Annotated in this window: 54 protein-coding genes and 1 tRNA gene (2 of these 55 running past the window's edge); 19 read left to right on the top strand and 36 right to left on the bottom strand. The window is 55.1% G+C overall.

Annotated elements, in window-relative coordinates; all coding sequences use genetic code 11:
- The 6 genes from M2418_RS01550 to M2418_RS01525 form a co-directional block, all read left to right on the top strand.
- On the top strand, positions 1–740 hold the 3' portion of the coding sequence (locus M2418_RS01550) for an ABC transporter substrate-binding protein (RefSeq protein WP_250982140.1). Its footprint begins 328 nt before the window's first position; only the last 740 of its 1,068 coding nucleotides appear in the window; the start codon falls outside the window, past its left edge; it ends in the stop codon at positions 738–740.
- Between the two features lie 278 nt (positions 741–1,018).
- The gene (locus tag M2418_RS01545; protein WP_250982141.1) at positions 1,019–1,963 is read left to right on the top strand and encodes a tripartite tricarboxylate transporter substrate binding protein; all 945 of its coding nucleotides are present in this window, start codon (positions 1,019–1,021) and stop codon (positions 1,961–1,963) included.
- Positions 1,960–2,454, top strand: a complete 495-nt coding sequence (locus tag M2418_RS01540; protein WP_259143294.1) for a tripartite tricarboxylate transporter TctB family protein — start codon at positions 1,960–1,962, stop codon at positions 2,452–2,454. Before M2418_RS01545 ends, M2418_RS01540 begins: the two co-directional genes overlap by 4 nt.
- A 99-nt stretch (positions 2,455–2,553) precedes the next feature.
- Positions 2,554–4,071, top strand: coding sequence for a tripartite tricarboxylate transporter permease (locus M2418_RS01535; protein WP_259143293.1), 1,518 nt, complete (start codon positions 2,554–2,556; stop codon positions 4,069–4,071).
- A 236-nt stretch (positions 4,072–4,307) separates the two neighbouring features.
- On the top strand, positions 4,308–4,820 hold the full coding sequence (locus M2418_RS01530) for an HPP family protein (protein WP_259143292.1): 513 nt from the start codon (positions 4,308–4,310) through the stop codon (positions 4,818–4,820).
- Between the two features lie 167 nt (positions 4,821–4,987).
- Positions 4,988–5,743, top strand: a complete 756-nt coding sequence (locus M2418_RS01525) for an SDR family oxidoreductase (protein ID WP_259143290.1) — start codon at positions 4,988–4,990, stop codon at positions 5,741–5,743.
- A gap of 65 nt (positions 5,744–5,808) precedes the next feature.
- On the opposite strand, the gene M2418_RS01520 is transcribed toward M2418_RS01525, so the two are convergent.
- From M2418_RS01520 to M2418_RS01490, 7 genes are all read right to left on the bottom strand, one after another.
- Complete coding sequence (locus M2418_RS01520; protein WP_259143288.1) at positions 5,809–6,888, bottom strand: amino acid ABC transporter permease; 1,080 nt, start codon at positions 6,886–6,888, stop codon at positions 5,809–5,811.
- Positions 6,885–8,069: an amino acid ABC transporter permease gene (locus M2418_RS01515; protein WP_259143287.1), complete on the bottom strand. Its 1,185-nt coding sequence runs from the start codon at positions 8,067–8,069 to the stop codon at positions 6,885–6,887. The genes M2418_RS01520 and M2418_RS01515 overlap by 4 nt, the downstream gene beginning before the upstream one ends.
- A gap of 20 nt (positions 8,070–8,089) precedes the next feature.
- Entirely contained in the window at positions 8,090–9,121 is a 1,032-nt protein-coding gene (locus M2418_RS01510) for an amino acid ABC transporter substrate-binding protein (protein ID WP_259143286.1), read from the bottom strand.
- A gap of 400 nt (positions 9,122–9,521) precedes the next feature.
- Positions 9,522–9,926 (bottom strand): hypothetical protein, encoded by a 405-nt coding sequence (locus M2418_RS01505; RefSeq protein ID WP_259143285.1) that lies wholly within the window; start codon positions 9,924–9,926, stop codon positions 9,522–9,524.
- Between the two features lie 96 nt (positions 9,927–10,022).
- Positions 10,023–10,226 carry a hypothetical protein gene (locus M2418_RS01500; RefSeq protein WP_259143284.1) on the bottom strand — a complete coding sequence of 68 codons (204 nt, stop codon included), beginning with the start codon at positions 10,224–10,226 and terminating at the stop codon, positions 10,023–10,025.
- Positions 10,227–10,284: 58 nt separating this feature from the next.
- Complete coding sequence (locus M2418_RS01495; protein ID WP_259143282.1) at positions 10,285–10,878, bottom strand: alpha/beta hydrolase; 594 nt, start codon at positions 10,876–10,878, stop codon at positions 10,285–10,287.
- 40 nt (positions 10,879–10,918) lie between these two features.
- Positions 10,919–11,101: a hypothetical protein gene (locus M2418_RS01490; protein ID WP_250982424.1), complete on the bottom strand. Its 183-nt coding sequence runs from the start codon at positions 11,099–11,101 to the stop codon at positions 10,919–10,921.
- A gap of 341 nt (positions 11,102–11,442) precedes the next feature.
- Between M2418_RS01490 and M2418_RS01485 the strand changes: the two genes are divergently transcribed.
- Positions 11,443–11,973 (top strand): flavin reductase family protein, encoded by a 531-nt coding sequence (locus M2418_RS01485; RefSeq protein ID WP_259143280.1) that lies wholly within the window; start codon positions 11,443–11,445, stop codon positions 11,971–11,973.
- A 16-nt stretch (positions 11,974–11,989) separates the two neighbouring features.
- On the opposite strand, the gene M2418_RS01480 is transcribed toward M2418_RS01485, so the two are convergent.
- From M2418_RS01480 to M2418_RS01445, 8 genes are all read right to left on the bottom strand, one after another.
- Positions 11,990–12,436, bottom strand: coding sequence for an Rrf2 family transcriptional regulator (locus M2418_RS01480; protein WP_192488178.1), 447 nt, complete (start codon positions 12,434–12,436; stop codon positions 11,990–11,992).
- A 166-nt stretch (positions 12,437–12,602) separates the two neighbouring features.
- Entirely contained in the window at positions 12,603–13,772 is a 1,170-nt protein-coding gene (gene ssuD / locus M2418_RS01475) for an FMNH2-dependent alkanesulfonate monooxygenase (protein WP_259143277.1), read from the bottom strand.
- Between the two features lie 315 nt (positions 13,773–14,087).
- The gene (locus M2418_RS01470; RefSeq protein ID WP_259143273.1) at positions 14,088–15,521 is read right to left on the bottom strand and encodes an FAD/NAD(P)-binding protein; all 1,434 of its coding nucleotides are present in this window, start codon (positions 15,519–15,521) and stop codon (positions 14,088–14,090) included.
- A gap of 330 nt (positions 15,522–15,851) precedes the next feature.
- Positions 15,852–16,898: a substrate-binding domain-containing protein gene (locus M2418_RS01465; RefSeq protein ID WP_259143270.1), complete on the bottom strand. Its 1,047-nt coding sequence runs from the start codon at positions 16,896–16,898 to the stop codon at positions 15,852–15,854.
- 270 nt (positions 16,899–17,168) lie between these two features.
- Positions 17,169–18,212 (bottom strand): L-glyceraldehyde 3-phosphate reductase, encoded by a 1,044-nt coding sequence (gene mgrA / locus M2418_RS01460; RefSeq protein ID WP_259143269.1) that lies wholly within the window; start codon positions 18,210–18,212, stop codon positions 17,169–17,171.
- 75 nt (positions 18,213–18,287) lie between these two features.
- The gene (locus tag M2418_RS01455) at positions 18,288–19,550 is read right to left on the bottom strand and encodes an SfnB family sulfur acquisition oxidoreductase (RefSeq protein ID WP_259143268.1); all 1,263 of its coding nucleotides are present in this window, start codon (positions 19,548–19,550) and stop codon (positions 18,288–18,290) included.
- A 10-nt stretch (positions 19,551–19,560) separates the two neighbouring features.
- On the bottom strand, positions 19,561–20,829 hold the full coding sequence (locus M2418_RS01450; protein WP_259143266.1) for an SfnB family sulfur acquisition oxidoreductase: 1,269 nt from the start codon (positions 20,827–20,829) through the stop codon (positions 19,561–19,563).
- 32 nt (positions 20,830–20,861) lie between these two features.
- The gene (locus tag M2418_RS01445) at positions 20,862–22,259 is read right to left on the bottom strand and encodes an LLM class flavin-dependent oxidoreductase (protein WP_259143263.1); all 1,398 of its coding nucleotides are present in this window, start codon (positions 22,257–22,259) and stop codon (positions 20,862–20,864) included.
- Positions 22,260–22,602: 343 nt separating this feature from the next.
- Between M2418_RS01445 and M2418_RS01440 the strand changes: the two genes are divergently transcribed.
- The 12 genes from M2418_RS01440 to M2418_RS01385 all read left to right on the top strand — a co-directional run bounded on the left by M2418_RS01440 (position 22,603) and on the right by M2418_RS01385 (position 34,479).
- The gene (locus M2418_RS01440; RefSeq protein WP_259143261.1) at positions 22,603–23,778 is read left to right on the top strand and encodes an aminotransferase; all 1,176 of its coding nucleotides are present in this window, start codon (positions 22,603–22,605) and stop codon (positions 23,776–23,778) included.
- The gene (locus M2418_RS01435) at positions 23,775–25,193 is read left to right on the top strand and encodes an FAD-binding oxidoreductase (protein WP_259143259.1); all 1,419 of its coding nucleotides are present in this window, start codon (positions 23,775–23,777) and stop codon (positions 25,191–25,193) included. The genes M2418_RS01440 and M2418_RS01435 overlap by 4 nt, the downstream gene beginning before the upstream one ends.
- A gap of 10 nt (positions 25,194–25,203) precedes the next feature.
- Positions 25,204–26,001, top strand: coding sequence for a MetQ/NlpA family ABC transporter substrate-binding protein (locus tag M2418_RS01430; RefSeq protein ID WP_259143256.1), 798 nt, complete (start codon positions 25,204–25,206; stop codon positions 25,999–26,001).
- A gap of 1 nt (position 26,002) precedes the next feature.
- Positions 26,003–27,160: a methionine ABC transporter ATP-binding protein gene (locus tag M2418_RS01425; RefSeq protein WP_259143254.1), complete on the top strand. Its 1,158-nt coding sequence runs from the start codon at positions 26,003–26,005 to the stop codon at positions 27,158–27,160.
- The gene (locus M2418_RS01420) at positions 27,114–27,806 is read left to right on the top strand and encodes a methionine ABC transporter permease (RefSeq protein WP_259143251.1); all 693 of its coding nucleotides are present in this window, start codon (positions 27,114–27,116) and stop codon (positions 27,804–27,806) included. The genes M2418_RS01425 and M2418_RS01420 overlap by 47 nt, the downstream gene beginning before the upstream one ends.
- A 79-nt stretch (positions 27,807–27,885) precedes the next feature.
- Entirely contained in the window at positions 27,886–28,944 is a 1,059-nt protein-coding gene (locus M2418_RS01415) for an isopenicillin N synthase family oxygenase (RefSeq protein ID WP_259143248.1), read from the top strand.
- Between the two features lie 194 nt (positions 28,945–29,138).
- On the top strand, positions 29,139–30,179 hold the full coding sequence (locus M2418_RS01410) for an ABC transporter substrate-binding protein (RefSeq protein WP_259143247.1): 1,041 nt from the start codon (positions 29,139–29,141) through the stop codon (positions 30,177–30,179).
- An 8-nt stretch (positions 30,180–30,187) separates the two neighbouring features.
- Positions 30,188–31,183: an ABC transporter permease gene (locus M2418_RS01405; RefSeq protein ID WP_259143241.1), complete on the top strand. Its 996-nt coding sequence runs from the start codon at positions 30,188–30,190 to the stop codon at positions 31,181–31,183.
- Positions 31,183–31,974 carry an ABC transporter ATP-binding protein gene (locus M2418_RS01400; protein WP_259143240.1) on the top strand — a complete coding sequence of 264 codons (792 nt, stop codon included), beginning with the start codon at positions 31,183–31,185 and terminating at the stop codon, positions 31,972–31,974. Before M2418_RS01405 ends, M2418_RS01400 begins: the two co-directional genes overlap by 1 nt.
- The gene (locus tag M2418_RS01395) at positions 31,967–32,263 is read left to right on the top strand and encodes a hypothetical protein (RefSeq protein WP_259143231.1); all 297 of its coding nucleotides are present in this window, start codon (positions 31,967–31,969) and stop codon (positions 32,261–32,263) included. The genes M2418_RS01400 and M2418_RS01395 overlap by 8 nt, the downstream gene beginning before the upstream one ends.
- A 38-nt stretch (positions 32,264–32,301) precedes the next feature.
- Positions 32,302–33,663, top strand: coding sequence for an O-acetylhomoserine aminocarboxypropyltransferase/cysteine synthase family protein (locus tag M2418_RS01390; RefSeq protein WP_259143229.1), 1,362 nt, complete (start codon positions 32,302–32,304; stop codon positions 33,661–33,663).
- Between the two features lie 570 nt (positions 33,664–34,233).
- Positions 34,234–34,479 carry a hypothetical protein gene (locus tag M2418_RS01385; protein ID WP_259143227.1) on the top strand — a complete coding sequence of 82 codons (246 nt, stop codon included), beginning with the start codon at positions 34,234–34,236 and terminating at the stop codon, positions 34,477–34,479.
- A 57-nt stretch (positions 34,480–34,536) separates the two neighbouring features.
- Here the strand turns inward: M2418_RS01385 and M2418_RS01380 are convergent, their stop codons facing one another.
- The 21 genes from M2418_RS01380 to M2418_RS01280 all read right to left on the bottom strand — a co-directional run.
- Positions 34,537–35,340: a hypothetical protein gene (locus M2418_RS01380; RefSeq protein WP_259143226.1), complete on the bottom strand. Its 804-nt coding sequence runs from the start codon at positions 35,338–35,340 to the stop codon at positions 34,537–34,539.
- A 58-nt stretch (positions 35,341–35,398) separates the two neighbouring features.
- A complete protein-coding gene (locus tag M2418_RS01375) occupies positions 35,399–36,106 on the bottom strand; it encodes a hypothetical protein (RefSeq protein ID WP_259143225.1) in 708 nt (235 codons plus the stop codon).
- Between the two features lie 577 nt (positions 36,107–36,683).
- A tRNA-Met gene (locus M2418_RS01370) sits at positions 36,684–36,760 on the bottom strand.
- A 135-nt stretch (positions 36,761–36,895) separates the two neighbouring features.
- The gene (gene mnmA, locus M2418_RS01365; protein ID WP_259143224.1) at positions 36,896–38,092 is read right to left on the bottom strand and encodes a tRNA 2-thiouridine(34) synthase MnmA; all 1,197 of its coding nucleotides are present in this window, start codon (positions 38,090–38,092) and stop codon (positions 36,896–36,898) included.
- Between the two features lie 209 nt (positions 38,093–38,301).
- A complete protein-coding gene (locus M2418_RS01360; protein ID WP_259143219.1) occupies positions 38,302–39,483 on the bottom strand; it encodes an OpgC family protein in 1,182 nt (393 codons plus the stop codon).
- A 366-nt stretch (positions 39,484–39,849) separates the two neighbouring features.
- Positions 39,850–40,917: a Tim44 domain-containing protein gene (locus M2418_RS01355; protein ID WP_259143217.1), complete on the bottom strand. Its 1,068-nt coding sequence runs from the start codon at positions 40,915–40,917 to the stop codon at positions 39,850–39,852.
- A gap of 201 nt (positions 40,918–41,118) precedes the next feature.
- Positions 41,119–42,714, bottom strand: a complete 1,596-nt coding sequence (serA, locus tag M2418_RS01350) for a phosphoglycerate dehydrogenase (RefSeq protein ID WP_192488155.1) — start codon at positions 42,712–42,714, stop codon at positions 41,119–41,121.
- 78 nt (positions 42,715–42,792) lie between these two features.
- Entirely contained in the window at positions 42,793–43,971 is a 1,179-nt protein-coding gene (locus M2418_RS01345) for a phosphoserine transaminase (RefSeq protein ID WP_259143216.1), read from the bottom strand.
- A 214-nt stretch (positions 43,972–44,185) separates the two neighbouring features.
- Positions 44,186–45,031: an outer membrane protein gene (locus M2418_RS01340; RefSeq protein WP_259143215.1), complete on the bottom strand. Its 846-nt coding sequence runs from the start codon at positions 45,029–45,031 to the stop codon at positions 44,186–44,188.
- A 193-nt stretch (positions 45,032–45,224) separates the two neighbouring features.
- Entirely contained in the window at positions 45,225–46,580 is a 1,356-nt protein-coding gene (gene glmM / locus M2418_RS01335; RefSeq protein ID WP_259143213.1) for a phosphoglucosamine mutase, read from the bottom strand.
- A 174-nt stretch (positions 46,581–46,754) separates the two neighbouring features.
- Entirely contained in the window at positions 46,755–48,704 is a 1,950-nt protein-coding gene (gene ftsH, locus M2418_RS01330) for an ATP-dependent zinc metalloprotease FtsH (protein WP_250982178.1), read from the bottom strand.
- A gap of 153 nt (positions 48,705–48,857) precedes the next feature.
- Positions 48,858–50,147, bottom strand: coding sequence for a tRNA lysidine(34) synthetase TilS (gene tilS / locus M2418_RS01325; protein ID WP_259143206.1), 1,290 nt, complete (start codon positions 50,145–50,147; stop codon positions 48,858–48,860).
- 37 nt (positions 50,148–50,184) lie between these two features.
- On the bottom strand, positions 50,185–51,189 hold the full coding sequence (ybgF, locus tag M2418_RS01320) for a tol-pal system protein YbgF (protein WP_250982180.1): 1,005 nt from the start codon (positions 51,187–51,189) through the stop codon (positions 50,185–50,187).
- Between the two features lie 165 nt (positions 51,190–51,354).
- Positions 51,355–51,891, bottom strand: coding sequence for a peptidoglycan-associated lipoprotein Pal (gene pal / locus M2418_RS01315; protein ID WP_192488149.1), 537 nt, complete (start codon positions 51,889–51,891; stop codon positions 51,355–51,357).
- A gap of 211 nt (positions 51,892–52,102) precedes the next feature.
- Positions 52,103–53,410, bottom strand: a complete 1,308-nt coding sequence (gene tolB / locus M2418_RS01310; protein WP_192488148.1) for a Tol-Pal system beta propeller repeat protein TolB — start codon at positions 53,408–53,410, stop codon at positions 52,103–52,105.
- Between the two features lie 20 nt (positions 53,411–53,430).
- Positions 53,431–54,603 (bottom strand): cell envelope integrity protein TolA, encoded by a 1,173-nt coding sequence (locus tag M2418_RS01305; protein WP_259143197.1) that lies wholly within the window; start codon positions 54,601–54,603, stop codon positions 53,431–53,433.
- 8 nt (positions 54,604–54,611) lie between these two features.
- Entirely contained in the window at positions 54,612–55,067 is a 456-nt protein-coding gene (gene tolR / locus M2418_RS01300; RefSeq protein WP_192488146.1) for a protein TolR, read from the bottom strand.
- Between the two features lie 30 nt (positions 55,068–55,097).
- Entirely contained in the window at positions 55,098–55,817 is a 720-nt protein-coding gene (gene tolQ, locus M2418_RS01295) for a protein TolQ (protein WP_192488145.1), read from the bottom strand.
- Positions 55,818–56,078: 261 nt separating this feature from the next.
- Complete coding sequence (gene ybgC, locus M2418_RS01290; RefSeq protein ID WP_259143195.1) at positions 56,079–56,519, bottom strand: tol-pal system-associated acyl-CoA thioesterase; 441 nt, start codon at positions 56,517–56,519, stop codon at positions 56,079–56,081.
- A gap of 122 nt (positions 56,520–56,641) precedes the next feature.
- A complete protein-coding gene (locus M2418_RS01285) occupies positions 56,642–57,163 on the bottom strand; it encodes an NUDIX hydrolase (RefSeq protein ID WP_259143177.1) in 522 nt (173 codons plus the stop codon).
- Positions 57,160–57,671 carry the 3' portion of a DinB family protein gene (locus tag M2418_RS01280; RefSeq protein WP_259143175.1) on the bottom strand. The gene runs 67 nt beyond the window's last position, so the window shows 512 of its 579 coding nt (coding positions 68–579); the start codon falls outside the window, past its right edge; the stop codon is at positions 57,160–57,162. The genes M2418_RS01285 and M2418_RS01280 overlap by 4 nt, the downstream gene beginning before the upstream one ends.

Raw genomic sequence — 57,671 nt, 5'->3', positions numbered from 1 at the left:
GCAGCGACCTGCCGCTCAGCGCAAAATGGCCAAGCTGGGCCAACTGGCGCAATACCGCCTATGCCCTGACCTTTGAACCGGCAGTTTTTGTGTATCACAAGCCGAGTTTCACCACCGAAAAACCACCGGCCACCCGCGCCGAATTTGTCGATTATCTTGAGCACCATGCCAAGGACGTGCATGGGCGCATCGCCACCTATGACATTGAACGTTCCGGCGTCGGTTTCCTGTTCATGTCGCGGGACCAGGAACAATTTGCCGATATCTGGTCCGTCATCCAACACATGGGGGCGGCCGGCGTAAAACTCTACTCCAACAGCTCCGCCATTCTGGAGCGCATTGCCGACGGACGATTCGTGCTGGGCTACAATATTCTCGGCTCCTACGCAGCCGACTGGGCATCCCGCCACCCGGACGTCGGCATCGTGCTGCCCAAGGATTATACGGTGGTGATGTCACGAATCGGCCTTGTGCCACAGGCCGCCAACTCCCCGGAACTGGGCCGTAAATATCTGGAATATTTCATGTCCCGGGAAGGCCAGACAATCCTGTCAACGCGATTGCAAATTCCGGCCGTCAATCCGGATGTCGCCGGAGACAATACCGCCAACACCATGCAGGCCATTCATGGCGCCCAGCTTTTGCCCGTTCCTGTCAGCCTTGGCCTGATGGTTTATCTGGATCAGGTAAAGCGCAATCGGCTGATTGCCCGCTGGAACGAGGCCTTGCGCCTGCAATAAACACCCGCCAAAGCCGGTTATCAGGTAAAAACTGGACGTCATCCAAAAATTAATGAATGTTAAATTGGCAAAGCCGGGGATTGCGTCAGTTAAATGTCAGCTTTCTATGGTGCTCTGCTTCTACTCTTCGGCCGTGGAGGCGGCTTAACGAAGATGCGGGAGGAAATATCTATCGCGAATGAACAAACTGCCCTGTGATGGCAGCGTGTCTACATTTGCCCGCGTTCTCCTTCCGCCAAAACAACGAAGCCCGATGGGCTATCAAGGAGGGTTCGCTTTTGAAACATTTCGTACTTGCTTCCATTATCGCCGGTGCTTTGGCTCTTCCTGCCGCAGCAGCCGATTACACGATCATAGCACCAGCAAACCCAGGCGGCGGTTGGGACCAGACCGCGCGTTCGTTGCAGACCTCGCTGCAGGATGAAGGCATCTCCAAGAGCGTACAGGTACAGAACGTACCAGGTGCCGGTGGCACGATCGGTCTTGCCCAGTTTGCAAGCCAGCAGAAGGGTAACCCAAATGCTCTGATCGTTGGCGGTTACGTGATGGTTGGTGCCATCCTGACCAACAATTCGCCAGTGACATTGAAGGACGTGACACCGATTGCCCGTCTGACCGGCGAATATGAAGCCGTTGTCGTTCCGGCCTCTTCTCCGCTGCAGACCATGGGTGACCTCATCGAGCAGCTCAAGAAAGATCCGGGCAGCGTTTCCTGGGGTGGCGGTTCAGCTGGTGGTACCGACCACATCGCAGTTGGCCTGATCGCCAAGGCTGCTGGCGTTGATCCAACCAAGATCAACTACATCGCCTACTCAGGCGGCGGTGAAGCACTCGCTTCCATCCTCGGCTCGCAGGTGACAGCTGGCATTTCCGGCTACGGTGAATTTGAAAGCCAGGTCAAGGCTGGCACACTTCGCCTTCTGGCCGTGTCGAGCGCAGAGCGCATCGAAGGCGTTGACGGACCAACCCTGAAAGAAAGCGGCCTTGATGTCGTGGTTGAAAACTGGCGCATGGTCGCAGCGGCTCCTGGCCTGTCTGCAGATCAGGAAGCAGCAATCAATGCCGACGTTGAAAAGCTGGTGAAGTCCAAGAGCTGGCAGGACACCCTGAAGACCAAGGGCTGGCAGGACACATACCTTGCTGGCGATGCTTTCAAGGCACAGCTCGACAAGGATGTTGAATCCACTCAGGCTATTCTCAAAGACATCGGACTTGTAAAATGAGCATGGGTTCTAACTCATCCAACTCTCAAAAGCGCCGCCCTGACCGGGCGGCGCTGGTTATAGCCGCTGCACTCGTTGCCATCGCTGCTGTAATCTTCATGGACTCCACACGCCTTGCAGGCGTGTCCGGTTATTCGCCTGTTGGTCCAGCCACCGTACCTTACGCCATCGCATTCTGTCTTGTCGGCCTTGCCATCTGGACAGTCGTGGAAGCTCTGCGTGGTGAGTTCCCCAAGCGGGACAAGCAGGAAACCAGCGCCGTCATCTGGGTTATCGCTGGTTTGGCCGGGCAGATGCTGCTGCTGAAAACCGCCGGTTTCTCCATCGCAACAGGCATTCTGTTTGCCTTCACTGCCCGCGCCTTTGGCAAACGGGAGCTGTGGTATTCGATCCCCGTCGGCATCGCCATCAGCTTCGTCGTCTGGGTGATATTTGCACAGTTCCTGCAGCTTTCACTGCCAGCTGGGCCTTTGGAACGCCTGTTCTTCTAATCGGAACCGGCCTTCTTTTCTTGATTGAAAAACAGGGAGTGACAATCGCTTTTGTGCAAGCGGTTGGTAACACTCCACCCGACAGGGGGACATTCGTCCATGAATACATTTGAATTTCTGCTTCACGGCCTAGAGGTCGCAATGCAGCCGATGAACCTGCTTTATGCATTGATCGGCGTAACGCTTGGCACAGCTGTCGGCGTTCTTCCCGGCATTGGCCCTGCGCTGACTGTCGCATTGCTGCTGCCGGTCACCTACAAGCTCGATCCTGCGGGGTCGCTGATCATGTTCGCCGGTATCTACTACGGCGGCATGTATGGTGGTTCGACCACCTCGATCCTTCTCAACACACCCGGTGAAAGTGCGTCCATTGTGACGGCGCTGGAAGGCAACAAGATGGCCCGAGCGGGGCGTGGGGGACCGGCTCTTGCCACCGCCGCCATCGGCTCCTTCGTGGCTGGCCTCATTGCCACGATCGCCCTTGCCTTCATTGCACCCTATATCGTCAAGCTGGCACTGGTGTTCGGACCACGCGAATATTTCGCGCTGATGGTTCTGGCATTTGTCACCGTGTCTTCAGCCTTTGGTGATTCTGCGCTGCGCGGCCTCACCTCGCTGTTCATCGGCTTTGCCCTTGCCATTGTCGGCATCGACCAGTTGACCGGTCAGGCTCGCATGAGCTTTGGCGTTCCAGATCTGCTCGATGGCGTCGAAGTGACGACGCTCGCCGTTGCCATGTTCGCGATTGGCGAGACGCTGTTCATCGTTGCACAGGGACAAAGCGGCCCGGACAAGATCGAAGCCGTAAAGGGTTCCGTGTGGATGAATGCCCAGGATTGGGCTCGCTCGTGGAAACCATGGCTGCGCGGCACGTTGATCGGCTTCCCGATTGGTGCAATGCCTGCCGGTGGTGCGGAAATCGGCACGTTCCTGTCCTATGCCACTGAAAAGAAGCTTTCAAAACATCCGGAAGAATTTGGCCATGGCGCGATTGAAGGCGTAGCCGGTCCGGAAGCTGCCAACAACGCATCTGCCGCCGGCACACTGGTACCGCTGCTGACACTTGGCCTGCCGACCACGGCGACTGCCGCCATCATGCTGGCCGGCTTCCAGCAATACGGCCTACAACCCGGCCCGCTGCTGTTTGCCACCAACCCGCAGCTTGTCTGGGGTCTGATTGCCAGCTTGTTCATTGCCAACTTCATGTTGTTGGTTCTCAACCTGCCGCTGATTGGCCTTTGGGTTAAGCTGCTGACTATTCCAAAGCCATGGCTTTATGCGGGCATCTTGCTGTTTGCGACGCTTGGCACGATCGGTGCGAACCCTTCGGTGTTCGAACTGGGCATGCTGCTCGGCTTCGGTATTCTTGGCTACATCATGCGCATCTTCGGTTATCCGATCGCACCTGCTGTCGTTGGCCTGATCCTTGGCCCGCTGGCCGAACAGCAATTGCGTCGCGCACTGGCCATTGGTCAGGGTGATCCTGTCGTGCTGTTCACGTCGCCGATTGCCGTTGGCCTGTTCATTGTTGCCGCAGCCGCCTTCATCATCCCGCTGGTCATGCGTATCCGCGGTCGTGGACAGGTCCTGTCGCAGCTCGCTGCCAACGAAGACTAAAAAATATCAAACGTCAAAACAGGACGCGGGGAGACCATAGTCTCCCCGCGTCTTTTTTATTTCAGCCACAGAGACGGACCGCACCTGTCTCAAGCGTCGATCGTGGGTAAGAGCGATCGCCACAGGCGCAAATATATTCGCAGAAACGGACGAGTTTCATAAAGACTTTGCTTGGAAAACATGCACTCTTCGGTCTATTAAACGGCAATTGCATAATTTTAAGCCGGAAAAATTTCATGCGACGCCACTTGCGGCATTACATCCACCGCCATGAGCCTAAAGGACAGGCACATCATCACGTCAAATCGGGGATTGGTGCCATTGCCGCCATGCTGGCCGTGGGTGGTTTGACGGTGGAGACAGGCATTCCGTTATTGATCGCACCTTTTGGAGCGACAGCGGTTTTGCTGTTCGGCCAGCCCAAAAGCCCGCTTGCGCAACCGGCAAATGTCATCGGCGGGTATTTGCTGGCAGCCCTGGTCGGCAGCCTTGCCTTGCAGTTCCTCCCTGGCATCTGGTGGGCTTCGGCAATTGCGGTTGGACTGTCTATTGCCGGAATGCTGCTGCTGCGCGTTACCCATCCACCGGCCGGCGCCGTACCGCTTGTCGCTTACGGCTCGCACCTTGAAGGACAGGATCTGTTTCTGGTCGTTCTGGCTGGCAGCGCCTTGCTTGTGGTCATCGCCGTGGTTCACCACCTGATACCACCACGCCATCAATATCCACTGCGTGCACCGGAAGCCCCATAACCTGAAAACCGGCGTCTATCCCAGCCACGCATTCGCCTTTGGACGACAGGGGAAGAAATAGCCTTTCACGCTGTTTTTAACGGCGGCAAGACTTGTCCCTGCCCATCCCCTGTGCTTGAAAACAGACAGTCGAAAAGTACGACTTATTTCAAGACCGGGAGAAAACCATGAGCATCCAGATATTTGACCTTACCGGCCGTCGCGCCCTTGTTACCGGCTCCTCGCAGGGCATTGGCTTTGCACTGGCAAAGGGTCTGAAGGATGCCGGTGCTGACGTCGTCATCAATGGCCGCGACCCCGAGAAGCTGAAAGCTGCGGCACAAGAGCTCGGTAATGTCGACTACCTCGCCTTCGACGTGACCGACCATGCCGCTGCCCGTGAAGCCATTGACGCCTATGAAAAAGACAAAGGCGCCATCGACATCCTCGTCAACAATGCTGGCATGCAGCACCGCACCCCCTTGGAAGATTTCCCTGCCGATGCCTTTGAGCGTCTGCTGCGCACCAATATCTCCTCGGTGTTTAATGTTGGCCAGGCCGTTGCCCGTCACATGATTGGTCGTGGCGCTGGCAAGATCATCAATATCGCCAGTGTTCAGACCGCATTGGCGCGTCCAGGCATTGCGCCTTACACCGCGACCAAAGGTGCTGTCGGCAATCTAACCAAGGGAATGGCAACCGACTGGGCGAAACACGGCCTGCAATGCAACGCCATCGCACCCGGCTATTTCGAAACCCCGCTCAATGACGCATTGGTCAAGGATCCGGCCTTTACCGAATGGTTGCAGAAGCGCACGCCAGCTGGTCGATGGGGCAAGGTGGAAGAACTGGTTGGCGCCTGCATCTTCCTCGCGTCAGGCGCATCGTCTTTCGTCAACGGCCACATTCTCTACGTTGATGGCGGCATCACCGTAAGCCTGTAAGCACAGAGCATAGCGTTCTAAAGAAAGGTCCGCGAGTACCAGCACGCGGACCTTTTTATGCGACCTTATTTATTGTGATGACCGCGCAACCTGCCTTCCAGCCACAGGCTGTAACGTGAGGCACCAAAGCAGATCACGAAATAGATCAAGGCAACGGCAATGTAGGCTTCGTTATAAAACCCAAGCCAGCTGGGGTCCGTCGCTGATGCCCGAGCAGCGTTGAGAATATCGAAGATACCAATCACCGCCAACAAGGACGTGGCGAGCAGGAAACCGATCGCCAGATTGACCATGCCGGGAATAACGATCCGCAATGCCTGCGGCAGCACGATCAGCTGCATTGTGCGCCAGTAGCCAATACCAAGTGCGGTGGCGGCTTCCTCCTGCCCCTTGGGAATGGCCTGTAGTCCGGCACGCACGACCTCGGCGATATAGGCTGCCCAAAACAGCGTGACCATGATCATCGCTCTGATCATCTTGTCGAAAAACTGGCCGTCGGGTAACGCCATCGGCAGGATCAGCATCGCCACGTAGAGAATGGCGACCATCGGTGTGCCACGCATCAACTCGATATAGAGGATCGAAAATGTGCGCAGGCCACCCAGCTTGGAGCGACGCGCCAGCGCCAGCAGAATGGCAAGCGGTGTCGCGGCAGCAAAACAGCCAGCCCAGACAAACAGCGTAACGGGCAGCCCACCCCATTGGTTGGAAGGGACAGGCCCACCGAAAAAACTGCCGGCCATCAGAAACCAGCTGGCCAGGATAATCAGCGGCCAGGCGAGCAGGGTTTCCTTTCTCCAGAAGCGCGGCATTGCCGTTGCAAACAGCAACAACACCAGTAACAGCACAACCAGAGTCGGCCGCCACAAAAACTCAGCGGGGTAAAAAGCAAACAGAATGAATTGCAGTTTGGCGCCGATAAACGCCCAGCAGGCACCACCACGCGCCGCGCAATCGGCCGACGCGCCACTCCACGTGGCATCGAGAATGCCCCAGCGAATAAGCGGCGGCAGGGTCCAGACGAGGGCGGCTGAGGTCAACAGAGTGATCAAACTATTGGTCACCGTACCGAACAACCCTGCCCTCAATCCTAACAACAGGATACGCAATTTGCCGCGGTGGCTGGGCACAACATTCACCGTCATCGGCCATTCCCCCGCAAGGCAACACGCCTGTTATATTCGTTCATCAACACCGAAACCGAGAGGTTGATGACCAGATAGGTGCCAATCAGGATCATCAGCGCTTCAAGCGACTGGCCTGTTGTATTGGCCGTGGTGTTAATGACGCTGACCAGCTCCGGATAACCGATGGCCACTGCAAGGCTCGAATCCTTGGTCAAGTCGAGATAACTTGACGTCGTTAGCGGCGTGATCACCCGCAAGGCCTGTGGCAACACAACAAGCCGCATGATCTGTCCCGGATGCAACCCGAGCGACCGTGCAGCCTCCCACTGACCATTGTTGACGGACTGAATGCCCGCCCGAACAATCTCGGCAATGGCCGCGGAAAACTTCACGACGAGCCCCGTCAACAGCGCCGCAAACTCCGGAGACAGGCTGGAGCCGCCACGAATGTTGAACCCGGTTAATTCTGGAATATCAAAATTGAGCTGTGCCCCGCCGAACGACAGTCCGGCGGCAACAACCACGATCACGGCCGCGAAGCTCAAGGCCGTGCTGGTAATGTTTAAAGCCCTGCTACGCTTGAGGATAAACAGGATGGCGGCGAAGGTCGCGATTGCACCGGCAAACACCGTGCTGCCACTGACACTCAAACCCTCAATCGAACCACCGGGGATAAACACACCGCGATTGGTAAAATAGATCGACCCCAGAAAGGCGCTGGCCTGTCGCGGCGCCGGAAAGGCACTTGTCAGCGAAATCCAGAAGAACAGTTGTAGAAGCAGCGGCGTGTTGCGAATAATCTCGACATACCAGCGCACCGCAGTTGCCAGCAGCAGATTACGCGAAAGCCCGGCCACGCCGACCGCGACCCCAAGTACAGTCGCAAGAACACAGCCCATCACTGAGACTTTCAGCGTGTTCAGCAAACCGACGATAATGGCACGGATGTAGGTATCCCCCGCCTGAAACGGAATTGAGCTTTCGCCAATCTCGAAATTGGCCGCCCGGCTCAAGAAGTCGAACCCTGGCGTCACGCCAATACGGCGCATGCTCTCGATCACGTTGACCGCGAGAAAATACATCGAAACGACAAGAAAACCGATGATGAAAACCTGAAGCAGCGGACGAGTGCCCCACCACATCAAGGCCTTGCGAAAGATGCCGGGCCTTTGAGGGCCCGGCGCTGGATTTACCGGCATTATTGATATGCCCCGACTGCTTAGCGGAATGGCGGAGAATAGAGGAGACCACCATCCGTCCACAGACGGTTGTAGCCACGATCCCAACCGAGCGGCTTCAGGTTACGGTCGAAGATTTCACCGTAATTGCCGACAGTCTTGATGATGTTGTAGGCCCACTTCGGATCAAGTCCGATCGCTTCGCCAAGGGCTGGATCAACACCAAGGAAACGCTGGATGGCAGGGTCTTCGGACTTCAGGAACTCGTCGACGTTTTGCGAGGTAATGCCCCACTCTTCCGCCTGGATGGTCGCATTGACAGTCCAGTTGACGATTTCCAGCCAACGGTCGTCACCACCGGCAACCGCAGGTGCAAGTGGCTCCTTGGACAGGCGCTCTGGTAGGATGATGTAATCATCCGGCTTTTTCAGCTGTGTACGCTTGCCGACAAGGTCGGACGAATCTTGGGTGATTGCATCCACGCGACCGGATTCAAGCGCCGCGATGAACTGTCCGGTATCTTCAATCGTCACTGGCGTGAACTTCTTGCCTGTCTTGCGGAAGAAGTCGGCAACGTTCAACTCACCTGTCGTGCCGCTCTGAGCACCAATCGTTGCGCCGTCGAGTTCGGCAGCTGTGGTCACACCGAGGTCTTTACGGACCAGAATGCCCTGACCGTCATAAAACACCGTAGGGCCAAAGTGGAAACCAAGCTTCAGCGCACGGGTGATAGTAACCGTCACACCCGACAACAGAATATCGAATTCGCCGCTCTGAAGGGCTGGCAGACGCTGCTGCGGAGAAGAGTTGGTGAACTCTGCCTTATCGGGTGTGCCGAAAACAGCGATGGAAAGAGCACGGCCGTAATCTGCAAACAGCCCCTGCCATTTGCCGCTACTGTCAGGCGCAAAGAAACCTGGTGTCGTACCAACACCAACCTTGATGGAGCCGCGTTGCGTTATCTTGTCAAGCGTCGGGCCGGCTTGTGCAACATTTGAAAGAGCCAGACTGGTCAACAAAGTCCCGGCGATCGCCGACTTGAGAAAGCCGCCGAGATATCCTTTAAATCTCATGGTTCAAATACTCCTGATGCTTCAATCAGGCGATCAGATCTTGGTGTCCCCCGAGGAACTGATGCCAAAATATACACTAATTCAATAGTTTTTATATTCGAGGCACCACATGCCCATTTTCCGATCACATCAGGAATGTAATTGCCATTTTTTCGATCAAAGAAGATCACATTATTCCGCGTAGCAGCCACTCGACAAAACGAAATCAAATGGCAAATCAACGCGAACCAGCAATCAAGTTTTACAATCGGGAATTTAGACATCGCGTTTTGGCACGCTATTGAGCCCGCCTCAAAAATGCTGCCCCCGACACAGGTCTGGTGTCGGGGGCAATCCAAGGAAGTCACGATGTCAATTGTACAGAACGGTGTTCGCAGACCTTACTGCGACAGTGGCATAACTATCTCAGACTGCCGTTATAGGAATGCCGCGAACGGTTCCAGTCAGCGGCATAGGCGGTGTCAAATGCAGGCGCAAAGGCCGGGTTCAACCTGCGCTTTCTAATCAGCAAGCTCATGATGCGAGCCGCTGTCGAAAAGCTCATTTCACCCAGCGGTCCATGACCCACCCACGGTTTGTTCAGACGTGCGACAACCGAGCCAACCAGGGCAGCCGGCACGATATCCGTGCAGGTACGCATGGCGGTGAAGACATCGGAAATCGGAATGTGAGAGTTTTCGAAGGTTACGAGGGGTTGGCCATCATAGGGCTCCCACTCTTCAAATTTCAAAACGGCTTCCCAGAACAGATAATGCAGGTCGATTGGGGCGTGGCCGTTAAAAAGCTCCGGTAGTTTGGATGTCATAACATTCTCCTCCGTTGAGTGCATATTGGTTGAAAATATGCGCAATCTTCCTTGGATCTTGGTGACAGGCAAAAACACTATAGACGGATAGCTCCTTTATGAAACCGTGTGGGTCGTAAAAAACTGGTCGCCTTGTGGCAGGTGCACTGCGGGCCAGAACTGACCGGCATAATCGCGGGCGGCCTTTTCTGCGGCATCCCGGCTGGAGAGGTTTTTCAAGACATGGCTGCGATGCCCCAGTTGCAGCAACACCGTCTTACTGGGGTAATCATAGATAACCTGTAAATTGTCATGGCTCATTGAGATCCTCCATCTCATTGTTGCTAAACGACTTTCAGAGATACATGTTCCACCGGCATCAACAGCGTTGCACCTGGGGCTCATCAAAATCCAGATCGGCATATCTGCGTTTCTGTGCTTTGACCTTGCTGGCAAGGCCATCCAGCAGGCCGTAACCACTGGACCACCGTCCAAATCCGCTTGCGATATTGATGTGACCGGCCATCCCCAGATTGAGAATATTGGCCTGCCATTTTTCACCAACCGATGTCAGCCGATCTATCGGCATGTAATGGTCATTAAGGCTGCCAACCACGATGTTCGGAAACGGCAGACGCCCGTCATCCAGCCGTCCAAAAGAAATCGCGCCGGGATGTAATTCATCGGTCAACTCGGGGTCGCAGGGCGCAACAAGCAGCGCCGCCTTGACACGATTGGCAGAGGCGCGGGCCGCCAATTTGGCAGCCACCAGACACCCGAGACTATGCGCCACAATATAGGCCTCGCCCTCGCGCTCCAGCGCTTCTTCGACATTCGCCACCCAGCAATCAAGGCTGGGTTTGGACCAATCATCCTGCACGACGATGCTCGCGTCAGAATGGTCCTTCTGCCAGTACCACTGCCAATGCCCTTCATCAGATCCATTCAGTCCGGGAAGAATAAGCGTGCGCATGGCGTCCTCTTAATCAACAAGGTGACAACAGATCTTCATATCAGTGCTCGCCCAACAGCCGCAGTTCTTTGCCCACTTCGCGCATTCTGCTGCGCAACTCAAAACCGGTTCCGTCGTCGATTTCGTAATCACCGAAGCAATGACGGGCATCGTGCAAAAGCAAGCGGTCCTCAAGTTCGTTCTGCGTTCTGATCAATTTTGCAACACGGCGAAAAATGCCCATTTCCGAACTCCTTCGTCGAAAAATCATGCAGTCAAAATTATACATAAATTTAGTAGACTAAAGGCACCACATGCCAAGATGCCAAATAGAAGGAGAAAAAACATCCGATAGTTATGGAAAAAATCCATATTCTAGATGAGGATTTCCGAAAAACCTCTAAAGCATGGAATTTCATTTCGGGAATTTGAGATCCACAATCTCAACACAGCGTCAAAGCGGGTCGACTGACAATATTTTCTATAATATTGGTCAACAATGAAATTCTGTCGCTCATCAGTCCTGATCCGCGATGGTATATTTGCAAAATTGCAAGGGCATCTTCACCAGCCTTGGAGACCTATATGACTGCGACCGTGACTTATCTTCATAATCCGCTGGAAACACAGCTTACCCATCCCGACCAGCTAAAGTCTGCCATGCGCAATTTTGCCGGGGGCGTTTCCGTTATCACTGCGGGATCTGGAGATCAGCGCAATGGCGCAACCGTGACCTCGGCCACAGCACTTTCCATGGATCCGGCATCGATGCTGATCAGCATCAATCGCTCATCATCCATCTGGCCTGTTATCAGCCGGTTCAACCATTTCTGTGTGAACATTCTCTCGGCACAGCAGCAGGATATTGCCAGCCGCTTTGCCGGTGTTGGCGGCCTAAAGGGCGTGCAGCGATACAGCAACGCCAGCTGGTCGACGCTCGAAAGTGGCGCGGCCGTGCTGGAAGGCGCACTCGCCTCCATCGACTGTGCCGTCGAAGATGTAATTGAACGGCATACCCACGCTATCGTTATCGGACGTGTGGTCGCCTTGGTGACTGACCAAGGAGAACCATTGGTTTATCACAATGGCCAGTATGGAAACATCGTCCCGATTTAACCGTGCAGGTTAAATCTCAAGCGTATGCGGCATCGTCGACACCCTTGCCGGTGTCGGCTGCAAACTGCTCCAATGTCGTGTTATCAAGAACTTCTGCCATAGCATCGCGCACTCGGCCCATGGACCGGCGCACCTGACAGTGCTCTGGATCTTCACAGTCCTCGCATGGCTCAAACGCCGTCTTGCTTGCACAACGTATCGGGGCCAGCGGCCCATCAAGGGTACGCACCACCTGGCCAATCAAAATCTCGGAAGCCGGTTTGGACAGGGAATATCCACCGCCTGGACCTTTCTTTGAACGCAGCATGCCTGCATTTCTCAGTTCCAGAAGAATCGTATCGAGGAATTTTTTAGGTATGTTGTTACGGCTGGCAATCTCATTGACAAATGCTGTCTGCCCTTCAGCAAGCCCGGCCAGATCAACCATGGCCTTCAAGCCGTATTTCCCTTTTTTCGTCAGCATCAACCGCTCTTTCACAATCACATCGCGGCGATAGATATGGGCAAAAACCGCGCTTAAGGCAACAGAGAGCGCGCAATCTATTCGAGAGATTTAATCAAAATTACCCCTGTCCGTTAGCCTGATGTGAACAGGCAACCGGGCAAGGCATTTTAAACTGTGCTTCGTCTCAGGAGCCGGAGACGATTTTTACGTTGCCGCCGTGGCCACCGCCGCCAAAAACGCGGTGTTCGCCAAACGACGAGCGGATCTGGTTGCGCGGTCCGTCAAGGCCGATTTCCGGAAACAGCAATTCAGAGACCCGGTAAGCTTCCTCAAGATGCGGGTAACCAGAGGCGATGACCGTATCGATGCCGAGATCCTGGTATTCCCGCAGTCGGGCAGCGATGGTTTTGGGTGAACCGACGAGCGCTGTCCCGGCACCGGAGCGCACAAGACCGATACCGGCCCAAAGATTTGGTGAGACCTCAAGCTTGTCACGGCGACCATTATGCAATGCCACCATGCGTGCCTGCCCGACGGAATCGGAATTTTTGGCAAACACCTCCTGCGCTGCGGCAATGGTGTCGTCGGACAGTTTCGAAATCAGACGATCCGCAGCCTCCCATGCCTCACCATCGGTTTCACGTACGATGAAGTGCAGTCGGATGCCGAAGCTGACGTCACGATTTTGCGCCGCCGCAGCCTTGCGCACCTTAGCAATTTTTTCCTCCACCAGATGAGGCGGCTCACCCCATGTCAGGTACTTATCGATAATGCCGGCGGAAAAATCGATTGCAGCATCCGAGGATCCGCCAAAATAGATTGGTGGACGTGGCTGCTGCACCGGAGGCAAGCCCAGTTGAGCGTGATGGGCCTGAATATACCGGCCATCAAGATGCGCCTTGCCGGTTTCGATCAGGTCATTAAACACCTGGAAAAACTCACCAGCATGATCGTAGCGCTCATCATGGGCTAGAAAAATACCGTCTCCAGCCAGTTCCTGCGCGCTGCCACCAACGACAATGTTCAACAACAGCCTTCCGTTGGAAACCCGGTCAAGCGTTGAGGCCAATCGTGCGTAGTAGGCAGGCGACGCCGTTCCCGGACGAATGGCAACGAGGAACTTTAGCTGTTCCGTATGCGCCGCCAGATCGGCAGCGAGAATGAAGGATTCTTCGCAAGCCACACCGGTCGGAATAAGCACGCCGGAATACCCCAGACGATCAACAGCCCGGGCAATCTCGCGGAAGTAACCGGGATCTGACTGCCGCGCCAGATCATCCGACCCAAGATAGGCACCGTCACCGGAAGATGGAATGAACCAGAGAAAATCGAGTGGTTGATGAGGTTTTGCCATTGCTCAAGTCCCGTTTGATGATGTGACCACGAAAGCCCCATCGGACACATCATTCACGGCTTGCCAGACAATCAGCACCTCCGCGGAGAAGGGTCGAACTGAACTTTTCCAGTCCATTTCGATGTTGGCCCCTCATTCGCTCCAACAATAATTATATCCATAGATTTTATAAGAAATACTATTCCAAAGAACCCACCGTTGATGAAGATTATCTCACGGCAGGTCCAAAGCGATGAAATTCCATCTTCAGAATCACGGACTGAAGGAACCTGGCCCTGCCCGCCCTCTTATCCACCAATAGGCTGTACATCGTGGTCAGCCGGTGCTGCTCAAAGACTGCTCTTGTTTGTCAAGATTAAGATAGGACGACAGCTGGCCAGCAACAAAAATCGCATGGTCCGTCACCTGCGGCAGCCCCATCAGCTCTCCAAATGTACCGCGCGCCAATGGCCCAGCAATGTACAGTCCCGGCACCGCCCTGCCCGTTTCATCAATCGCGATGGAGGCCGCATCACAGGCAATACCAAGGCCGGTGGCACAAGATGAGATCAGACCGTCCCGTTGCAGGGCGGCGAGGAATGGGATTGAATGCAGGACCTCGCCATGCGCGGGGCCGGTGGTCACCGCGATCGCATCGAAAAGATAATCGGCCACTTCGCCTGTGACCTTCTCTTTCAGAGACACACGGAAGCCCGAATCCTCGGACGTAACGCCTTGAAGGGAAGCAGCTTTTATCGACAGCTGGCCGGCGGCAACTGCTTCGTCCAGCACTTTCTCGACCTGCGGCGCGATGCGAAAACGGTGAACATCCCAATATGGACGGGCCAGCCGCACAATGCGACGCCTCTCCTTGGTTGGCAAAGCCTGCCAGATTTTTTGCCCCTGTGCGCGGATGGCATCGATGACCGCATGCCAACTGAAACCCGCCTTCTCCGCCTGCCTGATCGTGTCGCGGATCCGATGCACCAGTTCAGACGCGCGGACACTGGGTCTGGAGACAAAATCGCCGAACGCTTCTTGGGCAGTTGCCGAATGGCCACGCGAGCGTAATCCGCGCCGCGAGATTGAAACAATCGTTCCGTGGTGCCTTTTATCTTTCAGGGTCGCGACGACATCGGCCGAGGTCAAGCCATTGCCAATGACAAGCACGCGGTCGTCCGGCTCGATCGGTTGAAGCGCATCAGGCTGCGTCACATCGGCAATCAGTTTTGGATGATCTCTAAAGGCGGCCAATGCGGCAGGCAGTGCCGGTGCCGGATGGCTAACCGCAATTGCAACGGCGTCAGCCAGCAGCACGCTGCCATCTTCGGCTTTCAACAGCCACTTCGTCCCGGATTTCCCGACGCCGGTGACACTCGTTTGACGATGTTCGACAACACCCTGATCAAGATAGGGCTGGATTTCAGACGACACGTAATCGCCGAACGACGCGCGCTGCAAATAGGGTAATCCATCCGAGCCAAACGCATCCGCATCCTCTGTCAGAATGTTCCTGTTTGTTGCAAACCGCAGAAAACTCTCTGGATCGTCAGGGTAAAGCGTCATCTTGCCGGCAGGTACATTGATGCGGTGTGCCGGTTCATGTGTGCTGTAGGCCAGGCCCGCACCCAGCTTTTCACGCGGCTCAAAGACCACCATGCGGACAGTGCCAATACCGGGATAACGCCGGGCAAGATGGATTGCCAGTGCAGCCCCAGTAACACCGCCACCCACAATCGCAATGACCGGACAAAGAGACTTTTGAGGCATCACAAGCTCCGACAGTTATGGAAGATATATGCGGAGCGCAGCATAGCGCCATACAATCGAGGTTTAAAAATACGCGCATCCGACGATTGGCGAAAGCGTGCCAGCCGATCAGATATCGTGTTAGCAAAGCCAGATAACAGGGTTTGCCCTCCTTCATTTTGGACACTCCAACACGATCGTCTCGGACAGTCTCCTGCAAATATATTCTATAAAATTAGTGCTATATATGCATTCCTCATTTGAAAGAGCAACCAAAATGGAAAACGGAAGCACCCGCCGCGATGCTTCCGTTCGATTGTCTGCGCAGAGCATGCTTGGGAGTTAAGTTGCTCAGAAAGCGGCAGACGGAATCCACGAGGCGGTCGCCGCCGTGCTGGTAGAGAATGCCGGAATTTTAGCCGCCAGATCGTCAATCGTCGTCACACCTGCCTCACGCAATTGCTGCTGGGTCACCAAAACAGGATCGACGATAATCTGGTGCGGAACCTCTTCCCCGGCGATCTGCAGGGCTGCCGCGCGAATGGAGACAGCACCCACAACCGCCGGATTGGTGGCGGCGGTCGCTACCCAAGGACTGCCCTCTTCAACGATTTCCTGAATATCGGCCGTAGAAATATCCGCCGAATAGATCTTGAGCTTGTCGCTGATGCCAAGATCGGCCGCAGCCAGTTTCACCCCGCGTGCAAATTCGTCATAGGGTGCGAATACAACTGAAATATCGGGATTGGCCTGAAACACCGCCTTGGCCTGATCGGCCGTTGAGGTCGCCGTTGTATCGCTGACATTGCCAAAACGGGCCTTTTCCACGATACCGGCATTTGCCGCCTTCACCTTGTCCCAAACCTCGTTGCGACGATCAAGCGGCGCAAAACCGGCGACATAGGCATAACCTGCATTAAAGCTGGTGCCATTATCCTTGATGGCCTGATCCAGCGCCAACTCTGCCAGCTTGTGGTCGGACTGCTCGACCTGCGGAATTTTCGGATTGTTGAGGTTCACGTCAAAGGCAACAACCTTGATACCCTTATCGAGTGCCTGCTGTACGACATCCCCCAAAGATTCCGGCAGACCATGGTCAACCACAATACCCTGAACGCCGAGATTGATGGCCTGAAGAATTTGTTCGCGTTGTTCTGCGGCATTCTGGCGGCCAGGAAAGATACGCAGATCAACCCCAAGCGCCTTGGCCTGCGCTTCAGCGCCAGCCTGATAGGCCTGGAAAAAATCACCGGCTGAGATGTAGCTGATCAGGGCCAGTTTCACGCCACCTTTGTCGAAGGGAGCCGGTGCGCCCGTAAGGCCTTCCGCAGATGCCGAATGCACCAAAGCCAAAGAGGACAGAGCGGTAAATGCCAGAAAACGCAGAGTTGACGTCATGGAGTTCCCCTTGAAACGAAAAGGCCTTCAGCGGCCCCGGATGACGTCCATTATTCAAATAAATACACTTATTTTATAGATTTAATATTTATCAATTCGGGATCGGAAATAGATTTCTTTGCCATTTAACGTCGGATGTCGGCAAGTTTCTGCCCGGCTTTCCGGCACCGGCCAGACGACATGTCCATCGCGAAAGCATCTGTGCCCCTCAATAGAATACCCGGCGGATAACACGCCGGGTAATCTTGTAATCCTCACGATATGTGCCGGTCAGACGGCTTCATCATGCGATGGTTTTTCCCAAAGGTTGATACCACCTTCGACCGCATGACGATCAATCTCCGCCAGCTCCTCTGGTGTGAAAGAAAGGTTATTCAAGGCTGCCACGTTCTCCTCGATCTGCCTGGCCGAACTTGCGCCAATCAGGGCAGAGGTTACACGCCTGTCACGCAGAACCCAGGCAATGGCCAATTGCGCCAATGACTGGCCGCGCCGTGCGGCAATCTCGTTCAGTGCGCGGGCACGAATGATGTTTTCTTCCTTCAGATGTTCCGGCCGAAGGAAATCACCACCCGGCCGGTTCACGCGTGCATCCTGCGGAATGCCGTTCAGATATTTGTTGGTCAGCAAACCCTGCGCAAGCGGCGTAAAGGCAATGATACCAGCCCCGACATCCTCGACCGCATTCAGCAGGTCCTTTTCAACCCAGCGGTTGAACAGGTTATAGGCCGGCTGGTTGATCAGTAGCGGTACCTGCCTGTCACGCAAATGCGCGGCGATCTCACGGGTCTTGGCACCGGAGTAAGAGGAGATACCAACATAAAGCGCCTTGCCCTGCCGCACGGCCTGCGCCAGCGCATCCGCGGTTTCTTCCAGCGGCGTATCTGCGTCATAGCGGTGCGAATAGAAAATATCGACATAGTCGACGCCAAGCCGCGAAAGGCTCTGATCGAGGCTCGACAGCAGCGCCTTTTTCGAACCGCCGCCACGACCATAAGGACCCGGCCACATATCCCAACCAGCTTTGGTCGAGATAATCAGCTCATCGCGGTAACCGCGAAAATCTTGCTTCAGAATACGCCCGAAATTGATCTCGGCACTTCCCGCTGGCGGGCCATAATTATTGGCGAGGTCGAAATGGGTAATGCCCAGATCAAATGCCTTGAACAGGATGGAACGTTGCGTCTCAATGGTCGTCGTGTCACCGAAATTGTGCCACAGGCCAAAGGAAAGCGCAGGCAATTTCAGGCCGCTTCGCCCAACACGGCGAAACTGTGCATTATCATAACGTTTTGGATCAGGCAGATAACTCATGTCTTGGTTTCCTGTGGTCAAGCAAAAGCCGGGCGCAGAGAAACCCTACACCCGGCGGAACAAATGGCTCTGAAATCACAGAGCCCCATGTCTCGGCGGCAACTGGTCATTCAGATAAAAATTGCCGATATGGTGGTACTTCCAGCGAACCGGATCATGCAGGGAATGGGTTCTGGCATTGCGCCAGAAGCGATCCAGCCCGTAACTTTCCAGTGTTGAGCGTGCACCACCAAGCTCAATCAGCTTTGTTGCAGCAAGCTGCGCTACATCGGTGCCCAGCGCCTTGATCTCGGCAACGGCAATCGACGCCTCGGCAACCGTGCGCTCATTGGGATCGGCTGTAGCAACATCGAGAAAACGCCCCGCCCGTGCCAACAATGCGTCAGCCGCATGCACGCGGATTGTGACATCCCCCACCGCATGGATTGTATGCGGGTCCTCATAACCGTGCTCTATCGTCAGCTCAAAAAACGGTCGCGAATGTGCCCGAACATAGGAAATGGTTTCGGCGAGCGCACCACGCGCAATGCCAACCTGTACGGCGGCGTGGATGATCTGCGCAAAGGGCCCCATCGCCGTTGGCCGGTCAAACGGGTCATCATGATCAACGACCTGAGACGGTGTAATCTCGACATCGTCGAATGTCACAGTGCCACTGCCGGTGGAGCGCTGCCCGAAAGACGTCCAGTCGTCCACCAGATCAAGTCCGGGCGTCGCACGGTCAATGAAAACAATATGAATGCGGCCATTCGGCCCCTTGGCGACCGCCACGATAATGTGAGCAAAAAGCGAGCCGGTGGAATAGAATTTCTGTCCATTCAGCACCAGCTTGCCGTTTTTCTCAGCAAAATGCGTCTTGTAATCAACCGGCGTTTTGGTGCCAATTTCCGTGAAGGCATTGCCGAAGCGCTCACCATTCAACACACGCTGAAAATAGTGCCGTTTTTGCTCTTCAGAACCAGACAATCGCAACGCCTCGACCATGAAGAAATGGTTTTGCGGAATCTGACCAATCGAGGAGTCCGCCGCAGAAATGATAGCCGTCACCTCGGCCAGCGTAACGGCAGAAACGCCCGCACCACCATAGTCTTTGGGAACCGAAATTGCCCAGAGCCCACTCTGCGAATATCGTTCGATTTCTGCAATTGGCAAACGCCGTTCCCGATCCCGCTCAGCGGCACCGACCGCGAATTCCGCCGCCAGTTCGCGGGCCACGACAATGGCCTCGGCATCATCACGGATGATGTGCGCATGGGTTCGCAAAGGTGGGATATGCGGTGCCGGGCGCCCCTTGGTCAGAGCGGCCTGGCGATGAAGCTGACGATCTGTCGTGGTCATCGGCGACACCTCAGTTCCAGGCATGGCGTGGCGGATGTTCGCCATTCAGATAATAATTGCCGACATGGTAAAACTTCCAGCGCACCGGATCATGCAGCGTGTGAACACGCGCATTGCGCCAATGGCGATCCAACCCGTGTTCGGCCAGTGTCGAGCGTGTGCCAGCCAGTTCGAACAGCTTGTTGGTGGCGAGAATGGCAATCTCTGTTGTCAGAACCTTGGCCTCCCCGGTCTTGATCGTCGCTTCTGAAACAGTCTCAAGCGTGGTGTTGGCACGTCCAACATCAATGCTGCGACCGGCAATTTCCAGCAATGCTTCAGCTGCATGCAGCTTGATCTTCAGATCACCAATCGCCGCGATGGTGAACAGGTCTTCGCTGGCACTTTGTTTGCCGCTGTCGATCCACGGACGGCTGAATTTCTTGACGAAAGTGATGGTGTCTTCAATTGCGCCCCGCGCAATACCCACATCAATTGCCGCCTGAATAATCTGCGACACCGGGCCACCAACCGTTGGATGATCAAAAGAGGTCACCTTGACGGCACGCACCTTCGGCACCCGCACATTCTCGATCTTGACTGAACCGGACGCCGTCGTACGCTGGCCAAAACTCGACCAGTTATTGGTCACGGTCAGGCCTGGCGCATCGCGCTCAGCAAACACCAGGAAGCCCTGCCCCTGCTCATCGACGCCAACAATCGGCACAACATGCGACAGCAGCGCACCGGTCGCGTAAAACTTCTCGCCCTGAACGATGACATCATCGCCGTCATGCACCACCTTGGTCTCGAAATCGGCAACCGTTTTGCTTTTCAATTCCGAAAAAGCATTACCGTAACGAAGCCCTTGCAGGGCCCAGCCAAAGAACAGCTCTTTCTGTTCTTCTGTGCCATCAAGATCAACCGTTGCCACAATGGCCAGATGGTTCTGGGTAATCTGCGCAATCGCCGGATCGGCAGTGGCAATGATTGAAATCACCTTGGCAAGCGTCGCATAGGACACCTCAGGTCCACCATAGGCGCGCGGTACATTGATGCTCCACAGACCACTTTGCGAATATTCATCCAGCTCGTTGATCGGCAGCAGGCCTTCACGGTCGCGCAAGGCTGCATCGACCTTGAAACGTGCAGCAAGGCGTTCTGCGATCTCAATGGCCTCGGCATCACTTTTGATAATATGCGCTGGCTCCGCAGGCCGTGGCCGTGGGGCAACCGGATCATTGGAATTGACGCGCGGATGGACGGTATAATCAATCTTGGTTTCTGAAACGGTACCCATGGTCATGCCTCATCGGGTTCGAATAATAGGAGTTAGATCGCAAGCCGGGTTTGCTGGCCGCGTTTAATGGCTTCAATATCGCGGTAATGTTCCGCCGGATGGTCGGATGGCAGGTAAGGCCCCTTACCGAAAAGCTTTTCCCGCAATGTGCCGGGACGATAGGATGTGGGGTAAACGCCGCGCTTTTGCAGTTCGGGAACGATGTATTGCACCACGTCCTCGAAACTGTCAGGCGTCACGGCGTAGGCAAGATTGAAACCGTCAACATCGGTGTCTTCGACCCACTCCTGCAATATGTCGGCAATCTGGCTCGGCGAACCGACAAACACCGGACCGAGCCCGCCAATGCCACCGAATTTCGCCAGCTCATCGATGGTCCAGGACTTGTCGCCGCCGGCAATGTGCTCAACGAAAGAATGGATCGCATTGGTTTCGACCTTCTGGATAACATCGGTTGCCGCATATTGCCCAAAGTCGATGCCGCTCCAGCCCGACATGAACACCAGCGAACCGTCATAGGACACGTACTGCCGGTAGTCCTCGAATTTGGCCTTGGCCTTTTCTTCCGTTTCATCGGTGATGATGGTCAAAAGCGTGTAGATGCGCAACGCCTTGGGATCGCGTCCCGCTGCCGCTGCCTTTTGGCGGATTTCAGAGACATAAGCTTTGAGAACCGACTTGGTCGGCGCTGCCACAAACACACATTCGGCATGTTCGGCGGCAAACTTTTTGCCCGGGCCCGATGCACCGGCCTGATAAAGCACCGGTGTTCGCTGCGGTGATGGTTCCGTCAGCCCGTAACCGGGCACATCGAAATATTTGCCCTTGTGGCCAATCTCGTGAACCTTGGACGGATCGGTGAATATCCGGCCATCTCGGTCACGCCGCACAGAGCCTTCTTCCCAGCTGCCTTCCAGAAGTTTGTAAACAACCTCCAGATATTCGTTGGCGATATCATAGCGGTTGTCATGCCTCTGCAGCCCGGCCTGCCCGATATTTTTGGCACCGCTTTCCAGATAGGAGGTAACGATGTTCCAGCCGATGCGCCCCTTGCTGTGGTGATCGGCGGTCGCAAGGCGACGTGCGAAAATATAAGGGTGCTCGAAGGATGTCGACGCGGTGATGCCAATGCCCAGATGCTCCGTTGCTAGTGCAATGGGTGCGGCAAGCTGCAACGGATCATTGACGGGGATCTGCGCCGCCTGCTGAATGGCGTGGAAATTCGAGCCTTTGTAGACATCGTAATAGCCAATGACATCGGCGATGAAGATGCCGTCAAAAATGCCGCGTTCCAGCGTTCGAGCGAGATCCTGCCAATAGTCCAAATCCTTGTATTTCCAGGATTTATCCTTCGGGTGAGCCCATAGGCCGGGAGACTGGTGGCCGACGCAGTTCATATCGAAGGCATTGAAATGGATCGTTTTGCTCATTCTGGCCTCGTGCTACGCCTGTAAAAGGCGTGTCCGCTCGGGTGGTAAACTGGCCTCAAGCATCGCAGAGTGAAAAACCAAAGACAGTAATTCTATCTTTTTTATTGATTACAAAGCGAAAGAATTTTCCGTCTTTTCCGCCTTCAACAAAAAAGCGTCGACACGGCTTTTAGCCGTGCACATCGGCCCATTTTACCGCTCTCCGCAAATCAATTCACGACAGGCCGATTTCCGGAGCAAATCTTTCTCCAAACTCAAATCCAAACGCTTTAAAATACTTTGTTTATCTATTTTATGGATTTTAAGCTGGCCGGGACAAATCAAAAATACGGGGAATATCTCGGTGGTGAACTCGGTCTTCGGTGCAGCAGGCACGTCGATATTTGAATCCATGTCGCGGCTGGCAACAGAGACAGGCGCAATCAATCTGGGCCAGGGATTTCCTGAAGGTTTTGAGCCTGCAGCACTTGTGGAAGCCGCGATCTCAGCATTGCGTGACGGCCCCCACCAATATCCGCCGATGATGGGATTGCCTGTTCTGCGTCAGGCGGTTGCTGACAACGCCAAACGGTTTTTCAATCTGGACATTGACTGGCAACGTGAAGTGCTTGTCACCTCAGGTGCGACCGAAGCGCTGGCCGACACATTCCTCGCTTTGCTTGAAACCGGTGACGAGGTCATTCTTTTCGAACCCGTATATGATGCCTATGCCACACTGATCCGTCGGGCGGGTGGCGTTGTCGTGCCTGTCAGGCTTTTGCCGCCCCATTGGGATCTGCCGCAGGACGCCCTGCAGAAAGCCATCACCAGCAAAACGAAACTGATTGTCGTCAACACGCCGATGAACCCGATCGGCAAGATTTTCTCACCCGAAGAGCTGCGTTTTCTCGGTGAGCTTGCCGTCAAACATGACCTCACCATCGTTTCCGATGAAGTCTATGAGCATCTGGTTTTTGACGGCCGTCCCTTCCATTCCCTGTTTGCGGTGGACGGTATTCGCGACCGTGTCGTCAGGATCGGTTCGGCTGGCAAAAGCTTTTCCGTGACCGGTTGGAAAGTCGGTTATGTGACAGCGTCACCCAAACTGCTGGAGCCGATTGCCAGAGCCCACCAATACGTCACCTTCACGACCCCGCCTGCCCTGCAAACCGCAGTGGCGACAGGGCTGAGCCTGCCCGACAATTATTTCCTCGATCTGCGTCGCCAGTTGGCTAAGCGACGGGACTTGCTGGTCGATGGCTTGCGTGACGCAGGTTTCGAGGTCGCCGATGCTCCGGCCACCTATTTTGTCGTCGCGGATATATCCACACTCGACACGGGCGGCGACGACCTAGCCTTTTGCCGCCGTCTGACGCTTGAAGCTGGCGTAACACCAGTGCCGATCTCGTCCTTTTACGGTAGCCGCGATGTGCGCAGCCACGTGCGGTTCTGCTTTGCCAAAAAAACAGAGACACTCGTGAATGCAGTCGAGCGCCTTGCGCTGTGGCGGCAGGGACATGCCGTAAAGGTCGCGTCATGAATTTGCATCTTACGCATCGCAGTTACGATGCGGCGATCGCTGAGTTGCAGAACCGTTTCGGTGCTGCGGCATCAACCGGCGCATCTGTTCTGGACCTACATGCTGGCGATGAAAGCCACCATGCCCGGCAGCGCCCAGACATTGTTGTGCGACCGCAGAGCACACAAGACGTTGCCGAGATCGTCAAGATCGCGGTCAGACATCGCATTCCGATCACGGCTTTTGGTGCCGGTTCGGGGCTTGAAGGTGGCGCTATTCCCGTTCACGGCGGAATTTCACTGGATACAAGTGATCTCAACGAGATTGTTGAAATCCGCGCCGATGACATGATTGCACGGGTGGGCGCCGGCGTTCGCCGGCTCGACCTCAACCATGCCCTGCGTGACACCGGTCTGTTCTTTCCCGTTGATCCCGGCGCCAATGCGTCGATTGGTGGCATGGTATCGACCGGTGCCAGCGGCACCAATGCCGTGCGATATGGTGTTATGCGCGAAAACGTGCTCGGCCTGACCGTGGTGACGGCCAATGGCGATATCGTCAAAACGGGATCACTGGCGCGCAAATCATCCTCCGGGTACGATCTGACACGGCTGTTTGTCGGTTCCGAAGGCACACTAGGCATCGTCACCGAAGTTTTGTTGCGCCTGCATCCAATACCGGAGGCGAGATCTGCCCATGCCGGTTTTGCCACGCTGGCCGGTGCGGTCAATGCGGTCACCGATATCAAGCGCGCTGGCCTTTCCATCGGCCGTGTCGAACTGGTCGATCAACCCTTGGTCGACGTGATCAATCGTCGGGGAGAGTTGAGTCTTGTGCCATTGCCGACATTGTTTTTCGAGTTTCACGGCTCGGACGCAGAAATCGACACATTGTCGGAGACCATTGAGCAGATCATCTCCGACAATGGCGGCACACCGCTGACATGGACGGACACGGCGCAGGACACCAAACTATTATGGGAAACCCGCCGCGATTGCCTGGCCTGGGCCAAGGCTGAACGGCCCGGCTCTCACTCCTGGCCAAGCGATGTCTGCGTGCCAATCTCACGATTGGCAGAGGTAATCCTAGAAACACGACAGGATGTCGCCAGTTCCACCGCACCCGCCTTTATCGTCGGCCATGTGGGAGACGGCAATTTCCACTGCGTTTTCATGTTGCACGAGCACGAAGAAACAGAGGTGGCGAATTACGCGTCCCGCATCGTGCAACGGGCCATTACAGCGGGCGGTACCGCCAGCGGTGAACACGGCATCGGGCTTGGCAAACGGCAGTACCTGCAAAGCGAACACGGCGCGGAAGCCATAGCGCTGATGCAGACGCTCAAAACCGCACTTGATCCCCTCGGCATTTTCAATCCCGGCAAGGTTCTTCCCGACGTCGGTCCATTTTCAAACACATCATCAGAACACCCATAAGGACCATTCCATGCGTTATAAATCATTTGTCGCCGGCACCGTTTCCGCACTGGCATTGCTTCTGGCAACCCATGCCACGGCACTTGCCGAAACCATCAAGTTCGGGGTCACGGCCGGCCCGCATGCCCAGATTGCCGAAGCGATCGTGCCCGTTGCCAAGGCCAAGGGCCTGGACATCCAGATCATCGAATTTTCTGACGGTGCACTGATCGACCCGGCCACCAATGACGGCGATCTCGATGCCAACGGTTTTCAGCACACACCTTATCTTGATCGTCAGAATGCCGACCGTGGACTGAACCTCGTGGCGGTTGGTGGCAAGACAGTGCTTTTGCCGATGGCCGGTTACTCCCACAAATACAAATCCGTGGCCGATCTGCCAGAGGGTGCACAGGTCACCATTCCCAATGATCCGAGCAATGCCGGACGCGCCCTGAAACTGCTGGAAGCTGGCGGCCTCCTGAAGCTCACACCTGGCGTCACCTTCAACGCCACCGAACTGGACATCATCGAAAACCCGAAGAAAATCAAGATCGTACCGCTTGAAACTGCTCAGCTGCCGCGATCGCTCGAAGATGTTGATTTCTCCGTCATCACCTCGCATTTCGCACTCTCGGCCGGTCTCAACCCAAGCAAGGACAGCCTGCTGATTGAAGATCAACTTTCTGAATATTTCTGCCTGATCGCCGTTGCCGAAAAGAACAAGGATGCGCCTTGGGTCAACACCCTGATCGAAGCCTACAAGTCTCCGGAAGTGAAAGCCTTCATCGACAAGAAGTTCGAAGGCAACGTGATCGCGGGCTGGTAACATGACCCTTCTGGCACGCACAGATGACGCGACCGAAACGAAGCCACGCTCACAGGAGCATGGCTCTGGCCTTCGCCCGGCAAATACAAGGCCGATCATCGAAATCCAGTCGCTGAGCAAGACCTATGACGCCAAAAGCGGCCCGGTGCTGGATGACATCAGCTTGAATGTCAGCGAAGGTTCGATACATGGCATCATTGGTCGCTCCGGTGCTGGTAAAAGCACATTGGTGCGCTGCCTGAACGGGCTAGTCAGCCCCTCCTCTGGCCGGGTATTCGTGTCCGGCCAGGAAATAAGCGCCCTGAAGGGACAGGACCTGCGCAAGGCGCGTCGGCAGATTTCCATGGTATTCCAGCATTTCAGCCTGTTGTCGTCCCGCACGGCAGCGGCCAATGTTGCTCTGCCACTGGAAATTGCCGGCATAGCCAAAGAAACCATACGCAAACGTGTTCCCGACCTTCTGGAACTGGTTGGCCTTTCGGGCAAGGCAGATGCCTATCCGTCAGAGCTTTCCGGCGGGCAGAAACAGCGCATCGGTATTGCCCGTGCACTTGCCCTTGAACCAGCCGTGCTGTTGTCCGATGAGGCAACATCGGCACTGGATCCGGAAACCACAGAACAGATCCTCGATCTGCTCAAGGATATCAATCGCCGCATCGGGCTTAGCATCGTGCTGATCACGCATGAGATGGATGTGGTCCGGCAAATCGCTGATCACGTGACCGTTCTCGAACAGGGGCGGATCATCGAAAGCGGCCCGACATTTGATGTCTTTGCCTTTCCCCGTTCCAAGACAGCGCGCTCATTCCTCTCCACCATCGTCGCACATGACCTGCCGGAAGAGGTGACCGCACGGTTGGTGCCGGAAGCCACAGGCGACACCGACCCGGTCATTCGTATCACCTTTACCGGTTCATCGGCACATAGTGCCGTTGTTGCCGACCTTGTGGAGCGTTTCAAAGTGCGGCCCAACATTCTGCATGGGCGCATTGATTACATAGGTGGTGCAGCGCTCGGCATCCTCACCATCGTCTCGGAAAACACCGGACCACGCCTGCCCGACATTCTGTCTTACCTGTCATCACTCGGTCTTCATGGAGAGGTTATCGGTCATGCTGTCCGACCTGCTGTCACCGGCGCTCATCGCGCTGCTCATTGAATCAATCAAGCAGACCGTTACCATGGTGGCGGTGGCTGCCCTGCTCTCGACGCTCATCGGCCTGCCACTCGGCGTGCTGCTTGTCGTCACTTCGCCCGGACAGTTTCTGGAGCGACCAATTTTCAACCGGGTCACTGGCACCCTGATCAATCTCATCCGCTCGACGCCCTTCATCATCCTGATGGTCGCTATCATTCCCTTCACGCGGCTTGTGGCCGGCACAACGGTTGGTACATTTGCGGCCATCGTGCCGCTGACGGTAGCAATCACCCCACTTTATGCCCGGCTTGCCGAAACCGCGATGCGCGAGGTTGATCAAAGCCTGATCGAAGCGGCTGAAAGCATGGGCGCAACACCGCTGCAGATCATCTTCAAGGTGCTGTTGCCGGAAGCCCTGCCCGGCATCATCGCTGGCCAAACCGTCACACTGGTCAGCCTGATCGGTTACTCCGCCATGGCCGGCACTGTCGGTGGTGGTGGATTGGGTGATCTTGGTATCCGTTTTGGTTACCAGCGGTTCATGCCTGAGGTCATGCTCGCGGTGGTCGTCATTCTCGTCGCTATCGTCCAGTCCGTGCAGATGACCGGTGATTTTGCCGCCCGTCTCGTCAATCACCGCATAGCACGCAGCCGCCGCTCCGCCTGACAGCGGGGCCAGCGCCTGCGCAGGGAGCCTTTTTAATTTCAGGGCTCAGGCCCACCAACGTAATTCAAAGGAGAACATCATGACCGTTCATACGCTTGCTACCCAACTGCCCTTTGTCGACATTTCCCGTTTCAACGCCGGTCCTGAAGAGCGCGCGCGCTTCATCGATGAGCTGCGCAAAATCCTGCATGACCATGGCTTTTTCTATCTGACCGGCCATGGCGTGGATCCAAAATTTCTTGCAGACGTAGTCGCAGCCTCCAAGCGGTTTTTCGCCCTGCCTGAAAAGGACAAGCTGGAGATCGAGATGGTCAAGTCTCCGCATTTCCGCGGGTACAACCGTGCCGGCCTCGAACACACGCGCGGTCAGCAGGATTGGCGCGAACAGGTGGATATCAACAATGAGTCCACGCCAGTCGAGATTGGTCCAGATACCCCGGCCTGGGCACGCCTGATCGGACCCAACCAGTGGCCATCAGCCTTGCCGGAACTCAAAGACCTGCTGCTGGCTTATCAGGCAGAAGTGACACGCATCGGCATCGACGTGCTGAAAGCCATTTCCGTCGCTCTCGGTCAGGACGAAAACGTCTTCTCCAGCATCTATGACCCAGAGCCGACAAAACTTCTGAAAATCATCCGTTACCCCGGCCGTGACGTGGCGCAGAGCGATCAGGGCGTTGGCGCCCATAAGGATGGCGGTTTCGTCACCGTGTTGCTGCAGGACGTCGTTCCGGGTCTGCGTGTGCAGACGGAAGATGGCGTCTGGATTGATGCGCCGCCGGTTCCCGGCACCTTTATCATCAACACCGGCGAATTGCTGGAGCTGGCCACCAACGGTTTTGTGCGCGCCGACGTTCATGACGTTATCGTGCCGCCAGCCGGCACCGAACGTTTCTCCGTCGCCTTCTTCATGGGCGCCCGTTACGATGCCAGCATTCCAGTGATTGACCTGCCGGAAGAGTTGAAGCGCAGCGAACGCGGCATCACCGTTGATCCACTGAACCCGATCTTCCGCGACGTTGGCAATAATGTTCTGAAAAGTCGTCTGCGCTCGCATCCGGACGTGGCGCGTGCCCACTACGCCGATCTGCTGACACCGGAACAGCTGACCGGCAACAAGGTGGCTTCGGCCTACTAACTCTTCGAAACAACAGACCCACCGGCCTTTCCATAGGCGGTGGGTCGTTCCATTGCATGTTGAACAAGCTGTGATCTGGACGCGCGTTTTGTTCGAAAAATTATCCGCTTTGTGTTTTATAAATAGTCTATAAAATCTATGTAATTTAATTGTTGCTGCTAAGTTTTTCCCTATCAAACGATGAGGGGCAAACCATGTCAGAGCTTTCCAGCAAATCTTCACCCGCCAAACGCAGTATCAGCCGCCGCACGATTCTCAAATCTGCCGCAGCTGTGGGTGCCACCGCAGCAGTTGGCGCGCTGGCGGGTCGTACCACCAGCTACGCTATTGCAGGCAACCTCATTCCCATCAAGCTGGAATGGACCGAAGTGGCAGCCTGCCACTCTCCCGTTGGTTTTGGCCTTTCCAAGGGCATCTACGCCAAACACGGGCTGGATGTGGAACTGTTCTACCAGGGGGCTAGCGGCCAGACCCTCATCCAGGCACTGGCAACCCGCAAGGCAGAAGCAGGTCCTGGCCTTCTCTATGATTGGCTGAAACCCATCGAACAGGGTTTTGACGTCAAGCTGTTTGCGGGTTCGCATGGTGGCTGCCAGCGCGTTCTGGTCAAACCGGATTCCGGCATCAAGACGCTGCTCGACCTCAAGGGCAAGACCATCGGCACATTTGATGTGATGTCCCCGTCACGCGTTGCCTTCTCGGTGGCATTGGCAAAGGCTGGCCTCAACCCGGAAACCGACGTCACCTGGAAGGTCTTCCCCTTCGATCTGGTCGCGGAAGGTGTGTTGAAGGGAGAAGCCGATGCGGTCGCGCATATGGACCCCTGGGCTTACTCCTATGAAAAACAGCATGGCTTCGTGAAGATTGCCGACACCCAGACCGAAACATTCCAGGACCGCGTGTGCTGCGTACTGGGCGTTAACGGCGATTATTATGAGGCCAACAAGGATGCCATCAAACGTGTCGCCTCTGCCAATCTCGAAGTGCATCAATATACCGCCAAGCACCCGGATGAAGTTGCCAAGTGGTATTTCGATACACTGAAACCTGGCCTTCCCTTGGAAGACCTGACGGAAGTCCTTGCGTCCTTCACCTACCATGACCACTGGTTCGGCAGGGAACTGCTCAACGAAGTTCGTATCGGTTACGAGGATCTGAAACTGACAGGCGTTGCCGATGCATCGACCGATCCGGAAGAAATCGCCAATCGCATCACCATCGACATTTTCGCGTGAGCTGAACAATGACCGATGTGTTGAGAAACGATTTTGGCACAGTTCAACAGGCAGCCTTTCGGCCATGGAAACCATGGCGGAATGGCGTGCTGGCTGCCGCGAGCTGGGGGACGGCAGCGGCAGTCACTTATCTGCTACCTGACGTCATCAACTGGAATGCCACCGGTCTGTTTGCCACCATCGTCGCTGGCATAGCCCTCCTGTTGCTCGCCTTGGCGTTTGTTGTTCCGCTCTACGACAAAAGAACAAAGACATTGCAGCATTATGGCCCGTGGCTGGTTGCGATTGGTGTCTGGTTTGCGGTCTGGGAATTGCTGACTGCAAAGCTGGGCTGGCTGCCAAAGCCGTTTTTTTCGCCACCACAAGGCCTGCTCAACGTCTACATCACAGACTGGGAGCGTCTACTGGTCTGCGTTGGATATACCGCCCGCCTGTGGTCGCTCGGTTTTTTCTCCGGCATTGCGGTTGGCTTTGTTGCCGGTGTCGCGCTCGGTTGGTCAAAATCCTTTGCCTACTGGGGCATGCCGGTGCTGAAACTGATTGGCCCCGTGCCGGCAAGTGCGTGGATACCCTGCACCTTCTTCATTTTCCCAAGCACCTTCCAAGCGTCGATTTTTCTTGTTGCTCTGGCATCGGGCATTCCTGTCGCCATTCTCACCGCCGCCGGTGTGGGACAGGTCAACCGCGCCTATTATGACGTTGCGCGCACGCTTGGTGCTTCCACTTCCTACCTGATTTTCAAAGTGGCGGTCCCAGCATCATTGCCCAATGTTTTCGTCGGGCTGTTTATGGCGCTCTATTATTCCTTCGCCGTTCTCGTCGTTGCGGAAATGCTCGGCGCAAAATTTGGCCTCGGCTGGTACCTGCAATTCAACACAGCCTATTCCGCCTATGCCAACGTCTATGCGGCGCTGATCATCATGGCGCTTATCTGCGCTGGCCTGGTTCGATTGCTGTTCGTTCTCCGAGACAGGCTTCTCAACTGGCAGAAGGGAATTCTCTGATGGCCCTTGCCTTTTCCTCGGCCGAAGACAGAAGCCGCAACCTGCGGCTTGAGATTGACAGCGTTTCCCATCACTACGATTTGGGAGACCGCACCCTGCCCGTGCTCGACAATGTTTCGATCAGCGTCAGACCTGGAGAGTTCGTGGCGCTGCTTGGCCCGTCTGGTTGCGGTAAATCCACATTACTGCGGCTGGCTGCCGGGCTGGAGCAACCCAGCCAGGGATCGCTCAGCGAGGACGGCACGCCGATCACCAATCCCGACCCGGACCGTATTCTGGTGTTTCAGGATGCAACCCTGTTTCCCTGGCTCACCGTGCGCAAAAACATTGCCTCAGGTCTGGATGCACGCGGCGTGCTGAAAGAACAACAACACCGGGTCGATGAGCTTCTGAAACTGGTAAAGCTGGAGGGCTTCGCCGACGCCTATCCGCATCAGCTTTCGGGCGGCATGGCGCAGCGCGTTGCCATTGCGAGGGCTCTTGTCAATGATCCAAAATTGCTGCTGCTTGACGAACCCTTCGGCAAGCTCGATTCCCTGACCCGGCTGACCATGCAGAAAGAGCTGTTGCAGCTCTGGAAGCAAACGGGATTTACGGCGCTGCTTGTCACCCATGATGTCGAAGAAGCCTTGCTTCTGGCGGACCGTGTGATCGTGTTTTCAGATCGCCCGGCCCGGATAGTGGCTGAAGTCAATGTCGCCAAACCACACCCGCGCAAACGTGATGACAGTGACCTCTTGGATTTGCGCCGCAGTCTGCTGGAACAGTTGGGGGTATCCCACGATGTTTGAGAAGCGGTTTGTCGTCTTCACCCTGTCTTTGTCCATCACACTGCTATTGCTCAGCTTTGGCTGGTGGTGGCTGGTTTTCGACAATGTCGTCGAAAACGGCTACATCACCACAGCACAGGCCGCGACATGCCTTGCCGCTGAGACCGATCTTTGTCGTCTCGCGCAGGCGCTCTGTAGCAACGAACATTTTTTTGAAATCCGCTGGTACGCCCCGGAAACCCTTTGGGCATCAGCAGCCCTGCTGCTCGTTGCACTGGCCCAGACATCCTTTCGACCAAACACACCATAACCAGACCTGTTTCCCAACCCGTTTCAAGGAGGAAGACGATGACCATTCAACAATCCACCGACGAAATTCTGCAATCTGTCCCGCAGCAGCCGACAGGCACAGCAACCTTCAAAAGCATTCATCCGGAAACACAGGCCATTCACGGTGGCAGCTTCCGTTTTGACCCGACAACAGGAGCCGTTGCGGTTCCGATTTACCAGACCACATCCTTCCAGCTTCCCGGCACCGACGGCGCCGACAAGCTGTTTGCGCTGGAAGCACCGGGACATCTCTACACCCGCGTGTCGAACCCCACACAGGACGCCTTTGAACAACGTCTGGCAGAGCTGGAAGGTGGCGCGGCCGCACTGGCAGTTTCCTCAGGTCAGGCAGCCTCCGCTTTCGCCATTCTCAACCTTGCCCGATCAGGAGACAACATCGTCAGCGCAGCCGGTCTTTACGGCGGCACATGGGCGCTATTTGCCGCCACACTGAAAAACTTCGGTATTGAGACACGCTTTATCGATGGCAACGACCCCGAAGCCTTTGCCCGTGCAACCGACGACCGCACCCGCGCCTATTACGCAGAATCCCTGCCCAATCCCAAGCTGGAAGTGTTTCCTATTGGCGAGGTTGCAGCGATCGGTCGCAAGCTCGGCATTCCGCTGATCATCGACAATACAGCCGCACCACTCACCATCAAACCGCTGGAACATGGCGCTGCCATCGTCGTTTACTCCGCAACCAAATATATTGGTGGCCATGGCACATCGATTGGCGGCGCGATCGTTGACGGCGGCAACTTTCCATGGGCAGATTTGGCAGATCGCCAGCCGCAACTGAATGAACCTGACCCAAGCTATCAGGGCAAGACATGGATCGAAAAGGCCGATGCCATCGGCTTCTTCCCATATATCCTAAGGGCACGCGCCGTTCTGCTGCGTGACATCGGTGCGGCGATCAGCCCGCAAAATGTCTTCCAACTTATTCAGGGGCTTGAGACGCTGCCACTGCGCCTGCGTCAGCACAATGAAAACGCAATCAAGGTGGCTGAATTCCTGCAAAAGCACCCGAAGGTATCCAATGTCATCTTCCCGAAATTCCAGACGGGCAAAGCAGCCGAACGCGCCAAGACCTATCTGAAAAATGGTGCTTATGGCGCACTTGTTGGCTTCGAGCTGAAATCAGGACGCGACGCCGGCCGACGTTTCATCGACGCGCTACAACTCTTCTACCACCTCGCCAATATTGGCGATGCACGCTCACTGGCCATCCATCCGTCAACGACAACCCACTCACAGCTGTCGGTGGAAGATCAACTTAAAAGCGGCGTGACACCGGGCTATGTGCGCCTTTCGATTGGTCTGGAACATCCCGACGATCTGATTGCTGACCTGACACAGGCACTGGAAAACGCGTAACCACGCGTTTCATGTCTTTGGACAATTCAAACGACCTTAAGGCCTCGTACGAAAACTACGGGGCCTTTTTGCTGTTATGGAAACAGGTGAATTTCTGACTGACAAGAAGCGGTCTGGTGGCTAAATCGAACCACGACAACAGGCACTCTTGTAGTTTGACACCGGTGACCGGAATATCTGGTAAATGCCGGGAACCTGATGTACTATCTGCAGTATGAGCCTGATCCATGCGTCCCGGTCGAGATCAGACAGTCTGCATTGCTTTTTTGGCCTGGACAATCGCCAATACCTCGACCTGCATGAAAATGACACGCTACATTGGCCCTATTCATTATATGTGCGTGTGGCGTCTCGCATTGTTGGTGTGGAAACCTTTGAGTGAGCCGACGTGATGGCCTCGGATGATACGCCACTGCGGTTCACCGACACCCTCGCAATGCTCTCTTACGATACCGACAGCCATCACGTCCGGCGTTATGTCGATACTTCGACAGGCGTTCCGCGTGTCATAATGAAGGCAACTTTTACAACTCTATCGGGGGCAATAAGAAAGCCCCGGCATCGCTTCGCATGACATTGCCCAAGCCAAAGGAGTGCGAAAACCTCTCGGTCGGCTTTGGTATCTCTGCACGCAGCACCGGCTTTGGTGCAGCCCGTATGGAGCTGACATTCATGGCGCTGGCAGCGGCTGGTGCGATCGCATGCAGCGAGCAAGCCAAGATAGGTCCAGCAGCGCGAATGCATGAAATCGATTATGAAACAACCTTGCGTCCAAAGCTTCTGGCACGCGGATTAGTAGTTGATCAGGTCAACTGAGAACTGTCATTACGCGGTTAGGCGGTTTGAAACCCGCTTTGGGAAGCGTAGTGGCGATCACTCATCGCTACTCTCACTATTTCCAAAACTCGCAACCGTAAGAACACCTTCATTTGCGAAGCCCAGTTCACCGCCCCCAATCAAACGAAACAGGCCCTGATGAGTGACTCCGAATATGTCTTGGTATTGGAATTCTCCTCTGACATGCATCTCAAGAGCGCCACTTCGGAGGCCCTCGATCCAAGTGGGCAGAAGACGCATAGTCTTACTTCGTATTGCGCCGGGTAGCATCGAGTAAAAATTAGCTCCTTCCCAAGACACTGGCGGGTCGCTCGGGGTCCCACCTACGTTGATCACCTCAATCATCGCCGTCGTCCCGACCATAATTGCGGGACTCTGGCCGCCATTGCGAAAGTTTAGAATCACACCTCCGTTATTGTTCTCGTCGAACGTAACCGTTGAAGTGTCCGGGAGAAGATATGCTCGAAGTTGCCGCCTCATCATCTCCCTCGTCGTTTCAGTCGCTTTTTCCGCTGCAACAACAGACCGACGAGTAAAGTATAAAGTGACTAGCAGCCCGATGGTACCTAAACCAGCCAGCACGAACTGGTAAACACCAAGAGAATATGAGGACTTAGCCAATTCGGCCAAATCTTCTTGCAGCAGCGAGTTCCGTTGCTCGCGCTCTTCTGTAACGGCCAATCGCAACGCATTTGAGTTTTCCTCAGCAGTCGACTGCACAATTCGAACAGGGACTGAAAACTGCGAAGCTGCATCTCGAATTTCTGTTGAAAAATACCCCGGCATGTCGTTTCCAAAAGATACCGCGCCGGAACCGAACGTCAAGGAGAGTGTGATCAAGAAAGTAAAATATCTCAATTGTGTTCACCAGGCTGTAAAGTTAGATTCGTTCTTCACATCACCAAGAGGGTCTGACCACTTTTCGGCAGAATAGTTCTGGGTTTTTTAGATGGATGATCAAGGGTTCGAAAACTTCTCTGTTTACGTGCCAAATTAGTCGATACTCCATCTGCATTTCGTACTTCAAGCTTTTCAAGAACAGCAGTTTTGGTCCTGAAATCTCCGACACTTGGGCCATGATCCTCTCTAATAGAATATTCCCATTCTCGTCTTTTAATTCGTCGACAGCTGGCGGTTTCTTTGCACTCTGCAACATCCTGTGCTCTTCATAAATACAGGGGCCCATTTCCATCGCGAGAAGGCCAGGTATCTCGTTACCCACGGCAGCGCAAAACTCAATCGGACTGAATATCTCAATGGCTGCGTCACCGAACGCAGCGGACATATTTCTAGTGCTGGAAGTGAAACTCAGCATGTAAGCTTCACGCCCTCTCGTCACGTATGCGCTAAAGTGTTGTCCGCTGTTGTTTTGATAGACATAGGCACCACCTTCTTCGATGTCGCCCTGAAACTCGTCGGAATGTTTTTTGAACTGCGAGATGCATGACAGCCGTAGTGCGCCGGTTTCAAAAAAAGCATCTACGTACTCTGTTGGCATATAGCGATATATTGTAGGAGCAACAATCAAAAGCGGCTTTTGCACCATCATTGTTACTCCAGACAATGCAGCCGCGTTATGCCTCTCGTTTGGCACTATGTCGTTCATATCTCGCCTCTCCTCAAGATGAATCTGTTTCGATCCTAAACAAACAAATCATTAGTAGATTGCGAAGATCTATTGCAACCTCTGTTGCTCAGCGGGCGGTTGAGTGCTTCAAAGTTTAGACCTGCAAGGAGGGTAAAATGATTAGAATTATCGCCATTGGGGCAGCCGGCGTCCTTTTTGCTAACTCAAGCTGCTTCTGCTGAATTCGATATTTACGCAATGAACAAAGTTAGCGGGATAGCAGAGGTCATTCACGCCTCTGATGTCTGCGACTACAAAATCGATCAAGAAGCGTTGGAACGCTACTACAATGAACAAGGTTTGGCCTCTCCGGAAGCTCTCTCATACTTGAGACAAAGCCTTAAGTTGCAGGCCAGGGAGAAGCTATCTCCGTCGCAATGCACTTTGGCAAAAAGCACTGCCAAGTCTATAGGCGTCTTAGACGAGTAGTATTGTTTGACGTTAGAATCGGAAACATTGAAATTCCGATTTCTTGTGTCAAAATTCCGGAAAATTGCGGCGAGCTACACACTCTGAAAAGGGTTTTTCGACTTTGTTGATTTATCATTAGAGAATTTGGTAGCGGGAGAGGGACTTGAACCCCCGACACGCGGATTATGATTCCGCTGCTCTAACCACCTGAGCTACCCCGCCACAAGGAACGGCGACTTTGTTTCAAGTCTTTGTTCCCTTAGGATGAGCGGCTTATAAAGTGCCGCTCCCTTTTATGTCAAGCGCAAGATTTGCAATTTTCATAGCTTTCGACAAGCCTGTGAATATTGCAGGATTTTACGCGGCCACGGAACCTTCCAGCAGCGTCTTTAAAGACATCTCTGCTTCAGCCGAACGCTCTGAACGGCCAATGAAACCGCCGCCATACACGCGGGCATCTGCGCCCGGCGCAGAATAGAGCACGCAAGCCTGCCCCGGCGCCACACCTGCTTCGCCGACCATCAGATCGACATAAACGCCGTTGCCGTCATAATGGACAACAGCCTCTGCCGGCGGACGCGTGGAGCGGACCTTGGCAAAACATCGGAAGCCATTTGCGGCATCCTCTTCCAGCGACCTGTCACCCAGCCAGTTGATGTCACGCAGATAAACACGGTGTGTTTCCAGCGCTTCCTTTGGGCCAACAATCACCCGCTTGCCGCGCGCATCGAGATGCACGACATAAAGTGGTTCACCAGTTGCGACGCCGATACCGCGACGCTGACCGATGGTGTAGTTGACGATGCCTTCGTGGCGACCAAGTACACGGCCATCAAGATGAACGATATCACCCGACAGCGCCGCATTCGGTTTCAGCTTGTTGATGACATCGGTATATTTGCCCTGTGGCACAAAACAGATGTCCTGACTGTCCGCCTTCTTGGCAACGACAAGGCCCATTTCTTCCGCCAGTTCGCGGGTCTGCGCCTTGGAGAGGCCGCCAAGCGGAAAACGTAGGTAATCGATCTGTTCCTGTGTTGTCGCAAACAGGAACCAACTCTGGTCGCGATCACTGTCAATCGGCCGGAAAAGCGCCCGTCGGTTTGGACTACCGGGAACCGGGTTGTTGCGAGAGCGGATATAATGCCCAGTCGCCAGCGCATCGGCACCCAACTCCTGCGCAGTCTTCAGAAGATCTGCAAATTTGACAGTCTGGTTGCAGGCAACGCAAGGAATGGGTGTTTCACCCATGGCATAACTTTCCGCGAACGGGTTGATCACCGTTTCGCGAAAGCGTGCTTCGTAATCCAGCACGTAATGCGGAATGCCAAGGGTTTCACAAACGCGGCGCGCATCATCGATGTCCTGACCAGCACAGCAGGAACCGGCGCGGTGTACGGCTGCGCCATGGTCATAGAGCTGCAGGGTGATACCGAGAACATCATAGCCCTCACGCTTGAGGATACCCGCCACCACGGAGGAATCCACGCCGCCGGACATGGCGACAACAACGCGTGTGTCTTCCGGCTTCTTGTCAAAGTCGAGTGTATTCAAGTTTTTGTCCAATCGTCAGCCATACCGGGGGTCAAGGCCCCGGCGCCTGTCGTTCAATTCCACAAAACATGCCGCAGAGCAGCCTGGCGCTCAAGAGGTACGGAACGTGGAATTTTGAGGGTGCATATAAAGAATATCGCGCCCGCAAACAAGTACAGGGCGGGAAACCCGCCCTGCCCTGTAAGCATATCTCTTGATTGTCGTTAAAATCAGGCGGTCGCCTTGGTTCCACCAATCCACTTGTCGCGTTCACGCCACAGCGCAGGCAAAGCAAGCAGGGCGATACCGACAATGGCAATCAGCGTCTTTTCCAGCTGCGACAGCTCCGCTGTACGACCGTCCATGTAATAGACGGCATAGACGATAGCGACGTGCCAGACATAGACCTGCAGGGAATGGCGACCCAGCAGCTGCAGGAACTTCAGCGACAGCACCCAGATAACGCCATTGGCAATACGACGCACAATCTGGCTGTGGTGTTTAGGGCCGGCTATCAACAGCCATGTCAGGCCAACGCCAACCGCAATGAAGTTGATCAGATAGACCGGGCCGAAATCTGCACGAATTTCCATCGCTGCGAACTTGCCAACCACATAGTCGGGCATGAAGCCCCAAGCCGTCGCAATACGCAGTGGCATGAAGAACAGGCAGACCAGCAGAGCAACCTTCGGAATCCAGCTGTTTTCTGGCGAGAAGATCTTCTTCCACTCGATCTTGTTCTGGGCGGTCATTGCACCCATCACCAGAGCTGAGAAGAACACGATCTGCCAGCCCAGCATGTTGAAGCTGACACGGATACCCTGATCGTCAGGACCTTTGACGAGCTCATGCAGTGGCGTGGTGATGACCTTCTGCAAACCAAGCTGGCCAGCCATCCATACGAGCAACGAACCAACCATCACATAGGCCCATTTGCCATCAAGGCACAGCTTGATGAGTACAGGCGCAAACAGCATGTAGACGATATACTGTGGCAGAATGTCCATGAAAGTCGGCTGGAACACAAAGGTCGCGATGGCGGCCAGACGCAGCGGATCATCAAACGATGTCGCACCGATCCAGTTGAACCAGACATAGGAAGCATGTGGCAGAACCAGCGTGACGGCCAGAACCGCAATCACCAGACCCATGGCATATTTGTAAAGCTCCATGGAACGGTTCCAGATGGCCTGACGCCCGGTCTCATAACCGTACTTCATCATTTTGCGGGCATAGACCAGGCCAATCAGCAGACCGGACAGGAACACGAAACCCTGCGCATCTTCCACGAAGGCAAACTGGCGGTGGTTGACCTCAACCAGCCAATAACCACCCACAAACACAAGGTGGTTTATCAGCATGAAAACAAGAAAATACCCGCGCATCCCGTCGATCAGGTCAAAGCGTTTCATCTCGATAGCTCTCCATTCTCTTGAGGACCGCGCATCGCCCGGCCTTGTTTACGAACCTCTGGCATCGGTTTGACAACGCACATTTCGCCAAGCGGTTCCGCAGAAAACGATCATGGTAGCCATAGGCTTGATCACGTTTTTGCAAGTGCACAATGGTTACGGAGGTGCCGCTGAATGCCGGATGAACGAAAAAGGGCAATAATGTGAATGTGATCAGCCCAACAGCTAAAGCTGCGATCACAGATTGCAAGCGACCAGTAAAACAGCAGTGACGCGTCAATTATTTGCACGCAACAATACGCAAAACGCCGCAGTGCATCTCGGTGCACTGCGGCGTCATAAACCTTCAAATCAGTCTTTTATGGATCAGGATGCCGACTGGATAGCCGAAACCTGCCACTCGGATCCTTCGCGGCGCACAAAAGTCCACAGCTCGGTCGATTCGGTTGCCTGGGTCTCGTCACCCTCGATAACCTTACCCGTTGTACGGTCACGCATTACGTCGACACGCGAGTACAGCATGGCGACAGTCGCGTAATCACGTCCTTCTTCATGCCAGGCTTCGGCGAGGTCGCCCTGCAGCAACTGAACATCGCTGACGTCGTTCTTGACGCCGCTGGTCGCGTTGTCGCTCAACTCTTCCGCCAGGTAGGACATGGCTTCCGGAGTGGTGAGCTTGCGAAGTGCAGCATAGTCTTCTGCAGCATAGGCAGCCTGCACGTCCTTGAGCATCTGCTCGAACTGACCAAGGTCTTCGCCCGTAACGCCGATCTCATCGCCTTCAGACATGGCATTGGCATGCGGAACTGGCTTTGGCGCGACAGCGGCTTCAGCAGCGGGCGCGGCGTTACCGGCAGCACCGGACAGGGAGCCCATCTGCGGGATCTTGAAGCCACCCTGACCCGTCGGCGGGTTGGACGAACCGGAATAGTTGCTACGCTGCGACTGGCCGCCGGCGTAAGCAGGCTGCTGCTGACGGCGCGACGCGAAGAAACGCATAGCCAGCATAACCAGCACACCGATCAAAGCGACCTGCAGCAACATGCCGAAGAAACCGGCCATACCGCCAAAACCGCCGCCCATCAGCATACCGAACAGACCACCCATCAGAAGGCCGCCCATAAGGCCACCGGCCATACCGCCGAAAAGACCACGGTTCTGCTGTGGCTGCTGTGCGTTGGCCGGACGTGTCTGCGCAGCACCAGGAGCCGCCTGGCTTGGCGACGTATTCGGTGTCATGCTGCGATTGATCGGTGCAGCCTGACCCGGCGCAGTGTTGGTTGCAGGTGGGGCAGAGAATGTACGCGTTCCACGGCTGCCGAAACCACCGCCAGCGCGACGAGCCTCAGCCATATCCACAGCCACGAACGAAACAGCAATTCCCAAAGCGGCAACCGCAAACAAACCTTTAAAGCGCCGAACGGCAGCAAACATCGTCTTCTCCTGTTGTGCCGCCCTCCCATGAGCGGCCTATCGTCGGACCATATAGCAACTCTGGATGATCATTTTTAGTGCCTAATTATAAAATTTTTCGTGATAAACAACCCTTGATTGCGCCCACCAATAATGCACAAAAAACCCGGCACTGGATTGCTCCAGTACCGGGCCTCTATTGTCCCCTTGGGAGGAACGATATTACTCGACGTTGAACGCCAGAGACTTGACCTGGCGGATGGCCGGGTTGGCGCGAAGCTTGTCCAGAACGGTTTCTGAAACAGGGCCGTCCACGTAGAGAAGCGCGATAGCATCGCCAGCTTCTTTTTCACGGCCGAGCTGGAAGTTGGCGATGTTAACGCCCGCTTCGCCCAGCGTCGTACCCATGAAGCCGATCATGCCCGGTACGTCGGTGTTGGTGATGTAGATCATGTGCGAACCGACATCAGCGTCCATGTTGATGTTCTTGATCTGGATGAAGCGTGGCTTGCCATCCGAGAACACGGTACCAGCGACGGAACGAACCTGATTTTCGGTTTTGACCGTCAGCTTGATGTAACCGTCGTAAACGCCGGTCTTGTCGCGCTTGACTTCGGAAAGGATGATGCCCTTTTCCTTGATCATGATCGGTGCGGAAACCATGTTCACGTCAGAAACCTGCGGACGGATCAGACCGGCCAGCAGCGCTGATGTCAGCGCCTTGGTGTTCATGTTGGCGGTTGCACCATCATAAAGAATTTCGATTTCCTTGGTGGCGCTTTCCTGCACCTGACCAACGAAGGAGCCGAGAACGTCTGCAAGGCGAATGAAAGGCTTGAGTCGTGGAGCTTCATCAGCAGTGATCGACGGCATGTTGATGGCGTTGGAAACGGCACCCTTGACGAGATAGTCCGACATCTGCTCGGCAACCTGCAGGGCAACATTTTCCTGCGCTTCCGTGGTCGACGCGCCAAGGTGCGGCGTGCAGACAACGTTTGGCAGGCCAAACAGCGGGCTTTCCGTTGCAGGCTCAACTTCGAACACGTCGAAGGCTGCACCGGCAACGTGGCCGGACTTGATGGCGTCAGCGAGAGCCTTCTCGTCAACAAGACCACCACGGGCGCAGTTGATGATGCGGACGCCTGGCTTGGTCTTGGCAAGGTTTTCAGCGCCGAGAATGCCGCGGGTCTTGTCAGTCATTGGAACGTGCAGGGTGATGAAGTCAGCCTGTGCAAGCAGCTCGTCCAGCTCAACCTTGGTAACACCCATTTCCTGGGCGCGCTCAGGCGACAGGAAGGGGTCATAGGCCAGAACGTTCATCTTGAGGCCGAGTGCACGCGAGCAGACGATGCCGCCGATGTTACCGGCACCGATAACGCCAAGCGTCTTGCCTGTGATTTCAACACCCATGAACTTCGACTTTTCCCACTTGCCGGCCTGCGTGGAGGCATCAGCAGCAGGAAGCTGGCGAGCAACAGCAAACATCAGCGCAATGGCGTGTTCAGCAGTGGTGATGGAGTTACCAAATGGCGTATTCATGACGATGATACCGCGACGCGATGCCGCCGGGATATCTACGTTGTCGACACCGATACCGGCGCGACCGATAACCTTGAGGTTGGTCGCAGCTTCGATTAGCTTTTCGGTTGCCTTGGTGGCGGAACGGATAGCCAGACCATCATAGTTGCCGATGATTTCGGCCAGCTTGTCCTTGTCCTTGCCAAGCTTTGGCTGGAAATCAACTTCAACGCCGCGATCACGGAAGATCTGGACAGCAGTTTCCGACAGTTCGTCAGATACGAGTACGCGAGGTGCCATGTTTGGGCTCCCTAAAAACGGTTTATTCATAAGATGAGGTATGTGCGGCCCTGCACTTTGCAGGGCCGGTAATCCAAATCAGGCCGCAGCCTTGGAAAGCTCAGCCTTCTGCGTTTCAAACGCCCAGGCAAGCCATGGCATGACAGCTTCAATGTCAGCCGTTTCAATCGTGGCACCAGCCCAGATCCGAAGACCGGACGGAGCATCGCGGTAAGCGCCGATGTCGAGCGCTACATTTTCTTTTTCGAGAAGTGCAACAACGCCCTTGGCGAAAGCAGCCTGTGCGTCAGCATCGAGAGCTGCAACATCCTTGTCGACGATCTTGAGGCAGACAGAGGTGTTGGAGCGTGTCTCATCGACAACGGCCAGATTTGCAATCCAGTCATTGGCAGCAACGAAATCGTAGATCACCTTGGCATTGGCATCAGCGCGCGCGATCAGCGCGTTCAGGCCACCAAGGTTCTTCGCCCACAGCAGCGCATCGATATAGTCTTCAACGCAAAGCATCGAAGGTGTGTTGATGGTTTCGCCGGTGAAGATGCCTTCAATCAGCTTTCCGCCGGATACCATGCGGAAAATCTTTGGCAGCGGCCATGCTGGCGAATAGCTCAGCAGGCGCTCAACAGCACGTGGCGACAGAATGATAACGCCGTGGCCGCCCTCGCCGCCCAGAACCTTCTGCCAGGAGAAGGTAACAACGTCGAGCTTGGTGAAGTCCATGTCCTGCGCAAATGCAGCAGAAGTGGCGTCACAAATCGTCAGACCCTTGCGGTCCGCCGGAATGAAATCAGCGTTAGGAACGCGAACGCCCGAGGTTGTGCCGTTCCAGGTGAAAACGACGTCACGGTCGAAATCGATTTCCTTGAGGTTCGGCAGCAGGCCGTAGTCGGCCTCGAACTTGCGAACATCTTTCAGCTTAAGCTGCTTGACGACATCGGTAACCCAACCGGCGCCAAAGCTTTCCCATGCAACCATATCAACGCCACGCTCACCGAGCAGCGACCACAGTGCCATTTCAACAGCGCCAGTGTCAGATGCGGGAACGATACCGATGCGATAATCGGCAGGAACGTTGAGAACTTCGCGGGTGAGGTCAATGGCCTGCTTGAGCTTGGCTTTGCCAACCTTGGCGCGGTGCGAGCGACCGAGCGGGGCATCAGCGAGCGCTTCGAGCGACCAACCGGGACGCTTAGAGCAAGGACCAGAAGAAAAATGTGTGTTGTTCGGACGTACGTCCGGCTTCGCAATCGCAGTCATAAAGCTATCCTTCCAGATAGAAAGCCTCTCGTTAGGGAGAGGTGGCCTGCCCCGGTGGATATGCCTGTCGCTTGTTACAGTCAAGCGGAATATGTCGCTGGAACAAAAAATACTGGCGCAGCTGCGCCATATCGATGATCAGGAAATTGCCCTGAAAATGCAAAAAACCGCCCGCACCTGAAAGGCACGAGCGGTCTTGTTTTCGAAACTGAAATTACTTGTAAACTGCTGGCTGGATTGGGATTTCTGCTGGCGGCATGTACTGTGCCGTGTCGCAACCGCCGAAGACATAACGGCCGCCAAGGCGCACTTCATGCGAATAGAAGCCCTTGTCGCGGCCTGGGCCACCACCGACGCTGTCATAGCCAAACATGTCGCCCTTGCCGATCTGGCGGAAACGATATCCGACATCAGCCTTGAGATTGCAGGTTACGTCGATCGATGCACCGGCCATCAGCGCATAGGCGAATCGCCAGCCGCCCTTGCCGCCATGGGTGAAGGTCGGGTCGCAGTTGGAAGGATCGCCTACCTCACACGATGTGTTTCTGAGGTTAGCCCACTTAACGTAGGAACCGCCGATACCAGCACCAACGTAAGGTGTGAAACGGCCAAATGTCGCCAGATCGACATATGCATTGGCCATCAGCGTGTAAGCGCGCAGTGAAGACAGATCTGTCGATACGCAGCTACCAGCTACGCCACAGCTGCCAAAGGTCGAGCCACGGAAGTTGCTCTTGGCCATGTAGTCAAACGTCAGATCCGTACGGAAGTGGTTGTTGATCTGATAACCAACACCAACGCCGCCCATAAAGCCACCCTTGAGCTTTGTGGAGCGGAAATCTGTCAAACCGGCTGTGAATGGACCCTGATAAAATTCAGCGCCACGCGACTTGTTGTAGGCGTAGCCGATATCTCCACGCAGATACCAACCGTTTGATTCGGTGATCTGAATTTCTGGTGCCTCAATATAGGCCGGAGGATCTGGCTGATAAAGGTCGGCTGCAAATGCGCTGGATCCCGCCGTCAACGCGGCGAGAATGCCAATCAGGCTTTTTTTCATAACATCAACTCCAGAAGCGGCACCTGCGCCCATGGCCGCATGCCAGTAAACTGTTCCGTTATGAATAATGAATGAGAAAGGTTAAGTGCCGATTAACTACGATCATTCACCAAGATTTATTAATACAGCAAAGAACCGGCAACAAAAAAGCCGGTACGAGACCGGCTTTTCAGTAACTTAGCGAGTATTTTTCTTACGCAGCAGCACTGCGCGCATTGGCAATAACGTCAACCAGACCGTTTACGATGCTCTCAACTTTCACGCTGTCATCGCCTTCTGCCATAACACGGATCAGCGGCTCAGTGCCGGACGGACGAATGACAAGACGGCCATTGCCAGCCAGTTCGCTCTCCGCGTCGGCAATCGCCTGAATAACCACAGGGTTTTCAAGTGGCTTGCCGCCGGAAATACGAACATTCTTCAGCAGCTGAGGTACAGGCTCGAACTTGCGGCAGATTTCGCTAACCGTCTTGCCGGACCGCTTCACACAGGCAAGCACCTGCAGCGCAGCGACAAGACCATCGCCCGTCGTACCGTAATCAGACAGCACGATATGGCCGGACTGCTCACCACCAACATTGAAGTTATGGTTGCGCATATGCTCAACCACGTAACGGTCACCGACCTTCGTACGGGCAAGAGACAGTCCTTTACCGCCAAGGAAACGCTCAAGACCGAGGTTGGACATGACAGTCGCCACGATACCACCGCCCCGCAAAATATTGTCATCGGCCCAGCTGTCGGCAATGACCGCCATCAACTGGTCGCCATCGACCACTTCGCCACGCTCATCGACAATGATCACGCGATCAGCATCACCATCAAGCGCAATACCGATATCGGCACGCACTTCATGCACCTTCTTGCGCAGGGCTTCCGGATGGGTGGAACCGCATTCAAAATTAATGTTGGTGCCGTTCGGCTCATTGCCGATCGTCACGATATCGGCACCCAGTTCCCACAGCGCTGCGGGAGCAGCCTTATAGGCCGCTCCGTTGGCGCAATCGATCGCGATACGCAAACCATCCAGCGTCACTTCGCGTGGCAGGGTGCGCTTCACGAATTCGATGTAGCGATAGATATCGCCATCGACGCGCTTGGCACGGCCAATCTCGTGCGGTTTTGCCAGCTGGGAATAGATATCCTTGTCGAGCAGGTCTTCAATTTCCAGCTCCAACTCGTCGGACAGCTTGTAACCGTCGGGGCCAAACAGCTTGATGCCGTTATCCGCAAACGGATTATGCGAAGCGGAAATCATCACACCGATGTCGGCACGCAGAGAACGCGTCAGCATGGCAACAGCAGGTGTCGGAATTGGTCCAAGAAGGAAAACGTCCAGTCCAGCAGCAGTAAAACCGGCGACCAATGCGTTTTCGAGCATGTATCCCGAAAGACGGGTATCCTTGCCAATAACCACGCGGTGGCGGTGATGTCCGCGGCGGAAGATTGTGCCGACCGCAATACCAACCCGCATTGCCAGATCAGGCGTCATCGGAAAGACGTTGGATTGTCCGCGGATACCATCGGTCCCGAAATAACGGCGTGTCATGTGAACTCCAGAAATAGTCGCGCGATCAGCGCACATGATCTGCTCATGCCATAAACAGCACAATACAGCACGTAAATTACCGCAAACACGGATTACATCTTGTTACTGCAAAAAAAGACCATCCGGCAAAACCGGATGGTCTGTTTTCCACTGACATTTACTGTCAGGCACAACTTAATGTGGTTGTGGCTCCATGCCACCTTCAGCTTCACCGTCGCCCTTGGCTTCGGTTGGACCGTCTTTCTTGGTGCCAGCCTTCGGAACTGCGGAACCACGACTGTTGGAGGAACCATCATCGCCAAGATCGCGGGCTGGTTTTTCACCCCTGATCAACGCCTTGATTTCTTCGCCCGTCAGGGTTTCGTATTCCAGCAAGCCTTCTGCCAGAGCCACGAATTCGTCGTGCTTCTCCGTCAGGATGCGGCGTGCTTCGGTGTAAGCCTCATCAATCAGACGACGAACTTCGTTGTCGATTTTCTGGGCTGTGGCTTCGGACACATTCTTGGACTGCGAAACCGAGTGACCAAGGAAGACTTCCTGCTGGTTTTCACCATAGGCAACCTGACCGAGTTCATCGGAGAAGCCCCACTGGGTCACCATCGCACGGGCCAGCTTGGTAGCCTGCTCGATATCAGAAGACGCACCAGAAGTGATGTTTTCCTTGCCGAACGTCAGCTCTTCAGCAACGCGACCACCCATCATGATAACGAGACGAGAAACCATCCACTTGTAGCTCATGGAGTAGCGATCGCCCTCAGGCAACTGCATGACCATGCCAAGCGCGCGACCACGCGGAATGATGGTTGCCTTGTGCAGCGGGTCGGCCACCGGCACATTGAGCGCGGTGATGGCGTGACCAGCTTCGTGGTAGGCTGTCAGCTTCTTTTCGGCTTCAGTCATGGCGGTCGAGCGGCGCTCGGCACCCATCATGATCTTATCCTTCGCGTCTTCGAATTCCTGCATCGTGACAACACGCTTGTTACGGCGTGCGGCCATCAAGGCAGCTTCGTTGACGAGGTTCATCAGGTCAGCACCGGAGAAGCCGGGTGTGCCACGTGCCAGAACCTTGAGGTCGACATTTGGCGCAAGCGGAACGTTGCGAACGTGGACCTTAAGAATGCGCTCACGGCCAACGATATCCGGGTTCGGCACAACAACCTGACGGTCGAAACGGCCTGGACGCAGCAGAGCCGGGTCAAGAACGTCAGGACGGTTGGTCGCCGCAATCAGGATAATACCTTCATTGGCTTCGAAACCATCCATCTCGACCAGCAACTGGTTGAGTGTCTGTTCACGCTCATCGTTACCGCCGCCAAGACCGGCGCCACGATGGCGGCCAACGGCGTCGATTTCGTCGATGAAGATAATGCACGGCGCATTCTTCTTCGCCTGCTCGAACATATCGCGCACACGGCTTGCACCAACACCCACGAACATTTCAACGAAGTCCGAACCGGAAATCGTGAAGAACGGAACATTGGCTTCACCTGCGACGGAGCGGGCAAGAAGCGTTTTACCGGTACCAGGAGGACCAACGAGAAGAACACCACGCGGAATTTTACCGCCGAGGCGCTGGAACTTCTGCGGGTCACGCAGGAATTCCACGATTTCTTCCAGATCCTGCTTGGCCTCATCAACACCGGCAACGTCGTCAAACGTGATGCGGCCATGTGCTTCGGTCAGCAACTTCGCTTTGGATTTGCCAAAGCCCATTGCGCCGCGCGAGCCACCCTGCATCTGTCGCATGAAAAACAGCCAGACGCCGAGAATGAGGAACATCGGCAGAAGCGTGCCAAGGTAGCTCAAAAAACCGGAGGAGCCATCGCTCTCCGGCCGCGCTACGATCGTTACGTTTTTGCTTTGCAGGCGCTCCATCAATGAATCATCGATAACCGGAGAGTAGGTCTGGAAAGCGGTACCGCTTTCCGTGTACGTGCCAAGCACTCGATTGCCCGTAACAGTCACGTCACGCACTCGACCGGAGTCCACATCACGCAGAAACTGCGAATAAGGAATCTCACGCGAACCCGATTGCGAGGGCGACGTCTGGAACATGCTGAACAACGCGATCAGCAAGAGGGCAATAATGGCCCACAAGGCGAAATTTCTAAAATTTGGGTTCATCGAACTCCCCGAACTCACACGGACATCTTATGTGCCCGCTCATCTGTGCCACTAACATAAGGTCGACATATGCCGTTGCCAAGGCAGACACGGCATTCAGATGCGTTTTCAAGCAAAAAGTCTGAAAATTAAATCGATAAAAACAGCTCTAATTTAAACCGGTGGCTGTAACACAGGTGCGCAATCCAGCAGAATTGCTATTTCGCCTGCCAACTCAAGGTCGAAATCCGGTAAAAACAATTCGTAAGGCATAAGTACAGAACGCGTGAGAATCGCCGTTCGACCCGCGTCAAAAATATCCGGCATGGAGGAGAAGGCACGTTTTGCCACACCAACCGGCACATTGGGGAAAATCACAGACGCCAGTTCCGTATTTTTTCCACCATTTGCGGAGACATCAACCGGCTCTGCAGACGGATTGTGCAGCATGAACCGCTCATCCCATAACACAGTCTCACCGGGTACAATTTTCAGCGACGGCAGGTTTCGGTTTTCACGGTATAGGTACAAACCATCACGACGACGATCAAACATCGTGCGGGATACTGTCATCCGGCCAAGCCTATTTTGCAGAATGAACGCGGAGAGCCGGTCCATGCTGTCCGCCGCCGGCAGATGTTGGCGGCCACCAATCACCGCAGCCACTGCTGCTAGTGCGTGGCGCAACATGTCAGGTTTCTGATCGAAGGCCTCATTGTCCAGCCAGATCACACCACTGCCCTCACCCTGCGCGTGGTCTTTCAAAAGACCGGCAGCCGCATTAGAGATTGCCTTGCGCTTTTCTCCGGCATTGCGATCAACGGATGCTTCGGAAAGGTGCTCCAGACCTTGCCGTGTCCGCACCCGCTCATATTTGCGGTCTTCGTTGCTGGGGTCATCAACCCAGCCCAACTGCTCTCTGCCGAGAAATCCACGAATATCGGCGCGGCGTACAGACAGGAATGGCCGGACGAGCCAATGCCGTCCAGCATAGAGCGTGCGCTCTGCCATGCCGGAAAGCCCGGTATTTTCTGTGCGCGTGCTGCGGGCGGCCCGCATTAACACGGTTTCAAGCTGATCATCGAGTGTGTGCCCGGTTACGACGACGGTCGTGCCGAGCTCTTCGGCAACCGCTGCTACCAATCGGTAACGGGCGAGCCGCGACGCCTGCGAAATGCCAGATTTGGGTTTAACTTCGTCCCATCGGCGAATGACGTGTTTGACACCGAAGCTTCGGCAAATCTCGCCAACCTGCCTGGCCTCTTCGGCAGCCTCGGGCCGCAGCTGATGATCGATGGTAACAGCAGATAGGGCGACATCATCATTGGCGCTGGCGTGTGCAGCTTTTATCAGCGCCAGCAGCAGACCGAGGGAATCGCTGCCACCAGAAACCATAACGAGGATTTTGGCGGGTTTGCGTAATTGCCTGATAAAGGTCTGCGCGGCGGCGGCAGGGCTTGTCACGGGAAAATTCATAATCGGATCGGACACTACCGATCGGTCAGCAGCTTAGTCGCTTCTGCTCAGACGCAACCTTGCCCAGAACGGCTTTCGGTGCGGAAGGATAACGTTTGGTCACTTCACGCAACGTTGCGCAGGCGGTGTCCTTGTTATCAAGTGCCGCAAGCGACATGCCGAGCTTCAGCAGCATTTCAGGTGCGCGTGGCGACTTGGCAAAGTTCTTGTGTGCATCAAGGAAAGTCTTGGCGGCATCGTTGAAACGACCCTGCGAATATTGTGCTTCGCCCAGCCAGAAAGTTGCGTCGGCAGCCTTTCCGCCCTTCGGATAGCCCTTGAGGTAGCTCTGGAAACCGTCTTCAGCCAGCTTGTAGTCACCCGAGAGGATATGACCGTAAGCCGCTTGGTAAATGTCGTTCTCGCTGGTCAGCGCTCCATTGCCCGCCCCACCAACCGAAGCCGTGTTGTTCTGCTCGACACCTGGCAGAGCACCGGAAGAGTTTTTTGCGCTGTCGTTCAGCGTCCCACCGACCGGCATACCGCTGCTGTCAAGCTGGATCGAACCAAGTGTGGTTTCACCGGGCGCTGCACCAATGTCACGCGACGTTGTTGTTGAAGCGCCGTTGTTGGACGGCGTTTCAATAATTGTTGCCACCTCATCCGTGTTGGATGGTGCGGTCAATGATGGAGAAGAAGAGGAAGCTGTGGCAGCGCCACGGCCTCCCTTTGTGTTCTCACTCTTTTCAAGTTCTTGGAAACGGAACTCGTTGTCTTCCTGCGCCTTGCGCAATTGCTCCTGCATTTGAAGAAGCTGGAAACTCATTTCCTCGATACGGCCGTTCAACTGCCGAATCTCTTCTTCAAGCTGCTGTACGCGAACGGCTTCACTGCCCTGCTGTACACGCACAACAGGAGCCTGCGACGCCGATTGGGAATTGACTGCGCCAGCGCCCCAGCCTGAGCCGAAAAGTGGTGCCGAAACGGCAATTCCACTCAAGCCCGTAAAAGCTGCAAGCCCCAGCATTCCCGCCACGACAAGTTTCTTCATGTCAACGTCCTGCCTGTTCTGATTTGCGCCAGAGTGACGCAAAGCCGGATTGTTCTCAACTTACGCCAAAAAGCAACTTAACTTCGGCCAAACTATGAAAAAAACAAAAGGCGGCACGAGGCCGCCTTTTGCTTTTTGATAACGAGCGCGTGAACGCCCGCATAATTACATGCCTGCGCCACCGAGAACGGTAACCGCACGACGGTTCTGCGACCAGCAGGAAATGTCGTCGCAAACTGCAACCGGCTTTTCCTTGCCGTAAGAGATGGTGCGCATACGGTTGGCAGGAACACCGCGCGAAGCAAGGTAATCACGCGTTGCAGCAGCGCGGCGAGCGCCCAGTGCAAGGTTGTATTCGCGTGTGCCGCGCTCGTCAGCGTGACCTTCAACGGTGATGGCGTAGTTCGGGTAACGCTGCAACCACTGTGCCTGACGGTCGAGTGTTTGCTGCGCATCTGCGCGAACCGAAGTCGAGTCGGTGTCGAAGAAGATACGGTCGCCAACGTTGACCGTGAAGTCCTGCTGCGAACCAGGAGGGCCACCGGCACCACCGTTAAGGCCAAGATCGCCTGCACTGTTAGGCATGTTCTTGTTACCCTTCGCACAACCGGCAAGAGCCAGGGCAAGCGTAAGAGCGATGACGGCCGGATTACGGGCCAGTTTCTGCATTGGGCTGATCGACGAAGTGTGTGTACGGCTCATCGCCGGTCTCTCCTTAGAATTTCAGTAACGTTGCCAGACAATAACTGTTTTCGGTTAACCACGATCAAATATTCATGGTTAACAAATCGTCACTTTAGCACCGGTCCTCACAATAGAATGAGGCGAGAAAGAGGCGTCTTTCCGTGCCCGTGACGAAAATGCGGCGGCCACAGGTGCTTTTGTACCCACGGCCGCTGCAAATCTTGAGATCTTAGTCCAGGAGCGGCGACCAGGCCGGATCCGAACCAAATGCAGGGGTTTTGACCAACTGCTCGTTATAACCGGTCAAATCGATCGAATAGAGTTGCGGTCCACCAGCACCCGCGTTCTGACGGAAGAACATCAGCACGCGGCCATTCGGCGCCCAGGTTGGGCCCTCATTGTGGAAGCCGGTGGTCAGAATACGCTCACCAGAACCATCCGGACGCATCACACCGATCGAGAACTTGCCACCAGACTGTTTTGTGAAAGCAATCAGATCGCCTCGTGGAGACCATACAGGTGTCGAGTAGGAACCGTCACCGAAGGACACACGCGTCTGGCCGGAACCATCTGCATTCATGGCATAAATCTGCTGGCGGCCACCACGGTCGCTTTCAAACACCACACGCGCGCCATCGGGAGAATAGGACGGTGCGGTGTCGATAGCAGCTGAGTTGGTCAGGCGTGTTGTCGTGCGTGACCTAAGGTCCATCGTATAGATGTTGGAGTTGCCGTCCTGCTGCAAGCTCATGATAACCTTCTGGCCATCAGGCGAGAAACGCGGCGAGAACGTCATGCCTGGGAAGTTACCCACGACTTCGCGCTGTCCGGTTTCAAGCTGCAACAGGTAAACGCGTGGCTGCTGGCCTTCGAACGACATGTAGGTGATTTCCTGACGGTTCGGCGAAAAACGCGGCGTCAGAACGATGTCGTTGGAGTTGGTCAGCGTGCGTACGTTGAAGCCGTCCTGGTCCATAATGGCAAGCTGACGCTTGCGTGCCGTTTTAGGACCGCTCTCGGAAACGAAAACCACACGTGTATCAAAATAGCCCTTTTCGCCCGTAATACGCTCATAGATCGCGTCGGCAATGATATGGGCCACACGACGCCAGTTGTCCGGCTGTGTGAAGAATTGCTGGCCGGTCATCTGCTCGCCAGCAAAGGTATCCCACAGACGGAACTCGGCGCGCAGACGACCATCTGCTTCGCGGGTCACACGTCCGGTTACCAGTGCCTGTGCGTTGATGACCTTCCAGTCTTCAAAACGTGGCGCCTGATCGGGGTTGGTGATCTTTTCAATAAAGGCGCTTCTGTTGACCGGCGCAAAAAGGCCAGACCTTTGCAGGTCAGCGGCAACAACAGCCGAGATTTGCGCACCGAGTTCATTGCCGGAAATGAAATCCGTCACGGCAATCGGCAGCGGCTCGACGTTACCTTTGTTGATGTTGATCTCGACCTTGGCGTAAGCCGGTGCGGAGAACATGGCCATGACAGCCACAAGGGCAGCCACCAGCCGTGTTGAAAATAATGTCTTCATGTTGCCAGGCCTTTCAGCATTCACAGCAAATCACTGGGATCGAAATTGATAACCACCTCACTCCAGGCGTCATATTTGTCCGGAGGCAGGTTGGTGAATGGTTCTGAACGTTTAACGGCACGCAATGCACCACCGGCCATCGCCCGTCGGGTACCATCTGTGCCGCCTGTCGCGGTAACTTCAGGCTGGCCGATAATCGAGCCGTCACGATCAAGACGAATGCTGACCTGCACCCGCACTTCTGACGCATCGACCATGCCGGGAATAATTTGCCAATTCTTCTGGATCGCGCCACGCAGCGCGTCCATTTCCGTCTGGCTGAGCGTGGATCCGCCTGTTGTCTTCTTGCCACCAAGCGAAGCCTGCTGGGTGGAGCGTTTTGCTCCGCCGCCGGAAGGCTCCTGCTTGTTCAGGAGTGCTGCAATGTCATCCGCATTGAAGTCGCTCTCCTTGGAGGAGGTCGCTTTTGCGGTTTCCTGCTTTTTCTCACCCGGCTTTTTGTCCGAAGGCTTTTCCGTCGACTTGGCCTGATCCGGTTTCGTCTCGGCTGGTTTTTCAGCGGGCTTGCTTTCAGCAGGCTTCGTTTCAGCCTGTTTCAGTGGCTCCGGCTTTGGTTGCGGCGGCTGCGGACGAGCATTCGGGCGCGGCACATTTGGGGGCACCGGAATTTCAGCCGGCTCCTGATTCTGCGGAGGCGGTTCCTGCGCCTGCGTTTCCGCTGGCGGCTGCTGTTGTGGCGGCGGCGTTACCTCGGGCTTCGGCGTCGGCAGAGAAGCCATCTCCTGCGGTGGCGGAGCGGATGTCTCTTCCTTGACGATTTCCTTGACCTCATTGGCCTTGGTGTCAACGACAGGCTGCGGCTTTTCCTGCTTGGCAGGTGCTGCGGCGCTGACATTGTTGCTTGGCTTTGTCGAAGGGGTCGGCGGCGCTTCAATGTCAGCAGTGTTGTTGCCGATATTCTGGGCTTCCGGAACGACATCAGGGCGCGTGGTCGGAACAGGGGCCGACTTCTCAGCAAGCGGCGCAGTTTTGTCACCCTGCTGGATTTGCGTCAGTTCTTCAATGGGTACCAGGTCAACAGGCAACGCTTCGACGTCAGTCACGTCGAAGGGCTCCGGCGCGCCTATGGAAACAAGCGCAAACGCCAGAGCAGTGACATGCAGAATAGCAGATGTGGTCAGACTGCCCTTCATAGCGCGCTTCAATTATCCTGTTTCTGCTGCGTAACGAGACCGATGTTCTTGAAACCGGCGGCCTGAATGCGCGCCATCACATCTGCCACGATACCGTATGCGGCGACGGAATCTGCGCGCACGAAAATGCGCTCATTGTAGCCGGTGGTGGAAATAGCCTGCAACTTATCGGCCACCTCAGCAGCTTCGATCGGAGTTTCCTGCAAATGGATCTGGCCATTGGCATTGACCGAAATGGTGATCGGCTGCGTTTCGGAATTGAGAGCGTTCGCCGAGGTCTGCGGCAAATCGACTGGCACGCCGACCGTCATCATCGGTGCAGCCACCATGAAGATGATAAGCAGCACCAGCATGACGTCGACCAGCGGTGTCACGTTGATTTCACTGATGGCGCCCTTGCGGCGACCGCCGCGACCGCGCCGACCACCGGAACCGGCGCTATTGCCACCTGCTGACATACCCATAGCGTCTACTCCACAAATTACCGTATGCGATTACTGTGCGGCCTGGCGGGGCTGCAGTTTCTCATCAATCTGACGGGACAGGATGGCGGAAAACTCGTCCGCGAAACCTTCCATACGTGCAGAAAGCTTACCTGCATCCGCCGTGAACTTGTTGTAGGCGATAACCGCAGGAATAGCGGCAACAAGGCCGATCGCGGTTGCCAAAAGCGCCTCGGCAATACCGGGAGCAACAACAGCCAGGTTGGTGGACTTGGAACCGGCAATCGCCTGGAACGAGGTCATGATACCAACAACCGTACCAAACAGACCGATGAACGGACCTGCAGAACCGATGGTCGCCAATGATCCGAGCTTTGATTCCAGCTGTTCGCTTTCACGGGCCATGGTCACGTCCATTGCGCGGTCAATACGCATCTGAAGGCCGATGGGTGAACGCGCGCCACGTTCGAAGGATTTCTTCCATTCGCGCATCGCCGCGACGAAAATAGCGGCAAGGCCACCATTCTGGCGCTCTGCGAGCGTTCTGTAGAGTTCTTCAAGTGACTGGCCGGACCAGAAGACCTGTTCGAACTGGTCGAACTGCTTCTTCGCCTTGCCGAAGCTCACATATTTGTCGATGACGATTGCCCACGTCCAAACGGACGCAGCCAAAAGACCAATCATGACCACCTTGACGATGAAGCCCGCCTGCATGAACAGTGCCCAGAGACTTACGTCATGTGTCGCTGCTGCCAAACCTGCCTGTTCCATAAATACTCAATCCCCGAATCCAAACGCCCGGCACGAGACCGGGCGGTTTCAAGTGTGCGCTCATGGCCGAAGAACGGCACCTGACCGTTAACCCCGTTGCGCAAGCCCCGTTATTTGCCATTGCGCCTTCCTTGCCTGTAAATTTGGTTAAAGGAAGGCGTGCAGCGCACAAATAGCGATCGTGAAAGTAAGACTACATTATGGTTAAGAGAGTGTTACACTTTCGCTACCATCAGAAAAGAACGCTGGCTTTTATCACGTTTATTTGAGAAATTTCTCGCTGATGGTCTCTGGCAGGCGCCTCGGCCGCCCTTTGGCGTTGATCACCGCAATAATAACCTTGGCTGCGACAAGCAGAGTTTCGCCGCGCAAAATCTCCTGAGTGAGCACCATTTTCGCCCCGCCCGCCTTTTCGGTGCGCGTTATGATGGTCAATACGTCATCCATTCGCGCCGGCGTTTTGAAGTCGATTTCCATACGATGGACGACGAAAACCAAACCCTCTTCATCAGCCGTCAGCAGTGCGCTTTGTTCGCAACCCAGGCACCGCAGATAGTCGGTGCGGCCGCGCTCAAGGAAATGCAGGTATCTGGCATGATAGACCAGACCGGAGAAATCCGTGTCTTCGTAATAGACCCGTTGCGTCAAGCGGTGGCCATGTTCAATGAGTTCACCGGAAAGTGAAAAAAGCTGGTCGCTCATGATGTGACGTCCGTCCCGATTAGGAAACTAATTGCTTCAGATGAAAACCGGCAGATACCACAACAGCTGGAACGAAAGAAAGCGTGATGCCAACCCCATTCAAAACTCTGTGAACACGACTTTCAGAGATGACCGGCCACATCCAGATCGCCATCCCGCCACACAAGATGTTTGACCGTCGTTGGAAGATCTTCGATTTCGTCGGCAATGAAATAGGGAGGAATATCGAGTGCTTTCAAGGCGTCACGCGTCGCCGGCACCCAGCGGAATTCCAGCTCGTTTTTACCATCTTGCACCCGGTGGATGATATCACTGGGGTGGAATGGAAAGCTCTCAGGCAGTTCCATCAAGTAATAAAAGCCGAGTTCGTGCCAATGTTTTTCTTCATAATGGAAGAAGTTTTCAACGGCCCAGAGCAAGCGACCGACCTGGACTTCAGCACCCAGCTCTTCCACCATTTCGCGGGCAAGCGTCTCGGCAGATGTTTCCCCCACTTCAGCCCGACCACCGGGAAATGTCCAAAATGTCTCGTGTGTCGCACGGTGCACCAGCACATGCCCATCGCGAAAAGCCAGTCCGGCAATCCGCATCTGGAAAATACGCCTTGGTTTGAATTTCATGCGGATGCGCATGTCTTGTGTCATAAAAATGATCCTGCCTGCATAAGCCGTTTCTCATCCAGCCCGAGCGCTGCGACCTCGTCCTGACGAAATTTCGCGTCATCGGCAACAATGAATTCATCCAGTTGCGGCGGCTTAACACTTGTACCAGCCAACATTGCATGCACCTGGCCACGATGATGCGTCTGATGTTGAAAGACGTGCTGCAAAACGTCGTCAAACCGTTCACGCTGAATACGCTGCTGACGGTGAATGAGGACCTCGGAGGAGAGCTCCTCAGCGGTGAGATCATCAGTAAGCGTGATGAGAACCTTGTCCAAAGCGCCTTGCTCAATGGCCAAGTCGTCAATGTTCTTGTAGGGTTCGGGGTCAGCCCATGCAGCGGGGCCCAAACTCCCACCCTGCAACGCATCGATATAAAATCGGTCGACAACGAGGATGTGATTGAGTGTCGACCGAATGGACGGGAAGAAGGAAACCCGCGGCGCCTCAAATTCTCCCGGCTGCAATTGCCGACAAGCCTGATGTAGAC

Origin of the sequence: Rhizobium sp. BIGb0125, from assembly GCF_024810055.1 — a bacterium.
Classification (GTDB): domain Bacteria; phylum Pseudomonadota; class Alphaproteobacteria; order Rhizobiales; family Rhizobiaceae; genus Agrobacterium.
The sequence above is the reverse complement of the archived record's forward strand: the minus strand, read 5'-3'. Positions and strand labels throughout refer to the sequence as shown.

What these genes read in the sequence shown, in the direction of transcription:
- M2418_RS01540 (WP_259143294.1), top strand. Translation starts at nt 1,960, where the DNA reads ATGAGCATGGGTTCTAACTCATCCAACTCTCAAAAGCGCCGCCCTGAC.
- M2418_RS01535 (WP_259143293.1), top strand. Translation starts at nt 2,554, where the DNA reads ATGAATACATTTGAATTTCTGCTTCACGGCCTAGAGGTCGCAATGCAG.
- M2418_RS01530 (WP_259143292.1), top strand. Translation starts at nt 4,308, where the DNA reads ATGCGACGCCACTTGCGGCATTACATCCACCGCCATGAGCCTAAAGGA.
- M2418_RS01525 (WP_259143290.1), top strand. Translation starts at nt 4,988, where the DNA reads ATGAGCATCCAGATATTTGACCTTACCGGCCGTCGCGCCCTTGTTACC.
- M2418_RS01520 (WP_259143288.1), bottom strand. Translation starts at nt 6,888, where the DNA reads ATGACGGTGAATGTTGTGCCCAGCCACCGCGGCAAATTGCGTATCCTG.
- M2418_RS01515 (WP_259143287.1), bottom strand. Translation starts at nt 8,069, where the DNA reads ATGCCGGTAAATCCAGCGCCGGGCCCTCAAAGGCCCGGCATCTTTCGC.
- M2418_RS01510 (WP_259143286.1), bottom strand. Translation starts at nt 9,121, where the DNA reads ATGAGATTTAAAGGATATCTCGGCGGCTTTCTCAAGTCGGCGATCGCC.
- M2418_RS01505 (WP_259143285.1), bottom strand. Translation starts at nt 9,926, where the DNA reads ATGACATCCAAACTACCGGAGCTTTTTAACGGCCACGCCCCAATCGAC.
- M2418_RS01500 (WP_259143284.1), bottom strand. Translation starts at nt 10,226, where the DNA reads ATGAGCCATGACAATTTACAGGTTATCTATGATTACCCCAGTAAGACG.
- M2418_RS01495 (WP_259143282.1), bottom strand. Translation starts at nt 10,878, where the DNA reads ATGCGCACGCTTATTCTTCCCGGACTGAATGGATCTGATGAAGGGCAT.
- M2418_RS01490 (WP_250982424.1), bottom strand. Translation starts at nt 11,101, where the DNA reads ATGGGCATTTTTCGCCGTGTTGCAAAATTGATCAGAACGCAGAACGAA.
- M2418_RS01485 (WP_259143280.1), top strand. Translation starts at nt 11,443, where the DNA reads ATGACTGCGACCGTGACTTATCTTCATAATCCGCTGGAAACACAGCTT.
- M2418_RS01480 (WP_192488178.1), bottom strand. Translation starts at nt 12,436, where the DNA reads ATGCTGACGAAAAAAGGGAAATACGGCTTGAAGGCCATGGTTGATCTG.
- ssuD (WP_259143277.1), bottom strand. Translation starts at nt 13,772, where the DNA reads ATGGCAAAACCTCATCAACCACTCGATTTTCTCTGGTTCATTCCATCT.
- M2418_RS01470 (WP_259143273.1), bottom strand. Translation starts at nt 15,521, where the DNA reads ATGCCTCAAAAGTCTCTTTGTCCGGTCATTGCGATTGTGGGTGGCGGT.
- M2418_RS01465 (WP_259143270.1), bottom strand. Translation starts at nt 16,898, where the DNA reads ATGACGTCAACTCTGCGTTTTCTGGCATTTACCGCTCTGTCCTCTTTG.
- mgrA (WP_259143269.1), bottom strand. Translation starts at nt 18,212, where the DNA reads ATGAGTTATCTGCCTGATCCAAAACGTTATGATAATGCACAGTTTCGC.
- M2418_RS01455 (WP_259143268.1), bottom strand. Translation starts at nt 19,550, where the DNA reads ATGACCACGACAGATCGTCAGCTTCATCGCCAGGCCGCTCTGACCAAG.
- M2418_RS01450 (WP_259143266.1), bottom strand. Translation starts at nt 20,829, where the DNA reads ATGGGTACCGTTTCAGAAACCAAGATTGATTATACCGTCCATCCGCGC.
- M2418_RS01445 (WP_259143263.1), bottom strand. Translation starts at nt 22,259, where the DNA reads ATGAGCAAAACGATCCATTTCAATGCCTTCGATATGAACTGCGTCGGC.
- M2418_RS01435 (WP_259143259.1), top strand. Translation starts at nt 23,775, where the DNA reads ATGAATTTGCATCTTACGCATCGCAGTTACGATGCGGCGATCGCTGAG.
- M2418_RS01430 (WP_259143256.1), top strand. Translation starts at nt 25,204, where the DNA reads ATGCGTTATAAATCATTTGTCGCCGGCACCGTTTCCGCACTGGCATTG.
- M2418_RS01425 (WP_259143254.1), top strand. Translation starts at nt 26,003, where the DNA reads ATGACCCTTCTGGCACGCACAGATGACGCGACCGAAACGAAGCCACGC.
- M2418_RS01420 (WP_259143251.1), top strand. Translation starts at nt 27,114, where the DNA reads ATGCTGTCCGACCTGCTGTCACCGGCGCTCATCGCGCTGCTCATTGAA.
- M2418_RS01415 (WP_259143248.1), top strand. Translation starts at nt 27,886, where the DNA reads ATGACCGTTCATACGCTTGCTACCCAACTGCCCTTTGTCGACATTTCC.
- M2418_RS01410 (WP_259143247.1), top strand. Translation starts at nt 29,139, where the DNA reads ATGTCAGAGCTTTCCAGCAAATCTTCACCCGCCAAACGCAGTATCAGC.
- M2418_RS01405 (WP_259143241.1), top strand. Translation starts at nt 30,188, where the DNA reads ATGACCGATGTGTTGAGAAACGATTTTGGCACAGTTCAACAGGCAGCC.
- M2418_RS01400 (WP_259143240.1), top strand. Translation starts at nt 31,183, where the DNA reads ATGGCCCTTGCCTTTTCCTCGGCCGAAGACAGAAGCCGCAACCTGCGG.
- M2418_RS01395 (WP_259143231.1), top strand. Translation starts at nt 31,967, where the DNA reads ATGTTTGAGAAGCGGTTTGTCGTCTTCACCCTGTCTTTGTCCATCACA.
- M2418_RS01390 (WP_259143229.1), top strand. Translation starts at nt 32,302, where the DNA reads ATGACCATTCAACAATCCACCGACGAAATTCTGCAATCTGTCCCGCAG.
- M2418_RS01385 (WP_259143227.1), top strand. Translation starts at nt 34,234, where the DNA reads ATGACATTGCCCAAGCCAAAGGAGTGCGAAAACCTCTCGGTCGGCTTT.
- M2418_RS01375 (WP_259143225.1), bottom strand. Translation starts at nt 36,106, where the DNA reads ATGAACGACATAGTGCCAAACGAGAGGCATAACGCGGCTGCATTGTCT.
- M2418_RS01360 (WP_259143219.1), bottom strand. Translation starts at nt 39,483, where the DNA reads ATGAAACGCTTTGACCTGATCGACGGGATGCGCGGGTATTTTCTTGTT.
- M2418_RS01355 (WP_259143217.1), bottom strand. Translation starts at nt 40,917, where the DNA reads ATGTTTGCTGCCGTTCGGCGCTTTAAAGGTTTGTTTGCGGTTGCCGCT.
- serA (WP_192488155.1), bottom strand. Translation starts at nt 42,714, where the DNA reads ATGGCACCTCGCGTACTCGTATCTGACGAACTGTCGGAAACTGCTGTC.
- M2418_RS01345 (WP_259143216.1), bottom strand. Translation starts at nt 43,971, where the DNA reads ATGACTGCGATTGCGAAGCCGGACGTACGTCCGAACAACACACATTTT.
- M2418_RS01340 (WP_259143215.1), bottom strand. Translation starts at nt 45,031, where the DNA reads ATGAAAAAAAGCCTGATTGGCATTCTCGCCGCGTTGACGGCGGGATCC.
- glmM (WP_259143213.1), bottom strand. Translation starts at nt 46,580, where the DNA reads ATGACACGCCGTTATTTCGGGACCGATGGTATCCGCGGACAATCCAAC.
- ftsH (WP_250982178.1), bottom strand. Translation starts at nt 48,704, where the DNA reads ATGAACCCAAATTTTAGAAATTTCGCCTTGTGGGCCATTATTGCCCTC.
- ybgF (WP_250982180.1), bottom strand. Translation starts at nt 51,189, where the DNA reads ATGAAGAAACTTGTCGTGGCGGGAATGCTGGGGCTTGCAGCTTTTACG.
- pal (WP_192488149.1), bottom strand. Translation starts at nt 51,891, where the DNA reads ATGAGCCGTACACACACTTCGTCGATCAGCCCAATGCAGAAACTGGCC.
- tolB (WP_192488148.1), bottom strand. Translation starts at nt 53,410, where the DNA reads ATGAAGACATTATTTTCAACACGGCTGGTGGCTGCCCTTGTGGCTGTC.
- M2418_RS01305 (WP_259143197.1), bottom strand. Translation starts at nt 54,603, where the DNA reads ATGAAGGGCAGTCTGACCACATCTGCTATTCTGCATGTCACTGCTCTG.
- tolR (WP_192488146.1), bottom strand. Translation starts at nt 55,067, where the DNA reads ATGGGTATGTCAGCAGGTGGCAATAGCGCCGGTTCCGGTGGTCGGCGC.
- tolQ (WP_192488145.1), bottom strand. Translation starts at nt 55,817, where the DNA reads ATGGAACAGGCAGGTTTGGCAGCAGCGACACATGACGTAAGTCTCTGG.
- ybgC (WP_259143195.1), bottom strand. Translation starts at nt 56,519, where the DNA reads ATGAGCGACCAGCTTTTTTCACTTTCCGGTGAACTCATTGAACATGGC.
- M2418_RS01285 (WP_259143177.1), bottom strand. Translation starts at nt 57,163, where the DNA reads ATGACACAAGACATGCGCATCCGCATGAAATTCAAACCAAGGCGTATT.